The organism is Propylenella binzhouense (genome assembly GCF_009866965.1).
GTDB classification, from domain to species: Bacteria; Pseudomonadota; Alphaproteobacteria; order Rhizobiales; family Afifellaceae; genus Propylenella; species Propylenella binzhouense.
Genome location: NZ_SPKJ01000015.1, coordinates 1 through 54067 on the forward strand (window position 1 = coordinate 1; position 54067 = coordinate 54067).

The following is a 54067-nucleotide window of genomic DNA, read 5'->3' on the forward strand; positions in this document are numbered from 1 at the left end:
GGCCCCGGCTCCGCGCGGTTCGCCGATGGCGGCGGGCGGCGCCGCGCCGCGGACGCCGGCCGGAGCAGGCGCCCAGCAGCAGAAGCCGGGCGTGCCGGGCGTCGACGCCATCATCGCCGTCGCTTCGGGCAAGGGCGGCGTCGGAAAGTCCACCACCGCCGTCAATCTCGCGCTCGCGCTCCAGGCCAACGGGCTGCGGGTCGGCATGCTCGACGCCGACATCTACGGCCCGTCGCTGCCGCGGCTCCTTCATCTCTCGGGAAAGCCGGAGCCGCTTCACGGCCGCGTGCTCAAGCCGCTCGACGGCTACGGCATGAAGGTCATGTCGATGGGCTTCCTCGTGGACGAGGACACGCCGATGATCTGGCGCGGGCCGATGGTGGTGTCCGCGCTCACGCAGATGCTGCGGGAGGTCGCCTGGGGCGAACTCGACGTGATCGTCGTCGACATGCCGCCCGGCACCGGCGACGCCCAGCTCACGATGGCGCAGCAGGTTCCGCTCGCCGGCGCCGTCATCGTCTCCACCCCGCAGGACCTCGCGCTCATCGACGCGCGCAAGGGCCTCAACATGTTCCGGCGGGTGGACGTGCCGGTCCTCGGCATCGTCGAGAACATGAGCTACTTCGTCTGTCCGCATTGCGGAGGGCGCTCGGACATCTTCGGCCATGGCGGCGCCGAGGCCGAAGCCGGCCGGATCGGCACGCCGTTCCTCGGAGCGGTTCCGCTCCACATGGAGATCCGCGAGCGTTCCGATGCCGGCGTGCCGGTGGTGGTCGCCGATCCCGACGGCCCGCACGCGGCGATCTATAGGGAGATCGCCCGCAAGGCCTGGGACGGCGTTCAGGCCCATCGCGCGGGCGGGACCCGGCAGGCGCCGCGGATCGTGATCGAGGAGTAGGCAATGTCGGACGAGCGCAACGAAGACCGGTTCAACATGTCGATGCGGAAGTTCCTGAAGCAGGTCGGCGTGACCTCGCAGCGCGAGATCGAACGCGTCGTCGGCGAGGCCCATCTCGGGGGCAAGCTCAAGGTGCGCGCCGTCGTCACGGCCGAGGGCACCGACCTGCATCACGTGGTGGAAGGCGAGATCGACCTCGGCTGAGCGCCCTGCGGCGGGCTGCGGACCGCCTCAGCGGCGGCCGGTGCCGATTGCGTGGGCGGCCGCCAGGGCGACGGCCGAGGCAGCCAGCATCACCCAGAACATCGGGAGGGCGGTCGCGCTTCCCTGCAGGAGCGTTCCGACCAAGGTCGAGAACACGGCACCCGTGGCGATCTGGATGGCGCCCGTCAGGCCGGCCGCGGCGCCTGCGATCTCGGGCCGCACGCTGATCGCGCCCGACAGCGAATTGGGCAGGACCAGGCCGTTCGCGATTCCCGCGACGGCCATCGGCAGGAAGAGCGCCCAGGGCTCGGGATAGCCCACAGCGAACAGCGCCATGGCCGCGGCGGTCGCCAGCAGCGCGAGATAGGAACCCCAGAGGATGAGGACCGACAGGCCGAGCCGTTCCGTGAGCCGGGCCGTGACGTAGTTGCCGATCGCGTAGCCGATCGCGAGCAGGCCGAACCACAGGCCGTAGACCGAGGGGCCGATCTCCAGGATGTGCTCCGAAACGAAGGGCGCCCCGCCGAGAAACGCGAAGAAGGCGCCCGCCGTCAGGCCCGTGCTCGCCGTATAGAGGCGGAACGGGCGCTCCGAGAGGAGCAGGCGGAAGTCGCGCGCCATCGTGCTGAAGCTGAGGTGGGGCGTGCGCGCGAGGTTCGTCTCGCCGATATAGGCCCACGTGATCGCCAGGCAGGCGAGCCCGAATGCCGCCATGAACAGGAACACCGCCTGCCAGCCGATGAATTCCTGCAGGATCCCGCCGCAGAACGGCGCGACCATCGGGGCCATCGCAAGGCCCATCGTGACATAGCCGAGCATGCTCGCGGCCTGCCGCCTGTCGAAGAGGTCCCGGACGATGGCGCGCCCGAGCGTGATGCCGACGCAGCCGCCGACACCCTGCACGATCCTGAGGGCGATCAGGACGCCGATCGTCGGCGCGGCGGCGGCCGCCGCGCTCGACACCGTGAACAGCACGAAGCCGGCGAGCAGGACCGGCCTGCGCCCGAAGCGGTCCGAAACGGGGCCGACCAGCATCTGGCCGGCGGCGACCGCGACGAGGAAGAGGGAGAGGACGAACTGGACCGTACCGTAGCCGGCGCCGAAATGGCGCTGGATTGCCGGCATCGAGGGCACGATCACGTTGATTGCGAACGGCGAGACCGACGAGATCGCCACGAGCGCGAGAATCGGAGGTCGCCGCCTGCCGCCCGCGGTTCCGCTCCCGGGCGGGGCGAATGCTTCCGGAGCGGGCGCGTTCATTCGGGACTCGGCCCGGCGAGCGCGGCCGACGCCGGCTTCACCTTGCCGCGGCTGCGTTCCCGGTGAAAGGTGTAGAGGCCGGTGCCGACGAGTATGGCACTGCCGATCAGGGTCGCCGTGTCCGGCCATGCGGCGAAGACCACGACCTGGAGCGCGATCGCCCAGATCATGTTGGAGTACCGGAACGGGGCCACGACCGCGACATCGCCGCTGCGCATCGCGCGGAGGATCAGGACGTAGCCGGCCGAGAGGAGGGCGGCCGAGCCGGCGATCCGGACGAGATCGACGGCGGGGACCGCTTGCCAGTCCTCTCCGAGCCGCATCAGCAGGCCGACGCAACCGGTCGCAAGAGACGTGAGCGCCGAGACGGTGAAGACCGGCACCCGGTCCGGGAGAAGCCGGGACGAAAGGTCGCGCGTCGTCACGAAGAGCACGGAGACGAGCGCAAGCACGGACCAGTGGTCGAAGCCGGCCGTTCCGGGCCTGACGATCACGAGCGCGCCCAGAAAGCCGGTGGCGATCGCCGCCCAGCGCCGGGCGCCGACCGGCTCGCCCAGGAAGAGCGATGCGCCTGCGGTGGTCGCGAGGGGCACGAGAAGAAGGATTGCGGTCGCGTTCGCGATCGGAAGATGGGCGAGTGCGCTCAAGTAGAAGCTGGTCGAGCCGATCTCTCCGAGCGTCCGCAGCGCGACGGAGGGATGGAGCAGCGTCCGGGAATGGCGCAGGCGCTCGCCCTGGATGATGCCGACCGCCAGCAGAAGCGGTGTCGCGAAGAGGCTTCGCAGGAAGATGATCTGTCCGACCGGAAGATCGGCCGCCGTGAGCTTCACGAGCGTGTCGTTGCCGAGGAACGCGGCCATGGCGGCGAGCATCAGGACGATGCCGCGGCGATTGTCCGAGCCGGAACTGATTGGGCGCATGGGAACCGATCGAGGATCCGCCCGGACCTGTCGCAGGTCCGGGGGACAAAGAGGCGTGGAAAGATGTCGGCGCGGAGCCGGAAGGCGTCAGCCGCCGGTGACGCTCATGTGACGCTTGACGCCGGGCCGGCTCGTCCGCCGGTCGATCACGAAGTCGTGACCCTTCGGCTTGCGCGAGATCGCCTCCTCGATCGCCTTGTCGAGGAGCTCGTTGCCCTCCGAGGCGCGGAGCGGTGCGCGGAGGTCGGCGGCGTCCTCCTGGCCGAGGCACATGAAGAGCGTGCCGGTGCAGGTGACGCGGACCCGGTTGCAGCTCTCGCAGAAATTGTGCGTCAGCGGCGTGATGAAGCCCAGCCTGCCGCCGGTTTCCGCCACGCGCATGTAGCGGGCCGGGCCGCCCGTGCGATAGGCGCTCTCCTCGAGGGTGAAGAGCTCGGCGAGGCGTGCCCGCACGAGCGAGAGCGGGAGGTACTGGTCGGTGCGGTCGCCGTCGATGTCGCCCATCGGCATCGTCTCGATGAGCGTCATGTCCATGCCCTGGCCGTGAGCCCAGCGGATCATCTCGGGAAGCTCCGCCTCGTTCACGCCCTTGAGGGCAACGGCATTGATCTTGATCTGGAGCCCGGCCTTCTGCGCGGCGTCGATCCCGGCCATCACCTTTCCGAGTTCGCCCCAGCGCGTGATCGCCTTGAATTTCGCGCGGTCGAGCGTGTCGAGCGAGACGTTGATGCGCCGCACGCCGGCATCGTAGAGGGGCTGGGCGAAACGCTCGAGCTGCGATCCGTTGGTGGTCACGGTCAGCTCGTCGAGCCCGGCGCCGACCTGGCGGCCGAGCGCCTGGAACAGCGTCATGATGTTGCGCCGGACGAGGGGCTCGCCGCCGGTGATCCGGATCTTCCGAACGCCCTTGGCGATGAAGGCCATGCAGAGCCGCTCGAGCTCCTCGATCGTCAGCAGGTCCTTCTTCGGCAGGAACGTCATGTCTTCCGCCATGCAGTAGACGCAGCGGAAGTCGCAGCGATCGGTGACGGATACGCGCAGATAGGTTATCGCCCGCCCGAACGGGTCGACCATGCGCGGTCCGGTCTGCTCCACGGTCTGGATGAGCGTGATCGCCACTTGTGCCTCCCTCTCCGGGCGGCCGTGATGCCCGAAGCGCTTCGCCGCCCAATGTAGTGATTTGCCCGCGCCGGCCAAGCCCCGGCGCCTGTCCGATGAGGAGGATAGAATGGCCGAACCCTGGCCGACCGAAATCCGTTTGTCAAAGGACAGGCGGACCCTCACCGTGCGCTTCGACACCGGCGAGAGCTACGAGCTCGGCGCGGAGCTGCTTCGGGTCGTCTCGCCCTCGGCCGAGGTGCAGGGGCACTCGCCGGAACAGCGCGTGACCGTCGCCGGCAAGGCGGACGTCGCCATCGCGGCGGTCGATCCGGTCGGAAACTACGCCGTCAGGCTGCGCTTCGACGACCGGCACGACACCGGCATCTATTCCTGGCCCTATTTGCTGAAGCTCGGCCGCGACCGGGAGCAGATCTGGGCGCGCTATCTCGCCGAGATCGAGGAGAAGGGCCTCTCCCGGAGCCGCCGCAGCTGAGACGCGAACGGCCGGCGCAAGCGCCGGCCGCACCCCGGAGGATGAAATCTGCGATCAGCGCAGGACGACCACCCGCGTGCCGACGCTCACCTTCTCGTAGAGATCCACGACGTCCTCGTTGGTCATCCGGAGGCAGCCCGACGAGACCGCCTGCCCGATCGTCCAGGGCTCGTTGGAGCCGTGGATCCGGTAGAGCGTGTTGCCGATATACATGGCGCGCGCGCCGAGCGGGTTGCCGGGCCCGCCTTCCATGTGGAGCGGCAGCCCGGGCTGGCGCTTGCGCATCTGGGGCGGGGGGGTCCAGCCCGGCCATTCCGCCTTGCGGGTGATGTGATGGGTGCCCGCCCACTGGAAGCCTTCGCGTCCGACGCCGACGCCGTAGCGGATCGCCGTGCCGTCGCCGAGGACGTAATAGAGCCGGCGTTCGCTCGTGTTGACGACGATCGTGTTCGCGCCGTACGGGCCGTCATAGTCGACCACCGTGCGCGGCACGGGATTCTTGTGGGACCGCGCGCCGGGTCCGTAGGTGATCCAGGTCTTGGTCGCAGGATCGAAGAAGCGCTGCGTGCCTGCCGTCATGGCCGCGAGCGCTTCGGATTGGACCGCTGAGAACAACGTGGCCGCGACAGCGACTGCAAGTATGGACTTCATGACCGACTGATACCCGCTAAGCAACTCGAGTGAGAAGAGCTTAGCATTGCCGGCTTGGCAATCCGTTAAGCCGCGCGGGCCACGCAGACGTGAAGTCTCGCGCCGAAGCGTGATTCGAGATCGGGGGGCGGGAAGCTACGGTCTCTCGGCGGCAGTCGCGACGGAGCCGCGCTGGATGGCTCTCGCGCCGCTGGAGGAAGCCGTCATGTTCTCAGCAGTGAATGGCCGGGCGGGGAGCGCGTTGCTCGCTGCCGCGCTTGCGCTTGGAATGGTGGTGTCGGGAACGCTCGCCTCGTCGGCGATGGCGGCCGGCGGCGGAGGAGGCGGAGGAGGTGGCGGCGCGGGCGGCGCCGGCAGTTCCGGAGGAGGCAGCGCGGGAGGCGGCGGCACGGGCGGCAATGAGGGTGCCCGCGGCCAGGGCCGCGCGACCGACCTGAACACCTGCCGGAAGGGCCTCGTCTGGGACCGCCAGAAGCACATGTGCGTGACCGCGTCGCGCGACGCGCTGCCCGACGAGGAGATGGCCGAATACGCCTTCGCGCTCGCCAAGGCGGAACGTTTCGACGAGGCGCTCGGAGTGCTCGACCTGCTCCGGGATCCGAACACCGCGCGGGCGCTCAATTATCGCGGCTACGCCACCCGCAAGCTCGGTCGCCTGGACGAGGGGATCGGCTATTACCTGCGTTCGACGGCGCTCGACCCGACCTATGCGCAGGTCCGCGAATATCTCGGCGAGGCCTATGTCATCAAGGGAAGGCTCGATCTCGCGCAGGAGCAGCTCGACGTGATCCGCGGGCTCTGCGGCACGACCTGCGAGGAATACGAGGATCTCGCCGAGGCGATCGAAGCGGTGAAGGGCTGACCCGGGCCCCGGGACACCCCTGGCATCAGGTCCGGCTCGAGACAGGGCCGATCGGAGCGGCCCGGGCGGCCGCTCCCCCGCTTATCCTGGCCGCGCGCCGACGGGCCAGCAAGGCGTCGAGCGACCAGTCGCCCGGGCCGAACGCCACCAGCGCCAGCATTCCGCCGGCGATCACGATATTCTTGTGGAAGTGGAACGCCTGCATCTGATCAGCGAAATCGAGGTGGAAGAAGAGCGCCGCCAGCACGGAAAAGCCGGTCAGGCCGAACGCCGCGGGCCGCGTGAGGAGCCCCGCGAGCACGAGCAGGCCGCCCCCGAGTTCCGAGAGGATGACGAGCGGCAACAGGAATGCGGGCACGCCGTAGCTCCGCATGTAGTCCGCCACGCCGGCATAGCCGAGGATGGCGAGCCACCCCTCCCAGATGAAGAAGTAGGAAAGGAGAACGCGGGCGAGCAATGCGACCGCCGCTTCCCTGCGCTGCATGGCGCGTCACCTCCGGACGGCGGGATCATCGCACGGGACGCGGCGGAGCGGCATTCGCATTCGCGTGAGCACGCCGCCCGCTGCCGGCGGCCGACCAGGAGGCGATGACGGGCGGCGATCTCCGCCCGTCCGCCTTCGGCCCTCCGGCTAGGCGGGTTGGGCCACCTCCACTGATCCTCGGATGATATTAATAACCTCGTCCGGCCGCTCGGGCGGTACCATCTCGCCAAACTCACGCATTTCGCTCAACTCGGTCGAATAGCCAAACAGTCGAAAATCTTCCGCATATATCGTTCTGACGAGATGAATTGCCTCGTCATTATAATATTGGACAGTGGGAGTTTTGATGCGACTCGCGCCAAGCACTCGGTTCTCAATGGGAACGCCGGCTGAGGTCATATAGGCAAAAGTATCCTGCGCCGATTCAAGTCTCCCAATAAATGCAAATTCCGTAGAATGGTATAAAATATCAAGATATTGCGGCCGAAAGTGCTGATCCCATGTGGTCGTATCTGGGCTAGACGCCAAGGTGCGTAGAAAGTCTAGAAAGGAATAGTCGCGCTTTGTTAGAGTTGGATCGATGTCATGGATGCGACAAAAGTTTTCCCATGCATGATTGCTGCGGACGTTACCAATCTTATCGCTATATGCCGAAACAGCTCGGGAAAACGGGTTGCGTACCATTGTCACAAACGGCTTTCCTGAGAACGACGAAAAATCATAATTGCCGTTGAACACATTAACAAAGGGGCTCGCCCTGCGATCATGTGCATTTCCAACGAACGTCACCTTTCCACGCATTGTATCTATGTATTCCCAGAGAGAAGCCTTGATAGTTGTGCAGGCAACCTTGGGGTTCTGTATGTACACAAAAGGCAGTTCGTCGGCATAAATGATGGCCTGTACAATGCGTTGGCGAAGAGCGTGGTCCGTCATGTTTCCTAATGCTCCGAAAAAATATGAACAAAGGCCATATGCCGCGCGCGACCGACGAGGTGGTGACCGGCCGCAGTCGGCCACCAACAAGCCTCACTCCGTCGGGAGCGCAGCAACCTGCTCCTTCAGCGATTGCTGCTCGGCCCTGAGTTCGTCGAGGCGGAACTTCGCGGCCTTAGCTTCTTCGCGGGCTCTGGCGGCTGTCTCCCGAATGGAGGCGATTTCTTCGTTGACCTCACGCAAGCGCTTACGAATCGGATTCGGTGCCATGTCTCGGCTCCTTTGTTGGTTTGATCGCGGTCAATCCAGCCCCGTCATTGTGATCGTTTCCAAGCGAGAGTCCACCCCGCACGCATACCCCGTCTGGGTCGTATCCAATTGGGCGCGCTGGCTCCTTTCAAGCGTTGCAATCTGGCCACTCAGCGCGAGATCAAGGTGAGAGCGGACGGCCCAGGACCATGGATGATCAGGAAGCTTCTCTGTTCTACAAGAGCATCGGTGACTAGGAAATAGTCAACTAACTAAACCAGCCACGAGAAGTCGTCAATCAGTACTTTCTAAAGCGTGTCGATTCGGCGGCTAGTCCCTCATCTGCTCTGTTTTCTTTTCTTTGATGGCGCGTTTTTCTTGTGTGTCGTTGCCTCCAAGTTGCGTCAATGGTCCACGGGTTGCGCCTAACGTCGCTGTGATGCCGTCGTCTCCGATGGCCATCTTGTCGCGTGTCTCAGCAGTGGGATCGATCTGGTATAGACTGGCCGAGCAGCCGCCGTTATCGTGCGGTCGAACTCAGGAGGGCAGTTGTGACTGGGAATCTTGATAGTAACGATATGATCCAGTTCGTGCTGGAAAACATGGGAACGAAGGACACGCTATGGTTATTCCATCACATCCCGAAAACGGCTGGAAGCTCTCTCCGTGCAGAGCTGGTTAACGCCACGAGGTCACAATATAACATTTATGAAGGCGCTGTAATTCCGGATGATCCGGCGCTTCGTACGCCGATAATATTGCTAAATCTTGCATGTGATGACTTCTTTATTAAGCACGCCGAGCGTCCGCGCCGGTTTGTATCCGGACATCTACTTCGTACTCACGTTGAGAGAATACTTTCTCTTGGAAATGTGAAAATGTTCACGTTATTGCGTGAGCCATTCGACCGTTTGGTATCATCATATCGCTATCAACAGACTCCAACGCATCCACAGCATAACGAATTTATCGCTCGGTTCCCGGATTTTTCTAATTTTATTGAATTCGAGCACTCCGCAAATGCCATGGCCAAATACATAACCGGAGATGAAGAACCAAGTGCTGAGAAGTGCATTGAAATTCTGCGGCGAGATTATGTATTTGTCGGGACAATTGAGCGATACTCAATTTGTCGGCTCATGCTCTTCGAGCTGATAAACGCTGAAGCGCCGGAAGAGGAAACTCGCGAACGTGAGTCCGCGCCAACAGTCCCTAATGAGATAGACGACAAGGAACGATATCGTGAGCTATTCCGAGAACGGAACCGGGTCGACTACGAAGTGTATGACTTCGTCAGAAACCGAATTGAAAGTCAAGTTGAGTCAATGAAGTGTGCAATCCACACATTAGGGATGGCAAGCGTCTGAGTTCTAGAGGCCGCTCCATGTTTTAGATCACGGCCATCTCGGCGACGGCGTTCGCTTCGGCGCGGAGTCCGTAAGCAGTTGATCTTTTCGCAAAGTTCCTGCAAACGCTTTTGTTCAAGGCTCGCTGCTATTCGTCTCGATTCTTTGTTGGTTGGCCGCGCAGTCCCAACGACCGCCTCTTTAGGTCTGTAGCGACAGTCCGCCGCCGATAGATGAAGTCCGCAAGCAACCCTCCAGTTCAAGAACGGCATTGCCGTGAACCCGATAAGGCGGCCGGGGAGAGCCCCGACCGCCAATCTGAGGAAATCAGGCGCTCGCCGGTTCGGCGTCGACCTTCGCCTTCAGCTCGATTCGCTCGGCCTGCAGTTCCTTCACCCGGGCGGCGGCGGTTTTGGCCTCGTCTCGTGCCCTGGTTGCGGTCTCGCGCGTCCGCTTCAGTTCCTCGTTCACCTCGCGGAGGCGCTTGCGATCAGGATTGGCAGCCATGTCTTGCTCCTTTGTATTTTGCACCGGAGGTTCCGGCGCGCGCAGTCTTCCCCCTCCGACTCCCGTTGTCCAGCGCGCCGGGAGGGGAACGCGGCTGCGAAACGGGGTTCTCGCACCTGCAACATCCTTGCCTGGAACGCATTCTCGCAGGTGCCTGCGGCCTATTACCGCCCCGTCCTTTCGTTCACGCCTCCACCACCCGCCAGCCGTCTCCGCCGAGATATCGTCTATCGGTGCCGTAGGACCCGTCCTTCCTCTGCGGGTTCCCGTAGACGGTCGGGCCGGAACGGCCATGCGTCTTCAGCATCGCGACCCGGTAGCGCCTGCCGTCCTTCTCGATAATCGAGCCTTCCTTCACGCCCGCCGCTTCGCAGACGATCCGGTGGCGCTCCTCCCTGAGGCTCGCGAGCTGCGCCTCGAGCTCCTTCTCGCGGCGATCGAGTTCGTCCAGAGGGTCATTCATCGTGCGGTCTCCAGAAGGCGGGAGTGGGAAGAATTGAACACTTTCGGCCGACAGTCTGTCGACGGCAAGGAATAGCCCGAGGTGCTTCGGTGCCTGGAGGACGCCTGTCCGGCGGCTGCAGGGCGGCCTCGGCAGCGCCTCTCGTTCCGGAGCGCCGCGGCATCGGTCGTCGAAAAGCGGTATCGCGAGGATGGTGGGCGCGACAGGGATTGAACCTGTGACCCCTCCCGTGTGAAGGGAGTGCTCTCCCGCTGAGCTACGCGCCCGTTCCGCGGCGGTCCCGCGCGGGTGGGTGACTAATAGGTAGCGCCTCCGGCGGCGTCAAGACGCCTCCGCCCGCGCGCGCCGGGCGAGCAGGCCGTCGAGCACGCCCGCCGTGAGCGCATCATAGCGGTCGATGACGAGATCCGGCACCAGTTCCGCCATCGGGACCGGCGTGTAGCCGAAGCTGACGCCGACGAAGGGAATGCCCGCCGCGCGGGCCGTCTCCACGTCGGTCCTTGAATCGCCGACCATCACGGCGCGGTCCGGGTCGCCGCCGGCGCGCGCGATCGTGCGCAGCAGGTGTCCGGGATGCGGCTTGCGCATCTCGAACGTGTCGGCGCCGCAGATCGCCAGGAACCGTTCGGCAATGCCGAGCGTGGTGAGCAGCTCCCGCGACAGGCCCTCGAGCTTATTGGTGCAGATGGCGAAGCGCCAGCCGGCCGCCTCGAGGGCGTCGAGCGCCTCGAGGGCGCCCGGATAGGGGCGGCTGCCGTCGCAGATATGCGCCGAATAGTGGCGCAGGAAATCGGCGTGCATGCGGTCGAGGAGGGCCGAGGACGCCACCGTTCCCTGGCGGTGGAGCGCCACCTCGATCAAGTGGCGGGCGCCGTGGCCGATCCCGTCCCGTGCGGATGGTCCCGCGGGCGGAAAGCCGTGCTCGCGGAGCACGGCGTCGAGCGCCGCGAGGAGATCCGGCGCCGTGTCGACGAGGGTGCCGTCGAGATCGAAGACGAGGAGGGAATCAGGCATCACGGCACTATACCGGGATTGGCCGCGGCTGCACGCCCGCGCATGCGGCGGACGGCCCCGGCGGCATGCCGCGATGGCGATAAGGGACGCCCTGTGTTATGCGGCCCACACTGGCCGCTGGCCGATCGGTAGGGCGATGGCTGACGAACTGAAGAGAACCGCTGCGGAGGCCGCGCTCTCCCATGTCCGGAACGGCATGCGGATCGGGCTCGGTACCGGCTCCACGGCTGCCCATTTCGTCAGGGCTCTCGGCCGGCGCGTGGCGACCGGGCTCGAGGTCGTCGGCGTTCCGACGTCCGAGGCGACGGCCGCGCTCGCGCGCGAGGCCGGAATCCCGCTCGCCACGCTCGACGACTATCCGGAGCTCGACCTCGTCGTCGACGGCGCGGACGAGATCGGCCCGGGCCTCTCGCTCGTAAAGGGCGGGGGCGCGGCGCTGCTTCGGGAAAAGATCGTCGCCTACGCGGCGGAGCGCATGATCGTGGTCGCCGACGGCTCCAAGCTCGTCGATGCGCTCGGGGCATTTCCGCTGCCCATCGAGATCGTTCCGTTCGGCGCGACCGCCACCACCCTGGCGGTCGAGCGGGCGGCGATCGATTGCGGCCTTCGCTGCGCGCTCGATCTCCGGACCCGGGACGGCGCGCCGGTCGTGACCGACGGCGGCAACTGGATCGTGGACGCATCATTTGGCCGCATTCCGGACCCAGAACCGCTGGCTTGCAGGCTCTCGGCGCTGCCGGGCGTCGTCGAGCACGGTCTGTTCCTCGACTTCGCCGATCTGGCGCTCGTCGCCTTTCCCGACGGTCTGAAGGAGATCGGGGCGTGAGGCGCCCGGCCTGTCAACGAATGCACGGCGTCCGGGCCGACGCCGCAAACGGAGTCCCTTCGATGAAACGTTTCGTACGCGCCGCCGCTCTGGCGCTCGCCGTGGCAATGGCCGCGCCGGCATCTGCGCAGAGCCCCGCTCCCGCTTCCGCACCCGATGCCGAAACCCTCGCGATCGCGCACAAGGTCGTCCGGGCGAGCGGTTCGGGCCGCATGTTCGACGAGATCCTGCCGAACGTCGCCGAGCGGGCCAAGACCACCTTCATCCGGTCCAATCCGCAGATGCAGCTCGGCGTCATCAAGGTGGTCGACGAGGTCGCCCTCGATCTCGTCGATCGTCGGAAGGATCTCGACGACAGGCTCGCCGAGGTCTGGGCCGGCTTCTTCGACAAGGATCAGCTGCGGGCGGTGCTCGACTTCTACAACTCGCCGGCCGGGCAGCGCTTCGCCGAAATCCAGCCCCAGGTGCTGGGCCGCCAGCTCGAGGTCGCGGATGACTGGGCTCAGGAGATCGGGCAGGAGATCGCGAAGCGCGTCACCGACGAGCTCAACGCGATGGTGAAGGACGAAACGAGCAAGCTCGAGCAGCCGGGCACCACTGCGAAGCCCCAGGCTCAGTAGGCCTGCGATGGCGCGGGACTACGACCTCTTCGTGATCGGCGCCGGGTCGGGTGGCGTGCGCGCCGCCCGCAAGGCGGCCGAGGCGGGCGCCCGGGTGGCGATCGCGGAGGCCGATCGGGTCGGTGGAACCTGCGTCATCCGCGGCTGCGTGCCGAAGAAGCTCTTCGTCTACGCATCGCAGTTCTCCGAGGCGTTCGAGGATTCCGCCGGCTACGGCTGGACGCTGGGGGAGGCACGGTTCGACTGGCCGACGCTCGTCGCCAACAAGGACCGCGAGATCGCCCGCCTGGAGGGCATCTACCGCGCGAATCTCGGCCGTGCCGGCGTGGAGCTCTTCGAGAGCCGGGCGGTTCTCGCCGGCGGGCACGAGGTCCGGCTGGAGGCGCTCGGCCGGACCGTGACGGCCGACACGATCCTCGTCGCGACCGGCGGCAGGCCGAACCCGCACGCCGACCTGCCCGGCCACGAGCACTGCATCACCTCGAACGAGGCCTTTCACCTCGATCGCCTTCCGGAGAAGGTCCTGATTGCGGGCGGCGGCTATATCGCGGTGGAGTTCGCCGGGATCTTCAACGGTCTCGGCGTCGACACGACGCTGGTCTATCGCGGCCCGGAGCTTCTTTCCCGCTTCGACATGGACCTCCGGCGCCTCCTCCATGCGGAGACCGAAAACAAAGGTATCCGCGTTCGCTGCAAGACGATCTTCAGCCGGATCGAGAAGCTTTCGGACGGTCGCCTGCGGGCCCTGCTGTCCGATGGATCCGTGGAGGAGGCCGACGCGATCATGCTCGCCGTCGGGCGCCTTCCCAACAGCGCGGGCCTCGGCCTGGCGGAAGCGGGCGTGAAGCTCAATTCCCGCGGCGGCGTCATCGTCGACGAATACTCGCGGACCGCCGCCGGACACATCTGGGCGATCGGCGATGTCACGGACCGCCTGCAGCTTACGCCGGTCGCGATCCACGAGGCGATGTGCTTCGTCGAGACGGTCTACCGCGGCCGGCCGACCAGGCCCGACCACGATCTCGTCGCGACCGCGGTGTTCTCGCATCCGGAGATCGGCACCGTCGGCCTCACGGAGGACGAGGCGCGCAAGCGCCATCGCGATCTCGACATCTACAAGGCAGTGTTCCGGCCGATGCGGCACACGCTGTCGGGCCGCTCGGACCGCATGCTCCTGAAGCTGGTCGTGGAGCCGGCCTCGGGGAAGGTGCTCGGCGCCCATGTGCTCGGGCCGGATGCGGGCGAGATGGCGCAGCTTCTCGGCATCCCGCTGAAGATGGGTGCCACCATCGCCGATTTCGATCGCACGATGGCGGTGCACCCGACCGCGGCGGAGGAACTCGTGACCTTCTCCGGTCCGACCGAGCGGATCAGGTCCGGAGAGACCGTCGCCGCCTGACGGCCAAGGCCGTCGGCCGCACCTGGTGCTCGCGGCCGCCTAAAGGCGGGCCTGGCGCGCGGGCGAGGAATAGCCGCGCAGCTCCGCATAGCGGGCGCGCTGGGCGGGATCGAGCACGGCGGCCGTCGCGATGTGGTGGCGGAGATAGGCGGTCCGGATCTGGGCCTGCGTCCGGTTGATCTCGAGGATGGCGGCGGAGAGCCCCTCGGGCGTGATCGTCTGGTCGGCGAAGGCGCGGTCGAGCGCAGCCTCCTGCTGCGCGAGGCGGGCGCGGAGCTCGCCGGCTTCGGTCTGCATCTCCGCCGCGATCTCCTCCACCTCGCGCTTCTGCTCGTCGTCGAGGCCGAGCGCATCGGACAGGCCGAGAACGAGGTCCGGGCCGGGATAGCCGTTGATCTCGGCGGCGAGCGACATGGCCCTGCCGTGGCCGGCCCGGATGTCGGTCATCTCGTCCGGGGAGAGCTGCCGTTCGATCGGGCGTGCTTGTTCCTCTGCCGGATGCGCGGTTTCGGCCGGAGCGCTGCTGATGAAGGAGAATGCGAGGATCGCGACGAGGATCGAATGCATGGAGGCCGACTCTGGTGGGGCGACAGCCCTAGCATGCTGTCGGCGGTCCGGCGATTCCGGATGATGTCGCGGCGGCTCGGATGGGCTTGGTCCGGCGCGCCCGGGGATAGCCTTTGTCTGGCGGGACCGGCGCGATCTCTATATAAGCTCCCGCCAGGGCTGTGGCCTGGCGGCGGGGGCGTTCCGCCGAACCCGTGTCGTTCGGAGTGAAGAAGTGGCCGCCGGAGTGCGGCAGGTGAGTTTCGGGAGCCTGTGATGAGCGAGAATTGGACACCGGCGAGCTGGCGGTCGAAGCCGATCGTGCAGGTGCCGGACTATCCGGACAGGGAGGCCTTGGCGCAGGTCGAAGGGCGCCTGGCGACCTATCCGCCGCTCGTCTTTGCTGGCGAGGCCCGGGCGCTGAAGCGTCACCTCGCAGAGGTCGCGGCGGGCAAAGCGTTCCTGCTCCAGGGCGGCGATTGCGCCGAGAGCTTCGTCGAACACCGCGCCGACAACATTCGCGATTTCTTCCGCGTCTTCCTGCAGATGGCGGTGGTTCTCACATTCGCCGCGAAATCGCCGGTGGTGAAGGTTGGCCGCATCGCCGGCCAGTTCGCCAAGCCGCGTTCCGAGCCGATGGAACGTCAGGGCGACAAGCTGCTGCCGAGCTATCGCGGCGACATCATCAACGCGACCGACTTCACGGAGGAGGCCCGCACGCCCGATCCGGTCCGGCTCGAAATGGCCTACCGGCAGTCGGCTGCGACGCTGAACCTTCTGCGCGCCTTCGCGCAGGGTGGCTACGCGAACCTCGAGCACGTGCACCAGTGGATGCTCGGCTTCGTGGCGGACAGCCCGCAGCGCGAGCGCTACGAGCAACTCGCCGACCGGATCACCGAGACGCTCGGCTTCATGCGGGCGATCGGCATCGATGCCGACCGGACGCCGGAGCTGCGCCAGACCGACTTCTTCACGAGCCACGAGGCGCTGCTCCTCGGCTATGAGGAGGCCCTGACGCGGATCGATTCCACGACCGGCGACTGGTACGCGACCTCGGGCCACATGATCTGGGTCGGCGAGCGCACGCGGCAGCTCGATCACGCCCATTTCGAATATTGCCGCGGTGTCAACAACCCGATCGGGCTGAAATGCGGGCCGAACATTCAGCCGGACGAGCTCGTCCGCTCGATCGCGCTTCTCAACCCGAAGAACGAGCCCGGCCGGCTCACGCTGATCATGCGGTTCGGGGCTGACAGGCTCGCCGAGCGCCTGCCGCGCCTCATCCGGGCGGTCGAGCGCGAGGGCTCCGCGGTCGTGTGGTCGTGCGACCCGATGCACGGCAACACGATCAAGGCCGCGACCGGCTTCAAGACGCGGCCGTTCGAGCTGATCCTGCGCGAGGTCGAGAACTTCTTCGCCATCCATCGCGCCGAGGGGACCCATGCCGGCGGCATCCATATCGAGATGACCGGCAAGAACGTCACCGAATGCACGGGCGGCGCGCGTGCGATTTCCGAGCAGGACCTGTCCGACCGCTACCACACGCATTGCGACCCGCGGCTCAACGCCGACCAGGCGCTCGAGCTCGCCTTCCTGGTGGCCGAGCTCCTGAACAAGGAGCAGTTCGGGGAGCATGCCAGGGTCGCGAAGGGCGCGTGACCCGTTCCGGCCGGCGACGCCGGCCGGCCGATTCCGCGGGGATTTGCCGGTTGGCGCCGGGATCGCTACCGTGTGACCGGCGTGCTGCGGCACACGGCCGGCCCGCCGCGCGGCGGGCGGGCGGCGAACACGACCAGGCAGGGAAGATGAGCACCGAGGAGATCGGGGAGCCGCCCCGCAGCGCCGTCTTCGGCAATGGCCGCCGGCCCTCCGCGCTGCCGGGACAGGGTGGCCTCGGCCGCATTGTCGATTCCGCGCTCAACTCCGCCCGCGGCATCCGCGCCGGGCTGCGGACCGAGGCGGCCATCCAGCAGGAATTCGCGATCGCCGCGATCCTCCTGCCGCTCTCCTTCGTCGTCGCCTCTTCGGCCTGGACCTGGATGGCGCTTGTCGGGAGCCTCTTCTTCGTTTTCGTCGTTGAGTTCCTCAACACGGCCGTGGAGCGGCTCTGCAATCACGTCACGCCGGAACGGCACGAGGCGATCCGGGTGACGAAGGACCTCGCCTCCGCCGCCGTGTTCTTCGCGCTCCTGACGGCCGGTCTGGTCTGGATCGTCGCGGCGCTGACGCGGTTCGGCCTGCTCTCCTGACGGCCGGCCGTGAACGCTGCGTCGCCGATTCGGCGGCTGGCGGCGGCGGGTGCTGTTCCGTATCTCTCCCCGTGACGGGCCGCCGCGCCGGTGGCCGGGGAGATTTCACGATGAACCACCACCACGATCCGTCGGATCCGCCTGCGAGCCCGCGCGGTCCGATCGGTCCGGGCGTGCGTATCGGCCACGTCCACCTGAAGGTCGCCGACCTGGACCGGGCGCTCGCCTTCTATTGCGGCGTCCTCGGCTTCGAGCTGACGCAGCGCTACGGGACGCGCGCCGCCTTCGTGTCGGCGGGCGGCTATCACCATCACATCGGGCTCAACACGTGGGAGAGCCTTGGTGGCCATCCGCCTGCGCCCGGCACGACCGGTCTTTACCACGTCGCGATTCTCTACCCGACGCGGGCGGAACTCGCCGACGCCCTCCGGCGTCTCGTCGAAGCCGGCATTCCGCTCGACGGCGCTTCGGACCACGGCGTCAGCGAGGCGCTCTACCTGCGCGACCCGGACGAGAACGGGATCGAGCTCTACTGGGACAGGCCGGAAGCGGATTGGCCGCGCGGGCCGGACGGCGAGCTTGCCATGGTGACGCGCCGGCTCGATCTCGCGAACCTGCTCGCGCAAGCGCCGGAGAAGCTTCCCGCCCGCTGATTGCCGCGGTGGGGCTGGCGGTCTACATGGCGCGCCATGAGCGATCCGCACCGCGACGACCCGCCGGGCATCTGTGCCGCAACGCCGACCGGGCGCGATCCCGCATGCCCTTGGTCCTCCGAGGCCGAGAGGGGCCGGCGATGAGCCCGGTCGTCCGCTTTGCCCCGTCGCCGACCGGGCGCATTCACATCGGCAATGCCCGGACGGCGCTCTTCAACTGGCTCTATGCCAGGTCGCGGGGCGGCGCTTTCCTGCTGCGCTTCGACGACACCGACGCCGAGCGGTCGCGGCCCGAATTTGCCGAGGCGATCGCGGCCGATTTGCGCTGGCTCGGCATCGCGCCGGATCGCGTGGAGCGGCAGTCGGACCGGCTGGCGGTCTACGAGGCGGCGGCCGGCCGCCTCAGGGCCAAAGGCGTGCTCTATCCCTGCTACGAGACGGCGGAGGAGCTCGACAGGCAGCGCAGGCGACAGCGGCTCCGCGGGCTCCCCCCCGTCTATGACAGGCGGGCGCTTGCACTCTCCGAGGCCGAGCGCGATGCCCTCGAGGCGGAGGGTCGCAGGCCGCACTGGCGCTTTCTGCTACCGAACTTCGCCGAGGATCCGACGGCGCCGCGCCGGACCGAGATAGGCTGGACGGATCTCTTCCGGGGCGAGCAGGGGATCGACATCGCCTCGATGTCGGACCCCGTCCTCGTGCGTGCGGACGGCAGCTTCACCTACACGCTGCCGTCCGTTGTCGACGACATCGATCTCGGCATCACGCACGTGATCCGCGGCGACGACCACGTCACGAATACCGGGGCGCAGATCGCGCTTTTCCGGGCGCTCGGAGCCGAGCCGCCCGTCTTCGGACACCACAATCTCCTGCAGGCATCGAGCGGCGAGGCGCTGTCGAAGCGGAATGCCGCGCTCTCGCTTGCGTCGCTGCGGGCCGCGGGCATCGAGCCGCTCGCGGTTGCGGCCTTCGCCACCCTGATCGGAACGGCGGAGGCGATCCGGCCCGTCGGGTCGCTCGACGAGCTTGCGGCGCTCTTCGCGCCCGAAAAGGTGAACAAGGCGCCCGCGCGCTTCGCTCTGGAGGAACTGGAGGCCCTCAACGCACGTCTGGTCGCCACGCTTCCCTATGAGGCCGTGGCCGAACGCCTCGCCGATCTCGGAATCGGCGGAGGGGCGGCGTTCTGGCTCGCCGTTCGGGGAAATCTCCAGCGCGTGGCCGATGCGCGACGCTGGTGGGAGATCGCGACCGGAGCGGTCGAGCCGGCGGTCGCCGAGGCCGATCGCGCGTTCCTGGCCGAGGCGGCGGCGCTGCTTCCGCCCGAGCCGTGGGACGCCTCGACCTGGTCGGTCTGGACCGGACGGCTGAAGGCGGCGACCGGTCGGAAGGGCAGGGCGCTCTTCATGCCGCTCCGCCTGGCGCTCACCGGGCTCAGTTCGGGACCGGAGTTAGCAGCACTTCTTCCTTTTGTCGGGCGCCCCAATACGCTGGCCCGACTATGCGGATCTTCTTCTCCTCCGGCGGGCTGACCTCCTTGGAGGCGACCGCGCCGGCGGTCGCGGAAGCCTTCGGCGCGTAGTTCCCGGCCCTGTTGTCGAGCGTCTCCGGGTCCTCTCCGAATCCCGGCCGGGGCTCGGGCGGGGCGACCGTATCGACGGAAGCGGTCTGGTCCGGACCATCGGCAGGCTTGGGAGCGCTGAACGCCGTCGAGACCACCGAGAAGTTGCGCGGCCGGTCCGCGCCGCACGTGCAGCTCTTGTCGAACGTCCGCCGGTACTTGAAGGCGTTCGGCATCTCCGAATAGGGCGTGCCGGCGAGGGAGATCATCGCCTCGGAATCCGTCCCCGGGTTCGGATGGAAATAGAGGTCGACCCTGGTGCCGGGACAGAGCGCCTGGCAGGTCTCGAGATCGCTCGCGAACTTCTCGCGCGTGGTCGCGAAGCTCACCGGGAAGTAGTAGCCGTCGCAGCTTCGCACGCAGAGCGTCCGGTAGGTGCCCCGCCCGGCGAAGGTTTGCGGAGCGCCCGGGCCTGGTGCGCCTGCCGGCGCCTCGGGCAGGTTGCGCAGGCTTTCGCCGCTCTCGGAGCCGCTCGAGAGCGCCTCGCGCCCGCAGCCCTGCCGCGCCATCAGGGTCCTGATCTGGCGGACGTCGCCGGATATGCCCGCGCCGCCGGCGCGCGCCCGCAGCCGGTCGAGCTTGGCGAGATTTGCCTCCATCGCATCGATCTTCGGAAGGAGCGTGCGGCAGGCCGGCTGCGGCTGCGCGCGGAAGATGAAGAAGCCGCCGCCGAAGCAGCCGGCCTGGCGCGCGCGGTTGCGGGCCTGCTGCAGGACATAGGCCTGCTCCTGGTATGCCCGCTGGTACTGCAGGACGAGCGCGGACTGGCTTCCTCCGTTCTGGAGCCGGGCGAGCTCGGTCTGCAGCGCGCGGCAGCTCGCTGCCTCGGCTTGGCCGCCTCCCGCCATCGCTGCCAGGGCGAAGCAGAGGATCGCGCGTCGGAACAACTCGGTTCTCCCTGTTCTCGATCAGCATAAGGGCCGGAGCGGCGCATCATGCAAGCCTCGGCTGAATGTCGGCTGAACCCGCCGGCATCGCGGCGGCCTCGCATCCGCGCCGGCGCCGACCTATGTGACCGCCGTCCCCAAGGAGGATCCCATGCGCCGCTGGCTTGCCCTCGTCCTCGCCCTCGTTCTTGCCGGACCGGCGCTCGCCGAGGGGCCGGACCTCATCTTCAAGAAGTCGACCGTGTTCAAGCTGCTTACGCCGGACCACAAGCTCGCGGTCTACGGCATAGACGATCCGGTCGTGGAGGGCGTCGCCTGCCACTACACGCAGCCGGAGAAGGGCGGCGTGGCCGGCATGTTCGGCGTGGCGGAGGAAGTGTCCGACATCTCGCTTGCCTGCCGCCAGGTCGGCCCGATCCGCTTCACGGAGAAGTTCGACCAGGGCGATACGGTCTTCAGCGAGCGGCGCTCGCTCATCTTCAAGCGGATGCAGATCGTGCGGGGCTGCGATGCCAAGCGGAACGTGCTCGTCTACCTCGTCTATTCCGACAAGCTGATCGAGGGCTCGCCGAAGAACTCCACCTCGACCGTGCCGATCATGCCGTGGGGAGACGAAGAGCCGCCACGCTGCGCGGACTGGGTGAGGGGCTAGCGTCGGTTTCTCGGGGCAGCCTCGCCCTTCGAGGCTCCGCTTCGCCTCGCTCCTCAGCACGAGGCCGAGGGCCGCGCCGCGATGCACCTCCTCATCCCAAGCTTCCGGCGGCGTCCGGTCTGCTTCGCCGCACCCTGGAGCGCCGGATCAGGTCCGGCGATGACGACGGAGAAGGTCGCGGGTTCGGCGCGCATGGTCCGCCATCTCGTCCGTTCCTGGATCGAGCGCGGGGAGCCCCGCCATCACCTCGACCCGGAAATCCTGCGCGCGATGCTGGTGACGCCGGTCGTGCAGCGGCCTGTCCGCATGCAGCCGGACGAACGCCTTCCGGAGGGTTTCATCCGCAGCCTGGTCGAAACGGCCCTGGAGGGGGCCGCGTCCGCACGCGGAAGAATGATGCCGGCTCCGGCCGTTCCCTGCCGATGCCGGCATAGCGTCCGATTGGCGCAGGGGGCGCAGGCGGTTGGGTTCGGTGATAAGCTTCCGGCGGGAGTTCGCCCGCGACGGGGACGTCCATGCGCCACCCGCCTCGGACAGGGGGCTTGGCTGCGAAAGGAATCTTGTATGAACGTCGCCGAAATTCTGTCCGCCAAGGGCTCTGCGGTCGTCACCGTGCGGCCCGAGCAGACGATCGAGATGGTTGTCCATCGCCTCCGCATGGAGAAGATCGGTGCGGTGATCGTGAGCTCCGACGGAAACAGCATCGACGGCATTCTGTCCGAGCGTGACATAGCCTGGGGGCTCACCGATCACGGGGCGGAGCTCATGCACAAGCCGGTCGGCGAGCTCATGACGAAGAGCGTGATCACATGCTCGCCCGACGACCACGTCGCGCAGATCGCCCGCGTCATGACGCAGCGCCGGATCAGGCACCTGCCGGTTGTCGAGCACGGCAGGCTGATCGGCATCGTCAGCGTCGGCGACGTGGTGAAGCACCGCCTCGCGGAGCTCGAGCTCGAGGCGAACGTCCTGCGCGACTACGCCGTGTCGCGGCGCTGACCGCCCGCCCGTAGGAGCCGGATCCGCGCGGTCCGGCTCGCCCGCCGTTTCTCCGGCCGCGACGGCCGATCGCTACCCGACCTCCTGCGCCTCCACCGCGGCGAGCGCGGTCATGTTGAGCACCCCGCGCGAGGTCACCGTCGGCGTCAGGATGTGAGCCGGCATGGCGGAGCCGAGCAGGATCGGTCCGACATGGAGGCCCTCCGTCATCACCTTGAGCAGGTTGAGGGCGATGTTCGCCGCATCGAGGTTCGGAAACACGAGCAGGTTCGCCTCGCCCTCGAGCCGGCAGCCGGGCATGCTCTTGCGCCGGAGTTCCTGCGAGAGCGCCGCGTCGCCCTGCATCTCGCCGTCGACCTCGAGATCCGGCGCGGTGGTCCAGAGGATCTCGAGCGCCTGCCGCATCTTGCGGGCGCTCGGGTTGTCCTGCGAACCGAAGTTGGAGTGCGAAAGGAGCGCCACCTTGGGCGCAATGCCGAAGCGCTCGATGTGGCGTGCGGCCAGCAGCGTCGTCGCCGCGATCTCCTCCGCCGAGGGATCCTGGCGGATCAGCGTGTCGGTGAGGAAGGTCGCGCCATGGCTCGACAGGAGCAGGCTCAGCGCCGAGAGCCCCTTCACGCCCGGCGCCATGCCGATGATGTCGCGGATGTCGCGGAGATGCCGTTCGAACCGCCCCTCGATCCCGCAGATCAGGGCGTCCGCCTCGCGCCGCTTCATGGCGAGCGCACCGATCACCGTCGTGTTGGTCCTCACCGCGGTGCGGGCGGCCTCCGGCGTCACGCCGCGGCGGCCGACCAGCGAGAAGTAGAGGTCCACATATTCGCGGTAGCGAGGGTCATCCTCGGGATTCACCACCGCGAAATCGCGGTCGGGCCGGATGCGCAGGCCGTAGCGCTCGAGCCGGGTCTGGATGACGCTCGGCCGGCCGATCAGGATCGGTTCGGCAATGCCGTCCTCGAGCGCGATCTGGGCGGCGCGGAGAACCCGCTCGTCCTCGCCCTCCGCGAAGATCACGCGCTTTCGCGCGGCCTTCGCGGCCGAGACGATCGGCTTCATGATCAGCCCCGAGCGGAACACGAACCGGTTCAGCCGGTCGTGATAGGCCTCGAAGTCGTCGATCGGCCGCGTTGCCACGCCCGAATCCATCGCCGCCCGCGCGACCGCCGGAGCGATCCGCAGGATCAGCCGCTGGTCGAAGGGGGAGGGGATCAGATAGTCCGGCCCGAACACGCCGGAAATGCCGCCATAGGCGCGCGCCGCGATGTCGGAGGGTTCCTCGCGGGCGAGCGCGGCGATCGCGTCCACGGCCGCCATCTTCATGGCTTCGTTGATCTCCGTGGCGCCGACGTCGAGCGCGCCGCGGAAGATGTAGGGAAAGCAGAGGACGTTGTTGACCTGGTTCGGGAAGTCGGAGCGGCCGGTGCAGATCATGGCGCGCGGGCTCGCCTGCCGTGCGAGGTCCGGCATGATCTCCGGCTCCGGATTGGCGAGCGCCATGATGAGCGGGCGCTCGGCCATGCGCGCCACCATCTCGGGCTTCAGGACGCCCGGCGCCGAGAGGCCGAGAAACACGTCCGCCCCGCCGATCACGTCGGCGAGCGTGCGCGCTTCCGTCTCCTGCGCGAAGGCTCCCTTCCAGCGGTCCATCAGCGCGGCGCGGCCCTTGTAGACGACTCCTTCGATGTCGGTGACCCAGATGTTCTCGCGCCTCGCGCCGAGGAGAACGAGGAGGTCGAGGCAGGCGATCGCCGCGGCGCCTGCGCCGGAGGTGACGATCTTGGCGTCCTCGATCGGCTTGCCGGCGAGTTCCAGCCCGTTGCGGATCGCGGCGCCGACGATGATGGCGGTGCCGTGCTGGTCGTCGTGGAAGACCGGGATGTTCATGCGGTCGCGGAGCCGGGCCTCGATCTCGAAGCATTCCGGCGCCTTGATGTCCTCGAGATTGATGCCGCCGAAGGTCGGCTCGAGCGCCGCCACCACGTCGACGAAGCGCTCGATTTCCCGGGCGTCGACCTCGATGTCGAAGACGTCGATGCCGGCGAACTTCTTGAAGAGGACGGCCTTGCCCTCCATCACCGGTTTCGAGGCGAGCGGGCCGATGGCGCCGAGGCCGAGCACGGCCGTGCCGTTGGAGACCACGGCGACGAGATTGCCGCGGGCGGTGTACTCGGTGGCGACGCTCGGATCCTTGGCGATCTCCCGGCAGGGCGCCGCCACCCCCGGCGAATAGGCGAGCGCGAGGTCGCGCTGGTTTCCGAGCGGCTTGGTCGGCTGAATTTCGATCTTGCCCGGCCGCGGATAGCGGTGGAAGAAGAGCGCATTCGCGTCGAGGTCTTTGCTCGCCGGGGGCTTTTCGGTCATCTGGCTTCGCTGGAACTGTCGGTCCGTTCGGCGCAGTCTATTCGGACCGTTCGCCGACGCTGGCAAGCCCCCGTCCGGCATTCTAGCGCTGCAGGGCGTAAATCAGAACCAGTCCCGCTTCCGTCGGAAACCGGCTGTCCCGGCTCTCGAGCCCTCCGGCAGCGCCGGCGCCCGCCCCGATCAGTCCGGCCACGATTGCGAGATAGAGCACGCGAACCATCCGTTCCTCCCCGATTGCCCGGGGGATTCGGTAGCCGGCTTCGCTTGAACCCTCGCTGAGGGGCGGATTCAGGAGGCGTTCAGGATGGTTGACGGATCGCGGCTGCGTCCGGGGGCGGGTAGCGGATCGCGGCGACGAGCAGGAGACCGAGCGTCGTCGCGTTGAGGATGTGCCACAGAAAGTGCGTGCCGATGGGCAAGGCGGGGCAGAGCGGCAGGTCGGCGATCCGGAATCCGAGCGAGACCAGGAAGATCGCTCCGGCGGCCAGGATGGTGCCGCCAACCGGGCGGCCCCTTGCAAAAAGGAGCAGCCCGATCCCCAGCATGGCAAAAAGCGCCGGCACGTAGCCGGCCGAGCCGCCGAGGAATGGGCGGAGGCCGATCTCCAGGGCGAAGGACAGCGCGGCGAACACGACGAGGCCGAGAAGCGCCGCGGGCCAGCTTATGCCGACGAAGCGGCGCAGCGCGAGCGCCAGGTAGCCGTAGATGAAGACGGCGATCGGGATCGTGTCGGCGAGCACGGACCAGCCGTTCGCGAAAGTGTGGAAGAGGAACGAGCCGATCCCGATCACGAAGACGAGTGCGATGAGGGCCGCGACGGCAGGGTCGCTGCTGCGCTCGCGCCGATAGAGGAATCCGGCGAGCGAGGCCGCGCCGATGAAGGCGAGGTTCGACGTCGCGCCGAACGGCTCGGCCCAGAAGCCGGGACCGAGCCGTTCGCAATAGAGGTCGATCGGAGCGAACCAGTCCATCAGCGGCTTCCTCGCATTGCTGCGGCCGCTCTCTCTTGACGAAACTGCGGTGGTCAGTCCATAAGCCCGCGCATGAACGGCGATCCGATCACGACCGCTTCGGCGGCGATCATCTGCGGGATCATCATTATCGGCTAGCAATCCGCTGGCTGGACCCGTTCGCGCATCTCGCTCCAAACGATCCGAACGCCCCGGCCAGCGGCCGAGGTGGGCATGGGCGAGATTGAAGCGTTCCGGGGCGTAAGGCTCCACAACACGCTGACGCGTCGGAAGGAGGACTTCGTTCCCTTCGATCCGGCGGACGTGCGCATGTATGTCTGCGGACCGACGGTCTACGACTACGCCCATATCGGCAATGCGCGGCCGGTGATCGTCTTCGACGTGCTCTACCGCCTGCTCCGCCATCTCTACGGCGCGGAGCACGTCACCTATGTGCGCAACGTCACCGACGTCGACGACAAGATCAATGCGCGCGCGGCGGAGGAATTTCCGGATCTGCCCCTCAACGAGGCGATCCGGAAGGTCACCGAGAAGACGGAGGCCCAGTTCCACGCCGACATGGACGCGCTCGGCGCGCTCAGGCCCTCGCACGAGCCGCGCGCGACCGAGCACATCGAGGGCATGAAGCGGATGATCGAGAAGCTGGTCGCCCGCGGCAACGCTTATGTGGCGGCGGACCACGTGCTCTTCGACGTGCCGTCCATGCCGGATTACGGCAGGCTGTCCGGCCGTTCGCTCGACGAGATGCTCGCCGGCGCGCGCGTCGACGTGGCGCCCTACAAGCGCGACCCGATGGATTTCGTGCTCTGGAAGCCGTCGAAGCCGGGCGAGCCCGCCTGGCCGTCGCCCTGCGGCATTGCGGCGCCCGGTCGTCCCGGCTGGCACATCGAGTGCTCGGCGATGGCGGAAGCGCATCTCGGCACCGAGTTCGACATTCACGGCGGCGGCATCGACCTCGTCTTCCCGCACCACGAGAACGAGATCGCGCAGTCGCGCTGCGCCCATGCGGCGCCGCTGATGGCGCGCTACTGGCTCCACAACGGCTTCCTGCAGGTGGAGGGCGAGAAGATGTCGAAGTCGCTCGGCAATTTCGTCACCGTCCACGAGCTGCTGAAGGACTGGCCGGGCGAGGTGATCCGCCTCAACATGCTGAAGACGCACTACCGGCAGCCGATCGACTGGACCGTGAAGGGGCTCGAGGAGAGCCGCAAGGTGCTCGACCGCTGGCATGCGGCCTGTGGCGACGCGGAGCCGTGGACGGGCGAAAACCCGGTTCTCCCCAAGCTGCTGGCGCCGCTGCTGGATGACCTCAACACGCCGCTCGCGATCGCGACGCTCCATCATGTCGCCGAAGAGGCGGCGGACGATCACGACGGTGACGACCGCGCGATGTTCCGGGCAGCGCTCGGGTTGCTCGGGCTCGGCGGTCTGACGGCGAGCGAATGGGAGAGCCGGCGGCGCGCCGGCGCGGGCGTCGACGAGGCGCTGGTCGAGAGCCTGATCGCGAGGCGCGTCGAGGCGCGGAGCGCCAAGAACTGGGTGGAAGCCGACCGGCTGAGGGCCGAAATCGAGGCTCTCGGCGTCGCCGTGATGGACAAGAAGGATCCCGGGACCGGAAGGCTGGTGACGACATGGGAGCCGAAGCGGTGAGGGACGGCGGGACGCTGCGGGGCCTCTATCCGCCCGTCGAGCCGCGCGAGAGCGGTCTGCTCGATGTCGGCGACGGCCATCAGGTCTATTGGGAGATCTGCGGCCCGCCCGACGGCAAGCCGGCCGTCTTCCTGCACGGTGGCCCGGGCGGCGGCTGCGGCCCCGTCCATCGCCGCCTCTTCGATCCCGCGCGCTACCGCGTGCTCCTCTTCGACCAGCGCGGCTGCGGCCGTTCGCGCCCGCATGCCGAGCTCGAGGCGAACACGACCTGGCACCTCGTCGCCGACATCGAGCGACTGCGGGACCTGATGGGCGTCGAACGCTGGCAGGTGTTCGGCGGCTCGTGGGGCAGCGCGCTCGCGCTCGCCTACGCCGAGACGCATCCGGACCGCGTGAGCGAGCTCGTCCTGCGCGGCATCTTCACGCTCCGGCAGGCCGAGCTCGACTGGTACTACCGGCACGGCGCCTCGCTCGTCTATCCGGACAAGTGGGAGCGGTTCCTCGCGCCGATTCCGCCTGCCGAGCGCGATGATCTCGTCGCGGCCTACCGGAAGCGGCTGACCCATCCCGACCGCGAGGTCCGGGTCGAGGCCGCACGGGCGTGGAGCGTGTGGGAGGGCGAGACCATCACGCTCCTCCCGGATCCGGGGATCAGCGCGCATCATGCGGGCTCCGAGTTCGCGCTCGCCTTCGCCCGCATCGAGAACCACTATTTCGTCCACCACGGCTGGATGGAAGACGGGCAGCTCATCCGGAACGCCCACCGCCTCGCGGGCATTCCCGGCGTGATCGTGCAGGGCCGCTACGACATGGCCTGTCCGCCCGCGACCGCCTGGGATCTCCATCGCGCCTGGCCGCAGGCCGAAATCCACATCGTGGAAGGGGCCGGCCACGCCTTTTCCGAGCCTGGCATCCTCGACCGGCTGATCGAAGCCACGGACCGCTTCGCCCGCGAGGGCGGTGTTGACCTCCTCGAAACCGGAGTCTCGCGATGAGTGACGTCCATACCGGCGGATGCCAGTGCGGCGCCGTCCGCTACCGCCTCGAAGGGCCGCTCGAGCGCGCCACGATCTGCCATTGCCGCATGTGCCAGAAGGCGTTCGGCTCGTTCTTCGCGCCGCTCGTCGGCATCCGGCTCGACGATTTCACGCTGACGCGCGGCGAACTTGCGCGTTTCCGCAGCTCCGATTTCGTGGAGCGCGGCTTCTGCGCGGCCTGCGGCACCCCGCTCAGCTTCTACGAGATCGGAAGCGGAAAGATCGACGTCTCGATCGGCTCGCTCGACGATCCGACAGTCGCGAAGCCGGTGCTCCAGTACGGCGTGGAATCGCGGATGCCGTGGTTCGACGAGCTCGCCGGCCTGCCGACACAAACGACTGCGGAGGGTGAGGGCGAGGCGCATCTCGGCGAGATCGCCGCCTCGAACCACCAGCATCCGGACCACGACACCGCCGTATGGCCGCCGCAGGATCAGGGCCGATGAAGGAACGCCTTTACCTCTTCGATACGACGCTGCGGGACGGCCAGCAGACGCCGGGCGTCGATTTCGGGCTGGAGGACAAGCTCCTGATCGCCCGCATGCTCGACGATCTCGGCGTCGATTACGTCGAGGGCGGCTATCCAGGCGCGAATCCGACCGACACTGCCTTCTTCGGGCAGCGGCGGACGCGACGGGCGAAGTTCACCGCCTTCGGCATGACCAAGCGCGCCGGCCGGTCGGTGGAGAACGATCCCGGGGTGGCCGCGCTTCTCGACGCGCGGGCAGATGCGATCTGCTTCGTGGCGAAGAGCTGGGATTATCACGTCCGCGTCGCGCTCGGCTGCACGAACGAGGAGAATCTCGAAGGCGTCGCCCAGTCGGTCGAGGCGGCGGCGCGGGCCGGGCGCGAAGCGATGCTCGACTGCGAGCACTTCTTCGACGGCTACAAGGCGAACCGCAACTATGCGCTCGCCTGCGCCCGGACGGCCTGGGAAGCCGGCGCACGCTGGGTCGTGCTCTGCGACACGAATGGCGGCACCATGCCGGAGGAGGTCGCGCGCATCGTCGCCGACGTCGCGAGCGTCGTGCCTGGCAGCCATCTCGGCATACACGCGCACAACGACACCGGACAGGCGGTCGCGAACAGCCTTGCGGCGGTGCGCGCGGGGGCCCGCCAGATCCAGGGGACGCTCAACGGAATCGGCGAGCGCTGCGGCAATGCCGATCTCGTCACGCTTATCCCGACGCTGATGCTGAAGGCCGATTATCGCGAGCGCTTCGAGCTCGGCGTCACGCAGGAGGCGCTGGCGGGCATCACCCATCTCTCGCGCGCCTTCGACGAGATCCTGAACCGGGCGCCGAATCGGCAGGCGCCCTATGTGGGCTCGTCGGCCTTTGCCACCAAGGCGGGCATCCACGCCTCGGCGATCGTGAAGGAGCCGGAGACCTACGAACACGTTCCGCCGGAGACCGTCGGCAATCGGCGCCGCGTGCTCGTCTCCGACCAGTCGGGCAAGTCCAACCTTCTCTCCGAGCTCGCACGGCTGGGCATCCCCGTCGACCGCCACGACGAACGGCTCGACGGCCTCCTCTCCGAGATCAAGGAGCGCGAGGCGCAGGGCTATGCCTACGAGGGCGCCGACGCTTCGCTCGAGCTTCTCGTCCGCCGTCGGCTCGGCAGCGTTCCCGCCTTCTTCCGGGTGGAGAGCTTCCGGGTCAACGTCGAACGCCGTTTCGATGCGATGGGACGGCTGAAGACGGTCTCGGAAGCGGTGGTAAAGGTGGACGTCGGCGGCGATGTCCGCATGTCGGTCTCGGAGGGCAACGGCCCGGTCAATGCGCTCGACCGCGCGCTCCGGAAGGATCTCGGCGAACTCAATGCCTGGATCGACGACCTCGAGCTCGCCGACTACAAGGTGCGCATCCTGAACGGGGGCACGGAGGCGGTCACGCGCGTGCTGATCGAGAGCCGGGACGGCGAGGGCAATCGCTGGATGACGGTTGGCGTCTCGTCGAACATCATCGACGCCTCCTTCGAGGCGCTGATCGACGCGATCACGTTCAAGCTGCTCAAGGCCTCGACCGGCGAGGCGATGCCGGCCGCCGCCGAATAGCTACATGCGGCGGATCGGCTCGGCCTCGGCGGTCGCGTCCAGCGCGGTCTGCGGCCGCTTCGCGGCGGCCGCCTCGAGCATCGGGACGATCTCGTCGCAGGTCTCTGCAACGAGGCAGGAAACGTGCAGGCCCGGCCTGATGAAGGTTTCGGTCCGCATCCGCTCGAGAAGCGCGATCAGCGGATCCCAGTAGCGGTTGATGTTCGCGATGAGCACGGGCTTGGCATGCCGGCCGAGCTGCGCCCAGGTCATCTGCTCGACGAGCTCCTCGAGCGTGCCGACGCCGCCCGGCAGCGCGACGAAAGCGTCCGCGCGCTCGAACATCAGCATCTTCCGCTGGTGCATGTCGTCGGTGACGACGAGCTCGGTCACGTCCTCGAAGAGCTGCTCGCGGCGCTGCAGGAAATGCGGGATGATGCCGGTGACCTCGCCGCCGCTGTCGAGAGCGGAACGCGCGAGGATTCCCATCAGCCCGACCGCTCCGCCGCCATAGACGAGGCGGAGGCCTGCTTGCGCGAGATCCCGTCCGAGCTGCTCGGCGGCTTCCGCGAAGGCGGGGTCGAGGCCGCGACCGGAGCCGCAATAGACGCATACGCTTCGGAGCTTTGCCATGCCGACCGCATCGCATCGGCCAGAGTCGGCGTCAAGCTGGCCCCGCGACGGATTCCATTCGCTTGAGATAGACTTGGCGGAAGCATAAGAGATCAAGAATGGAGTTATGCCGGATTGGTTCCGGCGGAGACGCTGACAAGGCCATGCCCGCCCCGCTCAAATTCTTGCTGTTCGCATTCGGCCTCGTCATCGCCGGGGGCGGCGCGGTCCTCGTCTGGCACGAGGCCGGGCGCCGCGACACGGTCGCGGAACGCGGGGTTCCCGCGCCGGAAGGGACGGCGGGAGAGGCGTCCGGCGCAAGAATGGCGGCCGGACAGGCGGCGGCCGGGCGGGAGGAGCAGGTCCCACCGCCCGGAGCGGGCGCGGAAGGCAAGCTCCCGCCGGAAGCCGACGCTTCCGACGCACCGATCTTCGACATCGTGCGCGTCGAGCCGACCGGGGCGATCCTGGTCGCGGGCCGGGCGATGCCGAATGCCGAGATCGAGGTTCTTTCCAACGGCAAGGTGGTGGCGCGGACACGCTCGGACGGGACGGGCTCGTTCGTGGCGCTTCCCGAGGAGAATCTTCCGCCGGGCAGCCACAATGTGACGCTCCGCGCGAAGCCGGACGGCGAGGCTCCGCGCGAATCGGAGCAGCAGGTCGCGGTCGCGGTCCCCGACACGCCGAACCGGGAACCGCTCGTGGTGCTGAACGAGCCCGGCGCGCCGAGCGAGATCATCTCGAGGCCGGACGCGGCTCCCGAAGAGAAGATGGCGGCAGGCGCCGGCGGGGGCCGCAAGGGCGAGGAGAGGCCGGCCGGCGGCACGGGGAATCTCACGGCATCCGTTTCACCTCCGACGCCCTCCGACAGGGCTTCCGGCGGCCCGGAGGCGGGCCGGCCCGCCTCCGGCCCGGGTTCGCCAGGGGAAGAGGGTTCCCCAGGAGAAGAGAAGAAGGGCTCGATCGCGTCCGCGGAGCAGGCGGGCGCCATGGAATCCGGCCCGGGACCGTCTTCCGACGCGGGCGGGGCGGGAGGCGAACGCGCGTCCGAAGCCCGGCCGCCGTCGGCGCCCGCCGACGCGCCGAGCGCGCATCCGGACCCGGCGCCGGTCCCGGAGAAGCCGGTCGCAATGGCTTCCGCAGATCGGGCGGACCCCCGCGAGCCGGCCCGGGAGCAGTCCTCCCGATCCGGCGGGCCGGCTGGGCAGGGCTCCTCCGGAACCGGGCCTTCGGGGGCGGTCCGGAGCCCGTCCCGCGAACCGGCCGGAGCGCCTGCGCCGGACAAGCCTGCCGCAGGCGAGGAGCCCGGCGCGCGCGCGTCGGATGAGGGCGCATCTCCTGCCGCCGGCGCCACGAGGGTTGCCGGCGTGCTGACCGAGCCGCCCGGGCGGGAGGAACGGCTGGCGCCTCCGGCGGAGGAGGCTGGCGGAACGGCGGACCCGGCCGGGACGGGAGCATCGCCGGCAGGGAATGGCCCGGACACGGGCGGGACCGGGCCGGCCGGCAATGCGGAGGCGGGTTCCTCCGGCGGGCCGGCGATGGCCGGCAATGGCGAACCAGCGGCTCCGCATGTCTCGGTCGACGCGGTCGAGACCGAGGACGACAAGCTCTATGTTGCGGGGGCGGGGAAACCCGGTCTCAAGGTCCGCGTCTATGTCGACAACGAGTTCGTCGGCGAGACGGAGCCCTCGCCGGAGGGCCGCTGGCTGCTGCAGGCGGACAGGAAGGTCAAGGAAGGCGACGTGACGGTGCGCGCCGACCAGCTCGGCCGGGGCGGAGGGGAGGTCGACGCGCGCGCCGAGGTTCCGTTCGTGCGCCGCTTCGACCGCACCGACCTCGTCCCCGCCTCGCAGGCCGGCACCGGGGCGAATGCCGGCGCCGCGGGCGAGCTGCCGCCGCCGAACACCGTCATCATCCGACGCGGCGACAATCTGTGGACCATCTCCCGCCGCACCTATGGGGCCGGCATCCGCTATACGACCATCTACGGCGCCAATCAGGACCAGATCCGCGACCCCGACCGGATCTATCCGGGGCAGATCTTCGTTCTCCCGACACGCGACAGGGCGTGGGAGGAGGAGACCGAGGCCAAGCGCTGAGGCGGCCTGCGCGCCCGCCGCGGGCGCTCTGTCCGCTCGGCACCTGCCGACCGTGTTCCGTACTGGGAGGCGCCCGGCCGGGATCCGGTTGGAACTCGGTCCGGTGGTGGATGTTGCGTTCATCGTTGATCGTCGATATACGATGAAGTTCTCGCGCGGCTGAGCCGCTTCCACACCATCTCGGGGCAATGGCATGACCGGCGAGCACGACGCCGAAGCCCGCTTCTGCGAGCAGCTGCGCGCGCTCGGCCATCCCGCGCGGCTGGCGATCCTGCGCGCGCTCGAGGAGCGCTCGCGCTGCTGCTGCGGAGATTTCTGCCGCGACCTTCCGCTCGCTCAGTCGACGGTCTCGCAGCACCTGAAGGTGCTCACGGAATCCGGGCTGGTCAGGCTCGAGCGCGCGGGACTGCGCTCCAACTACACGCTCGACCTTCAGGCCTTGTTCCAGCTGCGGGCCGCTCTCGACCGGGTGCTCGCGGCGCGGGCCGCGCCCGCGGAGGAGGAGGTTCGGGCCGAGATCGGACAGTGCCGATGCTAGCGCCCCTTTCCGCCGAGCGCCGGCGCAGGATCTCCGCCGAGGGTTCGGTGCTCGCCACGCTCCGGGATCTCTGGCCCTATATGTGGCCGGCGGACCGCCCGGACCTGCAGCGGCGCGTCGTGGTCGCCCTCGGCGCGCTCATCGTCGCGAAGGTGGCCACCGTCCTCATTCCCTATCTTCTGGCCTGGGCGACCGATGCCCTTTCCGGAGAGGGCGGGGTACCCGGGTTTCTCCCGCTCGCGCTTGCCGGCCCGGTCATGCTGGTCGTCGCCTATGGCGCCGTCCGGATCGTCTCCGTGGCGTTCAACCAGCTCCGCGACGCGCTCTTCGCGCGCGTCGGCCAGCACGCGGTTCGCCAGCTCGCCTACAAGACCTTCGTTCACCTGCACGGCCTCTCCCTCCGCTTCCACCTGGCGCGTCGCACCGGCGGCCTCTCCCGCGTTATCGAGCGCGGCACGAAGGGGATCGAGACCGTCGTCCGCTACACCATTCTCAATTCGGTGCCGACGGTCATCGAATTCGCCTTCACGGCGGGCATCATCTGGTACCACTTCGATGTCGTGTACGTGATCGTGATCGGCGCGACCGTGTGCGCCTATGTCTGGTTCACGGTGCAGGCGAGCAACTGGCGGATCGCCATCCGGCGCGAGATGAACGACTCCGACACGGATGCGAGCTCGAAGGCGATCGACTCGCTGCTGAACTTCGAGACCGTCAAGTATTTCGGCAATGAGCGGATGGAGGCCGTACGCTTCGACGGCTCGATGGCGCGCTACGAAGTCGCCGCGATCAAGACCTGGACGTCGCTCGCCTGGCTGAATTTCGGGCAGACCTTCATCTTCTCGATCGGCATGGCGGCCTGCATGGTGCTGTCGGCGCGCGCCGTGATGGCGGGGACCCAGACCATCGGCGATTTCGTCCTCGTCAACGCGCTGCTGATGCAGCTCTCGATCCCGCTGAACTTCATCGGCTCCGTCTACCGCGAGATCAAGCAGGGCGTCACCGACATCGAGGCGATGTTCGAGCTTCTCGAGGTCGAGCCCGAGGTGCGGGACCGCGCGGATGCGGTGCCGCTCCGGGTCAGCCACGGTGCCATCCGCTTCGAGGACGTGCACTTCCACTACGATCCGGACCGGCCGATCCTGAAGGGGATCAGCTTCGACGTGCCGCCGAATGCGACCGTCGCGATCGTGGGCCCCTCGGGCGCGGGCAAGTCGACGCTGTCGCGGCTGCTCTTCCGCTTCTACGACGTGACCGGCGGGCGGATCCTGATCGACGGCCAGGACATTCGGGACATCACGCAGGAGAGCCTGCGCGCCGCGATCGGGATGGTGCCGCAGGACACCGTCCTCTTCAACGACACGATCGGCTACAACATCCGCTACGGGCGCTGGGGCGCATCCGAGGCGGAGATCGGCGCGGCCGCCGAGATGGCCCAGATCGCGCGCTTCGTGGAGGGCCTGCCGCAGGGCTACCGCACGCCGGTCGGCGAGCGCGGGCTCAAGCTTTCCGGCGGCGAGAAGCAGCGCGTGGCGATTGCCCGCACCATCCTGAAGGCGCCGCCGATCCTCATTCTCGACGAGGCGACATCCGCGCTCGACACGGCGACCGAGCAGGAGATCCAGGCGGCGCTCGACCAGGTGTCTCGCGGCCGGACGACGCTCGTCATCGCCCACCGGCTCTCGACCGTCGTGAACGCCGACCGCATCTTGGTCCTCAAGGACGGGCGGATCGAGGAGCAGGGCACGCATGGCGAGCTGATCGCCCGGGACGGGCTCTATGCGGCGATGTGGGCGCGCCAGCGCGCCGCGGACGAAGCGGCCGAGCAACTGCGCCGTGCCCGCGAGGAGGACGAGGAAGGATTCGTCGTGCGGGGCCCGGTCGCCGCCGAGTGATCGGCGGACGCGCCGAGGAGTGGCCGTCGGCGGCGCGATGCCCTAAGACCAGCGCATGTCGCTCGTTCCGCGCTCCGTCCGCGAGGCCATTCACCCCGTTCACAGCGCGGGCTGGCCGTTCATCGCCGCCACCATCGTCCTCGCCATCGCGCTGGGCATTCTCTGGCAGCCCCTCTTCTGGATCCTCCTCGTCGTCGCCGGCTGGATGCTGGTCTTCTTCCGGGACCCGACGCGGGTCTCGCCCATCGCGCCGGGCCTGGTGATCAGCCCGGCCGACGGACGGGTCGAGCCGCCGGTCGCCGTCGTGCCCCCCCTGGAGCTCGGGCTCGGGCCGGAGCCGCGTCAGCGCATTTCCGTCTTCATGGACATCTTCGACTGCCACATCAACCGCGCCCCGGTCGCTGCTCGGATCACCCGCGTCGCCTACAAGCCGGGCAAGTTCGTGAGCGCCGACCTCGACAAGGCGAGCGAGGACAACGAGCGGAACGGCTTCGTCATGGAGACGCCGGAGGGGCACACGCTCGGGGTCGTGCAGGTGGCCGGGCTGGTGGCCCGCCGGATCCTGGTCTGGAAGCGGGAGGGCGCAGCCGTGGCGCAGGGCGAGCGGATCGGCATGATCCGCTTCGGCTCGCGGCTCGACGTCTACCTGCCCTCGGGCTCGACCGTGCTGGTGGCGGCCGGCCAGCGCGCCATCGCCGGCGAAACCGTGCTCGCGCACCTTCCCGGCGCCGCGCCGCTGCCGCCATACCCGACCCGGGTCGACTAGGCGTGGACGCGCTCTTTCCCGCGCCGGACCCATCGCCGAAGCGCCGCATCCGGCGCCTGCGGCGGGCCGTGCCGTTCCGCCAGGTGGCACCCAACCTGGTGACGCTCCTGGCGCTCTGCGCCGGGCTGACGGCGATCCGGATGGGGATCGAGGGCCGTTACGACATGGCGGTCGCCGGCGTCGTCTTCGCCGCCGTGCTCGACGCGATCGACGGCCGCCTCGCGCGCATGCTGAAGACGACCTCGCGGTTCGGCGCCGAGCTCGATTCGCTCGCGGACTTCGTCAGCTTCGGCGTTGCTCCGGCCTTCCTGATCTATGTCTGGCGGATCGACACGCTGGAATCGCTCGGCTGGATCGCGGGTCTCGTTTTCGCGATCTGCGCCGCCTTGAGGCTGGCGCGCTTCAACGCCGCCCTGGCCGATCCCGACCAGCCGCACTGGCACAAGGACTTCTTCGTCGGCGTCCCCGCGCCGGCCGGCGCGATCTGCGGTCTCCTGCCGATCTTCCTCGAACGCATGGGCGTACCGGTCCCGGAGGAGGCGGCGGGCTTCGTCGCGCTCTATCTCGTGGCGATCGGCGTGCTGATGGTGAGCCGGCTGCCGACGCTCTCCGGCAAGCGGCTCGGCGCGCGCATTCCCCGCGATGTCGTGCTGCCGGTCCTGGTCGCCAGCGTTCTCGTCGCCGCGCTCGGCATGAGCTATCCCTTCACGATGCTTGCGGCGGCGGCGATCGCCTATCTCGGCCATCTGCCGCTCGCCTGGCGCATCTGGCAGCGCAGGTCGCTCGAGCACCGGCGCGCGGAGGGGACCGGCCGCAGGACGGGGGATTCCGGATCGGAGCCGGCGGACGACGTGCCGGAGGACTGAAGCGGGCCGATTTCTTGCCTCGGTCTCGGCGAGGCTGTTCCCCCGCGGCGATCCATGCCCTAGCCTAATCGCGGGGCGGCGCATCGTAAGGAGGCGGACTGGCGCGCGCGCCGTCCGGGACCGACATGAAGCAAGCGATCGTAACCTTCGTCCTGGCGGTGGTGGCGAGCCTGACTTCCGTCGCGGCCCTGGGGCAGGAATCCCGAAAACCCGAGATCGTGGTGGTGACGCACGGCAGGGCCGCGGAACCGTTCTGGGCCGAGGTGAAGCGCGGAGCAGAGGCCGCCGGCGTCGACTTCGGAGCGAATGTCGACTACCGGGCGCCCGGGACGTTCGACGTGGAGGCGATGGCGCGGCTCATCGACGAGGCGGTGACGGAAAGGCCGGCCGGGCTCGTTCTCTCCGTGCCGGATGCCGATGCCCTGGCGCCCCATATCCGCGCCGCCGTCGCGACCGGCATCCCGGTGCTCGGCATCAATTCCGGGCTCGACGTGTCGCACGCGCTCGGCGTGAAGCTCCATGTCGGACAGAACGAATACGAAGCCGGCCGCGCCGCCGGCGAGGCGATGCGGGATGCGGGCGGCCGCCGCGCGGTGTGCATCAACCACGAGCTGGGCAATATCGGCCTCGACCTGAGGTGCAAGGGCTTCATCGACGGGTTCGGAGGTTCGGTCGAGGTGCTCGCGGTCCCTCCGGAGCCGCAGAAGATCGAGGAGACGCTCGCGGACCGCCTGAAGGCGACGGAATCGATCGACGTCGTGCTCGCGCTCAGCGCATCGACGGCGGGAGACCCGGCGCTCCGCGCGATCGCCGGCAGCGGAAGGCCGGAGAAGATCCGCTTCGCCACCTTCGACATATCCGATCCGGTGCTGCGGGCGCTTGCGGACGGCAAGGCCGATTTCGCCATCGACCAGCAGCCGTTCCTGCAGGGCTATCTGCCGGTCGAGTTCCTGATGCTCGCCCGCCGCGAGGGCGTCATGCCGGTGGCGAGCATCCGTACGGGCCCCCGCTTCGTGCGTGCCGAGGAGGCGAAGGCGGCTCTGGTCCGGGGCGCCACCCGGAAGGACTGACTTTCGGCCGGCTGGACGGCCGGTCGCGCACGCACTATCCGGGATTGCGATCCGGAAGCGGGAGGAAGCGATGGCGGCAAGCGAGCTGCGCGAGATCGGACATTTCATCGGCGGAAAGCACGTTCCCGGCACGAGCGGGCGCGCCGGCGACGTCATGAAGCCGATGACGGGGGAGGTGCAGGCGCGCGTTGCGCTCGCCTCGCGAAGCGAAGTGCGGCAGGCCGTCGAGAATGCGCGCGCGGCGCAGCCGGGCTGGGCGGCGACCAACCCGCAGCGCCGCGCCCGCGTGATGATGCGCTTCCTGGATCTCGTCCATGCCGAGTATGACGCGCTCGCGGAGCTCCTGGCGCTCGAGCACGGCAAGACCATCCCCGATGCCCGCGGCGACATCCAGCGCGGGCTCGAGGTCGTCGAGTTCGCGATCGGGATTCCCCATCTCATGAAGGGAGAATTCACCGATGGCGCCGGCCCGGGCATCGACGTCTATTCGATGCGCCAGCCGCTCGGCGTCGTGGCCGGCATCACGCCGTTCAATTTCCCCGCCATGATCCCGATGTGGAAGTTCGCGCCGGCGATCGCCTGCGGCAATGCGTTCATCCTGAAGCCGTCCGAGCGCGATCCGGGCGTGCCGATGCGGCTCGCCGAGCTGCTGGTCGAGGCGGGCCTGCCGGCCGGCATCCTCAACGTCGTGAACGGCGACAAGGAGGCCGTCGACGCCCTTCTGGACGACCCCGACATAAGGGCGATCGGTTTCGTCGGCTCGACCCCGATCGCGGAATACATCTATGCGCGCGGCGCGGCCGCCGGAAAGCGCGTGCAGTGCTTCGGCGGCGCCAAGAACCACATGATCGTCATGCCGGACGCCGACATGGAGCAGGCGGTCGATGCCCTGATCGGCGCGGGCTACGGCTCGGCCGGGGAACGCTGCATGGCGGTGTCCGTGGCGGTACCCGTCGGCGAGGCGACGGCGGATCGCCTGCTCGAGAAGCTCGTCCCGCGGGTGGAAGGGCTGAAGATCGGCCCTTCGACCGATCCCGAAGCGGATTTCGGCCCGCTCGTCACGCGCGAGGCGGTGGAGCGCGTCCGCGGCTATGTCGATCTCGGCGTCGAGGAAGGCGCCGACCTCCTCGTCGACGGCCGCGGCTTCTCCATGCAGGGCTACGAGAACGGCTTCTATATGGGGGGCTGCCTGTTCGACCGGGTCAGGCCGGACATGCGGATCTACAAGGAGGAGATCTTCGGGCCGGTCCTCTCGGTCGTGCGCGCCAGGGATTACGAGGAGGCGCTCCGGCTGCCGTCGGAGCACGAATACGGGAACGGCGTGGCAATCTTCACGCGGGACGGCGACGCGGCCCGGGATTTCGCGGCCAAAGTGAATGTCGGAATGGTCGGCATCAACGTGCCGATCCCGGTGCCGATCTCCTATTACACGTTCGGCGGGTGGAAGCGTTCCGGGTTCGGCGACCTCAACCAGCACGGCCCGGATTCGATCCGCTTCTACACCAAGACCAAGACCGTCACCTCGCGCTGGCCTTCCGGCGTGAAGGAGGGGGCGGAATTCGTGATCCCCACCATGCGCTGAACGTGCGCGGCGCGATCGGCCGCAGCAACGTTCCTGCCGCATCGGCGTTGATGGTCTCTCCGGCGGTCGCCGCTTCCCGCGGCGGCCGTCTTTTTCCGGGGGACGCAGAAGGAGAGCCGCAATTGGCAGGCAGAAAGCAATCGGCAGACCATATCCGGGCCATCGGCGTGCTGGCGCCGGTCGTCATCTCCGCCCGGCTCCAGATGCTCGGGCTCGAGCTCATGAAGCCGACCGCGGCCGGCCGGCGCGAGACGATCGACATGATCGCGGAGAAGCCGCTCGCCCTCATGCTCGCCGGCATGGCGATCCAGGCCGAGATGGTCCGGCAGGCGATCGGCTTCTGGCAGAACCTCCTCGTACCGCAGGCATGGAGCGCCCGGGATTGCGAAGCGCTCGCCGCGGCGGCGCTCGCGCCGGTCGCCCGGCAGGTGAGGGCGAATGCGCGCAGGCTGACGCGCTGAACCGCTGGATGCGGTGCCGGACCGGGCCTGCCGGTCCGGTGCGCGTCAGTCCATGCGCTCCCGCTCACGCTCGGTCAGGCCGCGCGGCTTCATCCAGGAGGGTTCCTCCTCGGTCTGATATTCCTCGAGCCGCGAGAAGGCGTCCCGGAGCGCGTCCGCCCAGGCCTTCGACAGCATCCGGAAATAGGGATCCTCGGCCTCGAGACGCCGTTGTTCGCCGACCTGGAGCGTGTCCTTGCGGTAGATCAGCAGGTCGATCGGCATGCCGACGGAGAGATTGGACCGGAGCGTCGAATCGAAGGAGACGAGGAGCAGCTTTGCCGCCGTCCCCATGCGCATGTCCGGCTTGGCGACCCGGTCGATGATCGGCTTGCCGTATTTGTGCTCGCCGATCTGGAAATAGGGCGTGTCCTTGGTCGCCTCGATGAAGTTCCCTTCCTGGTAGATCTGGAAGAGCCGCGGCGTGTCCTCGGCGATCTGGCCGCCGAGGATGAAGCTGGCCGAGAACAGCGACGGGTTCTGCTCGATCGCCTCGCGATCGATGCGCCTGACCTCGCGGATCGTCTCGCCGATGAGCCGCGCGGCCTGGAACATCGTGTCCACGGTGAGGAGCGAGGGCCGCTCGTCGTCTCCGCCATGGTCGACCCCCTCGTTGAGAAGGCTGACGACCGACTGGGTCATGGCGAGATTGCCGGCCGAGAGGAGCACGATGACGCGGTCCCCCTTGCGCTCCCAGATATGCATCTTGGAAAAAACGGCGATGTTGTCGACGCTCGCGCTCGTGCGCGTGTCCGAGGCGAACACGATGCCGCGGTCTAGCCTGAGCGCCACGCAATAGGTCAAGGCCGAATCCTCTACCGGCAGTCTACTGCTGCTGTTGATGGACGGTGACGTCGACATCAAGCCTCTCGCCCGATCCCCCCCGCCGGACGCCAACGATCGGCGCCGCCGAGGGGGCATCGAAGCCGCAGGCGAGCCGGACATAATGCTGCGTCGGACAGATCCGGTTCGAAACGTCGAACCCGACCCAGCCGAGATCCTCGACCCAGGCCTCGGCCCAGGCGTGGTGCGCGACCGCCGCCTCTTCCGTCGCGATATGAAGATAGCCGGTCACGTAGCGGGCGGGAACGCCGAGACGGCGGGCGGCGGCCGCAAAGATGTGGGTATGGTCCTGGCAGACCCCCCGGCGGCGCGCGAAGGCCTCCGCGGCGCTGGTTCCGGCATGCGTCGCGTCGGTGTCGTAGGTGACCCGGTCCGCGGTTGCCTCGATGAGGGCGTGAAGCTTGGCGAGCGTCGTGGCCCCGCGGATCTCCTGGACGAAGGAATCCATTTCCGGCGAGAGGCTCGTGAGCGGCGTGGAGCGCAGGAAGACGGCCGGGTTCGCGGCTTCCGGAAGGGTGCCCATCAGGCCGTCCTGGTCCGACGTCTCCACGGTGCCGACGGCCGTCACCGTCCATTCCTGGTGCGTCGCCACGGACGTGATGAAATGGGTCCGGTTGCCGAAGCCGTCCGTATAGACGGCCGCTTCCGCGATTCCCGGCGCCTCGATCCGCCAGTCGAGCACGCGCTGCGCCCGGTTGTCGGCGGGCGTGAGCCGCAGCCGGTGCACGGCGAAGGTGCCGGGGGCATCGTAGAGGTAGCGGGTGGCGTGGCGGATCGAAAGCAGCATCGCCTCAGCCGAAATGATAGTCGCGGGAAAGCGCGGCCGTGACCTGGTTGTTGCGGGCCACGAACTCGCACAGGAACTCGTGCAGGCCCTGGCGGAAGATCGCCTGCATGTCCGAATCGCGCAGCATGGCACGCGTTTCGGCGATGACGTCCGCCGAAGGCGAGCGCTCGCCGTAATGGGTCGCGAGCCCCTCGACCGAGGTGGAAAGCCAATCGTAGCAGAAGCGGAGCGAACGCGGCATTTCGGGCCGAAGGATGAGGAACTCCGCGACTGAAGCGGCGCGGTACTGCTCGTCGAAGACGTGGCGGTAGGCGCGGTGCGCGGACACGGCCCGAAGGATCATCTCCCACTGGAGCGTGTCGATATCGCCGCCGACCGGCTGGTTGATCGGCAGGAGGATGAAGTATTTCACGTCCATGATGCGGGCGGTGTTGTCCGCCCGTTCGATGAACGCCCCGAGCTGGCTGAAATAGTAGGTGTCGTCGCGCAGGATGGTGCCGAGCAGCGCGCCGCGGAAGAGGGCCGTGCGCTCGCGCACCCAGTCGAGGAACTCCGGCAGGCGCGGATGGCTCACCTCGGTCGGCTTCACCTCCTCGAAGGAGAGCCAGGTGGAGTTCATCGCCTCCCACATGTCCCGCGTGATCTTCGTCCGGACGAAGCGCGCATTATTGCGTGCGGTGGAGAGGCAGCTCCTGACGGAGGAGGGATTGTCTGCGTCGAAGAGCAGGAAGTCGACCACAGTGGCCGTGGCGAAGCGGTCGCCGTGCTTCTTGACGTAGCCATCCATCACGCCGGCGCTCTGGAGCGTCGAGCGCCATTCCTCGCCGTGGCCCTCGCCGTTGGTGAGCGTCATGCGGAAGCCGGCCTCGGTGAGCCGGGCCATGTTCTCGGCGCGCTCCATGTAGCGCGACATCCAGAACAGGCTGCTGGCGGTCCGTCCCAGCATGCTCAGTCTCGCAGCACCCAGGTGTCCTTCGTGCCGCCGCCCTGGGACGAGTTTACGACAAGCGACCCCTTCTTGAGCGCGACGCGCGTCAGTCCGCCGGGCACGAGCCGGACCCGGTCGCTCACGAGCACGAAGGGACGCAGGTCGACGTGGCGCGGCGCAAGGCCGGCGCTTGTGAAGGCCGGGCAGGTGGAGAGCGCGAGCGTCGGCTGCGCGATGTAATTGTCCGGGCGTTCCTCGATCTTGCGCCTGAAGGTCTCGATCTCCCGGCGGGTCGCGGCCGGGCCGATCAGCATGCCGTAGCCGCCCGAGCCATGCACCTCCTTCACCACCAGGTCGCAGAGATGGGCGAGCACGTGCTCGCGCTCCTCGGCTATGCCGCAGCGATAGGTCGGGACGTTCTCGAGGATCGGACGCTGGCCGGTGTAGAAGCGGATGATCTCCGGCATGTAGGCGTAGATCGCCTTGTCGTCGGCAATCCCCGTTCCCGGCGCGTTGACGATCGTCACCCGTCCGGCGCGGTAGAGGTCCACGAGGCCGGGCACGCCGAGCGTGGAATCCGGGCGGAAGGTGAGGGGGTCGAGAAAGTCGTCGTCGATCCTGCGGTAGATGATGTCGACGCGCTGCCGTCCGCGCGTCGTGCGCATGTAGAGGTAGCCGCCGTCGATGTAGAGGTCCTGCCCTTCGACCAGTTCGACGCCCATCTGGTCGGCCAGGAAGGAATGTTCGAAGAAGGCCGAATTGTAGATCCCCGGCGTCATCACCACGATGGTCGGATCGCCGGTGCAGGCGGCCGGTGCGACGGCTGCGAGCGTGCGGCGGAGCAGCGAGGGATAGTCGCTTACCGGCGCGATCCGGTGGTGCGCGAAGAGTTCGGGAAAGAGATGCATCATCGCCTCCCGGTTCTCCAGCATGTAGGAGACGCCGGAGGGCGTGCGCAGGTTGTCCTCCAGGACGTAGAACTGGTTTTCGCCGATGCGGACGATGTCGATGCCGATGATGTGGCTGTAGATGCTGAGCGGCGGTTCGAAGCCGATCATCGCGGGCTGGTAGGCGGCGTTCCGGTAGATCAGCTCGGCCGGAATCCGGCCCGCGCGGATGATCTCCTGGCGGTGGTAGATGTCGTAGAGAAAGGCATTGAGCGCCCGCACGCGCTGCTCGATGCCGCGCTCGAGGTGCCGCCATTCGGCAGCCGATATGATGCGCGGGACAAGGTCGAACGGAATGAGCCGTTCGAGCGCGTTCGCCTCGCCATAGACGGAGAACGTGATGCCGAGCCGGCGGAAGATCGTGTCGGCTTCCTGCTGCTTGCGCTTCAGGAGCCCCTTCGGCTGCCTGTCCAACCAGGCGGCGAGTTCGGCGTAGGGCCTTCGCACGTTGCCGTCGAGGCCCGACATCTCGTCGAACGACCGGACGGCGCTCCCCGATGAGGCCTGGCTCTGATGCAACTCCGCCGTGCTCCTCCCCATGCACAAACGTTAGCCAACCGCAAACCCCCGGTCACGCATAAAGATGCAGCCGATCCTGCCTCTATTCTCGCCAGCCTCCGGGGACAGCCTGGCCGCAAAAGAAATCTCCGGCGAGATGATCGCCGGAGACAGCAATGGTGCGGCCGCTTCCGCGCGGCGTCAGATCGAGGCGGGCCGCTTCGGCAATCCGAGCGCTTCCTGGGCCGCCCAGACGTACTTCATGTCGACCACCTTCCGCCAGTCGACGTCCTTCGGGACGCCGCCCGTCTCCGCGAGCTGGGCGAGGAAGGTGTCCATGACTTCCGCGCTCTCGAAGCCGCCGTCCGGGCTCAGCTGGTCGAGCTCGACCTTGTACTGCTCCTCGAACGCGGGCGGGATGTCGTAGCCGTAGTCCCGCATGATCTTGTACGCCTGATCCTTGTTCTTCGGATCGAACAGCCACTGGCGCGCCTTGAGGTCGGCGAGCGTCCAAGCATAGACCGTATCCTCGTTCTTCTCGACCCAGGGGCCCATCGCGCCGAAGGCTTCCTGGGGCGCCGAGGTGAGCTCCTCGAACAGGAACTTGCCGCCGGATTCCTCGATCCCCTTCTTGTGGCGCGGGAACACGCTCGCCGCGTCGAGGGTGCCGTTGATGAGGGCGGCCATCCGGTTGTCCGAGGCGCCGGAGGTCGGGACGAAGGTGACGTCCTTCTCCGGGTCGAGCCCCATCTTCTTCAGGATCTGCTTCTGGACCCAGGTGTTGCGCCCGTCGAGCGCGCCGCCCGAGATCTTCGCCCCCTTGAGGTCCTCGGGCTTCTCGATGCCCTTCCGGACGCCCATGATCCAGTATTCCTTGTCGCGGAACATGCTGATGATCTTGATCGGCAGTCCGCTCGCCTGCGCCGAGCCGAGGAACACGCTGGTATCGCCATGCGTGATGTCGAGGCTGCCGCCCACCATGCCCGGGATGTACTGGTCAGAGAGGATGATCTCGACGTCGTCGATGCCGCTCTCCTTCATGTAGCCGAGCGTCATGGCGATCACGACCGGCCACTTATTGACGTAGTTCGGGTTGAAGTCGCCGTAGACGACCTTCTTGAGGTTCGCCTTGATGTTCTTGATCGAGGGCGTCTTGTCCTGCGCGGAGGCGCCGTTGGTGGTGGCGACGGCGAGCATCATGCCCATGACGCCGAGGCCGCCCATCTTCAGGAACTCGCGGCGCTCGAGCCACCTCTTGTGGTCGTCGAACAGATCAATCGGCTTCATCGCTTTCTCCCTTCCCTAGACGAAGTTGTTGCCGGGGTGATCCCTCTTGCCGGCCCCGGGCCGGCCGCCCCGCCCGGCCGGCAGCCGCGCGAGGCCCCGCAGCCGGACACCTCAGAGACGGTCGATCCGGCGCCACGGCGCCACGTAGGCCTCCAGCCAGCGGGTCAGCTGGATCAGCGTCAGCGAAACCACGACGAGCAGGAACAGGACGGCGTACATCAGCGCCGAATTGAACGTATCGGCGGCGCGCTGGATCAGGTAGCCGAGGCCCTTCGAGCCGCCGAAGATCTCGGCGATGATCACGCCGATCAGGCCGCGGCCGATGCCCTGCTGGACCCCGGAGATGATGAAGGGCAGCGTGTAGGGGAGCACGACCTTCGTATAGAGTTCGCGCCGGCTCGCCCCGAAGACCTTGGCGGCCGCCAGGAGCGACTTCTCGGTCGTCTTCACGCCCGCCCAGGCGTTGATGATGATCGGGAACACCGCGGAGAGCACGATGATCGTGACCTGCATCTTCACGGTGAAGCCGAGGAACAGGATGAAGAGCGGCACCAAAGCGATGCGCGGCAGCGAGGCGAGCGCCCAGACATAGGGGCTCAGCACCGTCTCGATATACCGGTTCCCGCCCATCAGCAGACCGGCCGGGATGCCGATGAGGCAGGCCAGGAAGAGCCCCAGGGAGAGATTGCCCAGGCTGTAGAAGAGGTGGTCCCGGATGCTGCCGGAGATCACCGATCCGGGCGGCGAGGTGGTGGTCAGCCCGGTCCATAGCGCTTCGAACATGCTGCTCGCCGGCGGCAGGAAGAGCGGGCTGATGGCTCCGCTGCGCGCGAACAGCTCCCAGACGACGAAGAAGATCGTGAGGTTCGCGACCGTGACGAACCACGAGCCGTAGCGCTTCCAGAACTCGCGCATCGACCATTCGGTCTTGACGATACGGGCCGGTTCCGAGGGTGCCATCGTCGCCATGGCCTGGTCTCCTCCTGTGGCGCTCATCATTTCGCTCCGCGGGCGGTCTGAAGCGCCTCGTCCTTCACGAGTCGCCAGATGTGGTCGCGAAGCTCGCCGTATTCCGGAAGCATCTTCACGTCGTAGTCGAAGCGCGGACGGGGCAGGTTGACGTTGACGATCTCCTTGATGCGGCCGGGGCGATAGGAAATCACGACGACGCGGTCCCCCAGCGTGACCGCCTCGTCAATCGAGTGGGTGATGAAGACCACCGTCTGCCGCGTGTTCGTGACGAAGCGCTCGAGCTCGCTCTGCATCGCCTCGCGGGTCATCGCGTCGATGGCGGCGAAGGGTTCGTCGGCGAGCAGGATGTCGGGTTCGGAGACGAGCGCGCGCGCGATTCCGACGCGCTGCTTCATGCCGCCGGAGAGCTCGTAGGGGAACGAGTTCTCGAAACCGGTGAGATCGACGAGGTCGATATAGCGCCGGACCCGCTCGTCCATCTCCTTCTGCGACAGCCCGAGCTTCTGCATCTCGAACGGCATCCGGATGTTCGATTCGACGGTCCGCCAGGGCATGAGCGCGTAATCCTGGAACACCATCGCGCGGTCGGGACCGGGACCGGTGACCGGGCGTCCGTTCACCTCGATGCTGCCTTCCCACGGCTTCACGAGCCCGGAGATGGCATTGATGAAGGTGGTCTTGCCGCAGCCGGAGGGACCGACGAGCACGACGAACTCGCCCCGGTTGACCGTGAGGCTGATGTCGCGGAGCGCCGTCAGCCGCTGCCGCTCGCGATGGAGCTCGTAGCCGACGGTCAGGTTCTTGGAGACAATGACCGGTGCGGAATCCTGCGGCCCGGCGGCGATGGTCGGTGCTGCGGCCGTCCGCCCGACATCTGCTTCTGCAACCCTCATTACGCCTCTGTTCCTCCCTGAAATCGCGCTGTGGCGGGGCCGTTCTTGCGCGGCGCCTCGGTTCGTCCGTCTGGTCCTCAAACGTTCGGCGAGGCCTCCGATTGGCCGCGCCGCTTGGCTTTGCGTGCCGGCTGGCCGCCTGCCTGTTCCGGACGTCTCTCCTTCGCTCCGAGGTCTCGACCCGAACGTGTCGCAAACGATTGCATACCAAGATTCTTCGGAATGCAAGTCGCTAGTCTCGAACAGCCCGTGAACCGGCATCCGCCAGAACGGACCGGCCGGGACAATCCACTCGTGGACCGTATGATGATACTACAATCCGGTCAATGGCCTTGCGGCCGGCGCCGCTGCGACGTGGCAGCCGCGGTCTTCTTGACCGGCGGCGGCCGCGACGATACCGTCGTCATACGATCATACGATCCGGGGCGGAAATGCTCGAGCTCTACAACTTTGCCCAGTCCACCTGCAGCCTCAAGGTGCGGATCGTCCTTCACGAGAAGGGGCTTGATTGGGAAGACCGGCGCCTCGTCTCGAAGAACCACGATCATCTTTCGGACTGGTACCTGAAGCTCAACCCGAACGGCGTCGTCCCGACGCTCGTGCATGACGGGGTGCCGGTCATCGAGTCCTCGGTGATCGTGCAATATCTCGACGAGGTGTTTCCGGCGGTTCCGCTGGTGTCGGACGACGCGGTGGGGCGGGCCCGCATGCGCGCCTGGCTCGCCTTCGTCGACGCGGTTCCGACGCCGGCCGTGCGCTATCCTTCGTTCCAGTTCGGCGGGCTGCGGCGGAAGTTCGAAACGATGACGCCGGAGCAATTCGCGGAGAACGCGAAACGGCGTCCGCTGAAGTCGAGCTTCTACGAGAAGATGGGGCAGGGCGGATTTCCGCAGGCCGACGTCGACAAGGCGCTGGAGGACATCCGCAAGACGGCCGCGCGGATGGACCGGATGTTCGACGAGAGCGGGGGACCGTGGCTCCTCGGCGAGCGCTACACGCTGGCCGACATCTGCGTCGCGCCCCTCATCGACCGGATGGAGGATCTCGGCCTCGCCGCCCTCTGGGCCGACCGTCCTCGCGTCGCGGAATGGCTCGCCGGGATTCAGGCCCGGCCCGCCTACCAGAAGGCCTTCTACGAGGGCTCGCGCCTGTCCGAGATCTATCCCGATATCGTGCCCGGCCGTGCCGGCGCCCGGCCTTTGCCGCAGGAGGCGGCGCCGGCCGCCTGATCGATTTCGGGCCACGCCCGGCCCGATCTGCATCGCGGGAGCGGATCGGCGCTACGCAGGTGCACAGCGGCGGCTCATCCCCTATATAGACCGGGCTGACCCTCCGTTTCCCACGAGATCGCATGACGCGGCGCCCGGTCCCGACCTCCATCGAAGAGACGCTTGGCCTCCTCCAGGCGGCCGGCTACATCGCTGACCGCTCGCTCGCGACCGTCGTGTTCCTGAGCCTCAGGATGAAGCGGCCGCTCTTCCTGGAGGGCGAGGCCGGCGTCGGCAAGACCGAGATCGCCAAGGTGCTGGCCGAGGGCCTCGGACGGAATCTGATCCGGCTCCAGTGCTACGAGGGGCTCGACCTCGCGAGCGCGGTCTACGAGTGGAACTACGCGGCCCAGATGATCGAGATCCGGCTCGCCGAGGCGAGCGGAGATGTCGATCGCGAGACGCTCGCCAAGGATATCTTCACGGAGCGCTTCCTGATCGCGCGGCCGGTTCTGCAGGCGCTCGAGCCGGACCTCCGCGGCCCGCCCGTTCTCCTCATCGACGAGCTCGACCGTGCCGACGAGGCATTCGAGGCCTTCCTGCTCGAGGTGCTCGCCGATAATCAGGTCACGATCCCGGAGTTCGGGACGGTGCATGCGGCCGAGCCGCCGGTCGTGATCGTCACCACGAATCGGACGCGCGAGATCCACGACGCGCTGAAGCGCCGCTGCCTCTATCATTGGGTGGACTATCCGACCGCCGAGCGCGAACTCGCGATCGTCCTCAGCAAGGTTCCCGGCATCCATGAGCGCCTCGCCGGCGACGTCGTGGCCTTCGTCCAGAGGCTTCGCCGCGAGGAGCTCTTCAAGAAGCCGGGCATTGCCGAGACGCTCGACTGGGCGGGCGCGCTCACCGAGCTCGACCAGGTGGCGCTCGATCCCGCGATGGTGTCGGACACGCTCGGCGTTCTTCTGAAGTACCAGGACGACATCGCCCGGCTTGAGGGAAGCAGGACCAGGCAGCTTCTCGACGAAGCGCGGGCGGAGTTCGCATCCGCGGCGGAGTAGGCGATGGTCCCGGACGGCGACGAAGGCGGGCCGGGCGGCGGCCGGATCGCAGACAACATCGTCCATTTCGCGCGCGCGCTCCGGAAGGCCGGCCTGCCGGTCGGTCCGGGCGCCACCGTCGACGCCATCCGCGCCGTCGAGGCGGCCGGGATCGGCTCGCGCGAGGACTTCTACTGGGCGCTCCACGCCGTCTTCGTGAAGAAGCGCGAGCACCGCGCCGTCTTCGAGCAGGCCTTCGCGATCTTCTGGCGGCGGCGCGGCCTGCTCGACAAGCTGATCGCGATGATGTCGCCGACCGCGCCCCCGAAGCCCGCCGCGCCGGAGAAGCCGAAGCCGGGCGCCGCGCGCGTGCAGGAGGCTCTCGCGCCGGACCGCGCGCCGCTGCGCGAGGAGCCGGAGACGATCGTCGATGCCCGGTTCACCCTCTCGAACCGCGAGCTCCTCCAGGCCAAGGACTTCGCCCAGATGAGCGCGGCCGAACTCGCGGAGGCCCGGCGGCTCATATCGCGGCTGGCGATGCCCGACGACAGGCTCCGGGTCCGCCGGCTCAAGGCGGCGGCGCGCGGCGCCTTCGATCCGCGCGCCACGATGCGCGCATCGCTCCGCCTGGGCGGATCGATGATCCTTCCCCGCTTCAAGGCGCCCGACGAGATCGCGCCGCCGATCGTCGCGCTCTGCGACATATCCGGCTCGATGAGCGACTATTCGCGCGTGCTCCTGCATTTCCTACATGCGCTTTCGGAGCGCCGGCGCGTCGGCTCCTTCGTGTTCGGCACGCGGCTCACCAATGTCACGCGCCAGCTCCGGCTCAAGGATGTCGACGAGGCGCTTGCCGGCTGCTCCGAGGCGGTCGCGGACTGGTCCGGCGGGACGCGCATCGCCGCCGCCATTCACAGCTTCAACCTCAACTGGTCGCGCCGCGTGCTGGGGCAGGGCGCCGTGGTGCTCCTCATCACGGACGGGCTCGAGCGCGATGCCGACGCCGATCTCGGCCGCGAGATGGACCGGCTGCACAGGTCCTGCCGGCGCCTGATCTGGCTCAACCCCCTCCTGCGCTTTTCCGGCTTCGAGGCCAAGGCGGGCGGCATCCGGGCGATGCTGCCGCATGTCGACGAGTTCCGGCCCGCCCATTCGCTGAACGCGATCGCCGACATCGTCGCCGCGCTCAACGGCGAGACGGGCAAAGCGGGGACCGACCCGCGCACCTATCTGAAGGCAGCATGATGGAGGTTGCCATGTCCGCAAACCAGACGGCCGCCGAGAGCGGCCTCGACATACTCGGCACGGCCGAGACCTGGCTCGGCGAGGGACGCCGGATCGCGCTGGCGACCGTCGTCGAGACATGGGGCTCCGCGCCGCGGCCGGTCGGAAGCCATCTCGTCATCGACGAGGAGGGCAATTTCCAGGGATCCGTCTCGGGCGGCTGCGTCGAAGGGGCGGTGGTCGGCGAAGCCATCGACGTGATCGGCAGCGGCGCACCGCGCATGCTCGAGTTCGGCGTGGCCGACGAGACCGCCTGGCGGGTCGGCCTGTCCTGCGGCGGTCGCATCCGCGTCTATGTCGAGCCGGTGGGCCCGTAATGCGCAGGGACCTTCTCGTCGCGCTCAATGCGGCCCGCCAGGCGCGTCGCGCCGTCATCCTGGTCACCGATACGCCGTCCGGCGAGGCGCGCCTCGTCGGCGAGGAGGATGCGGCGCGGGATCCGCTCGCCCCGGAGCTCGACAAGCGGTTCCGGAGCGGGCGCTCCGGAATGCTCGAGGACGGCCGCACCTTCCTGACCGTCCAGGTGCCGCCGCCGCGGCTCGTGGTGATCGGCGCGGTCCATATCAGCCAGGCGCTCGCCCCGGTCGCCCGCATCGCCGGCTTCGACATGGTCGTGATAGACCCGCGGACGGCATTCGCCTCCGAGGAGCGCTTCCCCGACGTTCCGCTGATTGCGGAATGGCCGGACGAGGCGCTGAAGGGCGTGCCGCTCGACGCCTATACGGGCCTCGTCGCGCTCACCCACGATCCGAAGATCGACGACGGGCCGATTCTCGCGGCGCTTGCGGCGAACTGCTTCTATGTCGGGGCGCTCGGCAGCCGGAAGACCCACGGAAAGCGGGTGGAGCGGCTGCTGCAGGCCGGTGCCTCGGCCGCCGAGCTCGAGCGCATCCACGCCCCGATCGGAATGAATATCGGCGCCCAGTCGCCCGCGGAGATCGCGATCGCGATCATGGCGGAGGTGATCGCGACCCTGCGCACGAGCGCCGACAGCCGCCGGGCGGTCGCTTGAGGTTCGGGCCGGTTCCGGTCGCCGAAGCCGAGGGGTCGATCGCGGCCCATTCGGTGCGGCTTGCGGGGCGGACGATCAAGAAGGGAACCCGTCTCGGGCCGGAGCAGATCGCCGCCCTGACGGAGGCCGGGATTGCCGAGGTCGTGGTCGCCGTGCTCGATCCGGCCGATATCGGCGAGGACGATGCGGCGGAGCGGGTCGGCAGCCGCCTGCTCTGCCCGAGCCTGCGGGCCGATCCGCCCTTCACCGGGCGGTGCAACATCTTTGCGAAAGAGGCCGGCCTCTTCATTGCCGACCGCGAATCGGTCGACGCATTGAACAGGCTCGATCCCGGGCTGACGCTCGCGACGCTGCCCTCCCACACGCCGGTCGAGGCGGGGCGCATGGTGGCGACGGTGAAGGTGATTCCCTTCGCCGTCCGCGAGGAGGCGGTGGCGAAGGCCGAAGCGCTTCTCGCCGGAGGCGGGGCGCTCGAAGTCGCGGCGTGGCGGCCGGCAAGGGTGGGCATGGCGGCGACCGTGCTGCCCGGCCTCAAGCCCACCGTCATGGACAAGACGCGCCGCGTGTTCGAGGAGCGGCTGAAGCCGACCGGATCCACCATTCTCTCCGAGCGGCGGGTGCCGCACGAGGTGGAGCCGCTTGCCGAGGCGATCGCGGGGCAGCTTCGCGACGGCAGCGAGCTGATCGTGGTCTTCGGGGCCTCGGCCATCACCGACGCGGGCGACGTCATTCCGGAGGCGGTGCGCCGGGCGGGCGGCAGGATCATCCATTTCGGGATGCCCGTCGATCCGGGCAACCTTCTTCTCGTCGGCGAACTCGGCGGCGTTCCGGTCCTGGGCGCGCCGGGCTGTGCGCGCAGCCCCGCCGAGAACGGCTTCGACTGGATCCTCCAGCGGCTTCTCGCCGGGATTCCGGTCGAACCCGAGGACATCACGGGCCTCGGGGTCGGAGGACTGCTGATGGAGATCGTCTCGCGTCCGCAGCCCCGGAACCCGGCCAGGGAGCAGACCGGCAAGAGCGTGGCGGCGGTCGTGCTTGCGGCCGGGCAGTCGCGCAGGATGGGGGGGCCGAACAAGCTGCTCGCCACCTTCGATGGCGAGCCGCTCGTCCGCCGCACCGTCAGGGCCGCGCTCGCGTCCGCCGCGGACCCGGTGATCGTCGTCACCGGGCACATGCGGGACGAGGTCGCGAAGGCGCTTTCTGATCTTCCCGCGACGGTGGTCGAGAACCCGGATTTCGCGGACGGGCTCGCCACCTCGCTCAAGGCGGGCGTCGCCGCCGTCCCGCAGGAGGCATCGGGCGCGATCGTGCTCCTCGCCGACATGCCCATGATCACCACGGCGAATATCGACGCACTGATCGCCGCCTTCGATCCGGAGCGCCCGGGCATCGTGCTTCCCACGGTTTCCGGAAAGCGCGGCAACCCGGTGCTCTGGTCGCGCCATTTCTTCCCGGAGCTGCTCGGTGCGTCGGGCGACGTGGGCGCCCGCCACCTCATCGCCCGCTATCCCGACGCCGTGACCACCGTCGAGCTCGGCGCCGCCGCCGGGCTCGATGTCGACACGCCCGATGCCCTGGTTGCGGCGGGCGGCATCTTGCCCGAATGAGCCGCCTGTCCTTCTTTCGCCGGGCCCGCCCGTCATCCTGGTGCCGTCGGGACGGGGAATCAGGCTGCGCCATGAGGGTTGCGATCGCCTGGGCGGTCCTTCTCTGCGCGACGTCCGTCTCCGTCGCCTCGCCGATCGAGGATGGCCGGCGCTTCGCGGAGAAGAATTGCGGTCGCTGCCACGCAATCGGCCGGGAAGGTGACAGCCCGCTTCCCGGCGCGCCGGCGTTCCGCACCCTTTCCGAGCGCTATCCGATCGAATCGCTTGCCGAGGCGCTCGCCGAGGGCATCGTGACGGCACATCCCGACATGCCGGAATTCGTGCTCGAGCCGGAAGAGATCGACGCGCTCCTCTCCTATCTGGAGAGCATCCAGGCGCGCTGAGCGAGCAATGCGTGACGGCAGGCTGGTTGTGGCGCGGCCGAAAACCGCCGCTCTTCGCGGGCGGAAAGGGCAGGCGGGCTCTGCGGCTTTCTCAGGGCGCTAGCAGCAGTCGCTCGGTGGAGCTGCTAACTTACTGAACTAATTGGCAATCTTCTTGCATCACCCTATTCTGCCGAGAGGGCCGACTGGTGGCCCGGAAGAATGGGGATACGGAATGCGAGACACCGATTTCCATTGGATCGCCGAGGATCCGCGCGCCGGCTACGGCCTGACGACCGCGAACATCCTCTATCACATGCCCGACCATCCTGACCTCCTGCAGGCGTTCGTATGGCAGTTCTACGACGTCTGCCCGGACTATCCGCGGCTGGAGAAGTTCCTGGCCTACTGGCGGCGCGAGATCGAGGCGGCGATCCATTCGGTCGAGATCTCGCACAAGCGCCTCGTCACGCCTTCCGAGGTGCGGCTCGCTTCGTTTCACGGCCAGCTGCACTGAGATCGGCTTCGCGCCGCGCTCGGAGCGCCGTCCCGAGCGCGGCACCGGGGCCTTGACCTT

General features: G+C 68.0%; 57 protein-coding genes and 1 tRNA gene. 34 read left to right on the plus strand and 24 right to left on the minus strand.

Features of this window, described 5'->3' with window-relative positions; genetic code table 11:
• On the plus strand, positions 1 to 898 hold an 898-nt coding region (locus E4O86_RS06885), incomplete at its 5' end, for an Mrp/NBP35 family ATP-binding protein (protein ID WP_161139789.1).
• Positions 899 to 901: 3 nt separating this feature from the next.
• Entirely contained in the window at positions 902 to 1102 is a 201-nt protein-coding gene (locus tag E4O86_RS06890) for a DUF6494 family protein (RefSeq protein WP_161139790.1), read from the plus strand.
• 27 nt (positions 1103 to 1129) lie between these two features.
• Here E4O86_RS06890 and E4O86_RS06895 read toward each other — a convergent pair whose 3' ends face one another.
• The 3 genes from E4O86_RS06895 to moaA form a co-directional block, all read right to left on the minus strand.
• The gene (locus tag E4O86_RS06895) at positions 1130 to 2362 is read right to left on the minus strand and encodes a multidrug effflux MFS transporter (protein WP_161139791.1); all 1233 of its coding nucleotides are present in this window, start codon (positions 2360 to 2362) and stop codon (positions 1130 to 1132) included.
• Positions 2359 to 3282 carry a DMT family transporter gene (locus E4O86_RS06900; protein WP_205520750.1) on the minus strand — a complete coding sequence of 308 codons (924 nt, stop codon included), beginning with the start codon at positions 3280 to 3282 and terminating at the stop codon, positions 2359 to 2361. The genes E4O86_RS06895 and E4O86_RS06900 overlap by 4 nt, the downstream gene beginning before the upstream one ends.
• A gap of 87 nt (positions 3283 to 3369) precedes the next feature.
• Positions 3370 to 4356 carry a GTP 3',8-cyclase MoaA gene (moaA, locus tag E4O86_RS06905; RefSeq protein ID WP_161139849.1) on the minus strand — a complete coding sequence of 329 codons (987 nt, stop codon included), beginning with the start codon at positions 4354 to 4356 and terminating at the stop codon, positions 3370 to 3372.
• A gap of 154 nt (positions 4357 to 4510) precedes the next feature.
• Between moaA and E4O86_RS06910 the strand changes: the two genes are divergently transcribed.
• Positions 4511 to 4876: a gamma-butyrobetaine hydroxylase family protein gene (locus E4O86_RS06910; protein WP_161139792.1), complete on the plus strand. Its 366-nt coding sequence runs from the start codon at positions 4511 to 4513 to the stop codon at positions 4874 to 4876.
• A 54-nt stretch (positions 4877 to 4930) separates the two neighbouring features.
• Here the strand turns inward: E4O86_RS06910 and E4O86_RS06915 are convergent, their stop codons facing one another.
• Positions 4931 to 5527 (minus strand): L,D-transpeptidase, encoded by a 597-nt coding sequence (locus E4O86_RS06915; protein WP_161139793.1) that lies wholly within the window; start codon positions 5525 to 5527, stop codon positions 4931 to 4933.
• 205 nt (positions 5528 to 5732) lie between these two features.
• Here E4O86_RS06915 and E4O86_RS23160 point away from each other — a divergent pair, with 205 nt between their 5' ends.
• Positions 5733 to 6389: a tetratricopeptide repeat protein gene (locus E4O86_RS23160; RefSeq protein WP_425500114.1), complete on the plus strand. Its 657-nt coding sequence runs from the start codon at positions 5733 to 5735 to the stop codon at positions 6387 to 6389.
• A gap of 25 nt (positions 6390 to 6414) precedes the next feature.
• On the opposite strand, the gene E4O86_RS06925 is transcribed toward E4O86_RS23160, so the two are convergent.
• From E4O86_RS06925 to E4O86_RS06935, 3 genes are all read right to left on the minus strand, one after another.
• Positions 6415 to 6873, minus strand: a complete 459-nt coding sequence (locus E4O86_RS06925) for a DoxX family protein (protein WP_161139794.1) — start codon at positions 6871 to 6873, stop codon at positions 6415 to 6417.
• 147 nt (positions 6874 to 7020) lie between these two features.
• A complete protein-coding gene (locus E4O86_RS06930) occupies positions 7021 to 7809 on the minus strand; it encodes a sulfotransferase family 2 domain-containing protein (RefSeq protein WP_161139795.1) in 789 nt (262 codons plus the stop codon).
• A 93-nt stretch (positions 7810 to 7902) separates the two neighbouring features.
• On the minus strand, positions 7903 to 8079 hold the full coding sequence (locus E4O86_RS06935) for a hypothetical protein (protein ID WP_161139796.1): 177 nt from the start codon (positions 8077 to 8079) through the stop codon (positions 7903 to 7905).
• 530 nt (positions 8080 to 8609) lie between these two features.
• On the opposite strand from E4O86_RS06935, the gene E4O86_RS06940 reads away from it, so the two are divergent.
• Positions 8610 to 9425, plus strand: a complete 816-nt coding sequence (locus tag E4O86_RS06940; RefSeq protein ID WP_161139797.1) for a sulfotransferase family 2 domain-containing protein — start codon at positions 8610 to 8612, stop codon at positions 9423 to 9425.
• Positions 9426 to 9731: 306 nt separating this feature from the next.
• Here the strand turns inward: E4O86_RS06940 and E4O86_RS06945 are convergent, their stop codons facing one another.
• From E4O86_RS06945 to gph, 4 genes are all read right to left on the minus strand, one after another.
• Positions 9732 to 9911: a hypothetical protein gene (locus E4O86_RS06945; protein WP_161139798.1), complete on the minus strand. Its 180-nt coding sequence runs from the start codon at positions 9909 to 9911 to the stop codon at positions 9732 to 9734.
• Between the two features lie 184 nt (positions 9912 to 10095).
• Positions 10096 to 10374: a hypothetical protein gene (locus E4O86_RS06950; RefSeq protein WP_161139799.1), complete on the minus strand. Its 279-nt coding sequence runs from the start codon at positions 10372 to 10374 to the stop codon at positions 10096 to 10098.
• Positions 10375 to 10565: 191 nt separating this feature from the next.
• Positions 10566 to 10640, minus strand: a tRNA-Val gene (locus E4O86_RS06955).
• A gap of 55 nt (positions 10641 to 10695) precedes the next feature.
• Positions 10696 to 11388 (minus strand): phosphoglycolate phosphatase, encoded by a 693-nt coding sequence (gph, locus tag E4O86_RS06960; RefSeq protein WP_161139800.1) that lies wholly within the window; start codon positions 11386 to 11388, stop codon positions 10696 to 10698.
• A 136-nt stretch (positions 11389 to 11524) separates the two neighbouring features.
• Here gph and rpiA point away from each other — a divergent pair, with 136 nt between their 5' ends.
• The 3 genes from rpiA to gor all read left to right on the plus strand — a co-directional run bounded on the left by rpiA (position 11525) and on the right by gor (position 14233).
• Positions 11525 to 12214: a ribose-5-phosphate isomerase RpiA gene (gene rpiA, locus E4O86_RS06965; RefSeq protein WP_161139801.1), complete on the plus strand. Its 690-nt coding sequence runs from the start codon at positions 11525 to 11527 to the stop codon at positions 12212 to 12214.
• A gap of 62 nt (positions 12215 to 12276) precedes the next feature.
• Positions 12277 to 12834, plus strand: coding sequence for a DUF2059 domain-containing protein (locus E4O86_RS06970; RefSeq protein ID WP_161139802.1), 558 nt, complete (start codon positions 12277 to 12279; stop codon positions 12832 to 12834).
• Positions 12835 to 12841: 7 nt separating this feature from the next.
• On the plus strand, positions 12842 to 14233 hold the full coding sequence (gene gor / locus E4O86_RS06975) for a glutathione-disulfide reductase (protein ID WP_161139803.1): 1392 nt from the start codon (positions 12842 to 12844) through the stop codon (positions 14231 to 14233).
• 39 nt (positions 14234 to 14272) lie between these two features.
• Here the strand turns inward: gor and E4O86_RS06980 are convergent, their stop codons facing one another.
• On the minus strand, positions 14273 to 14800 hold the full coding sequence (locus tag E4O86_RS06980; protein ID WP_161139804.1) for a Spy/CpxP family protein refolding chaperone: 528 nt from the start codon (positions 14798 to 14800) through the stop codon (positions 14273 to 14275).
• 255 nt (positions 14801 to 15055) lie between these two features.
• On the opposite strand from E4O86_RS06980, the gene E4O86_RS06985 reads away from it, so the two are divergent.
• The 4 genes from E4O86_RS06985 to gltX all read left to right on the plus strand — a co-directional run bounded on the left by E4O86_RS06985 (position 15056) and on the right by gltX (position 19207).
• Complete coding sequence (locus E4O86_RS06985; protein WP_161139805.1) at positions 15056 to 16438, plus strand: class II 3-deoxy-7-phosphoheptulonate synthase; 1383 nt, start codon at positions 15056 to 15058, stop codon at positions 16436 to 16438.
• Positions 16439 to 16584: 146 nt separating this feature from the next.
• On the plus strand, positions 16585 to 17028 hold the full coding sequence (locus tag E4O86_RS06990) for a diacylglycerol kinase (RefSeq protein ID WP_161139806.1): 444 nt from the start codon (positions 16585 to 16587) through the stop codon (positions 17026 to 17028).
• Positions 17029 to 17138: 110 nt separating this feature from the next.
• Positions 17139 to 17681, plus strand: coding sequence for a VOC family protein (locus tag E4O86_RS06995; protein WP_161139807.1), 543 nt, complete (start codon positions 17139 to 17141; stop codon positions 17679 to 17681).
• 140 nt (positions 17682 to 17821) lie between these two features.
• Entirely contained in the window at positions 17822 to 19207 is a 1386-nt protein-coding gene (gene gltX / locus E4O86_RS07000) for a glutamate--tRNA ligase (protein WP_161139808.1), read from the plus strand.
• Here gltX and E4O86_RS07005 read toward each other — a convergent pair.
• Complete coding sequence (locus E4O86_RS07005; RefSeq protein ID WP_161139809.1) at positions 19110 to 20183, minus strand: DUF2865 domain-containing protein; 1074 nt, start codon at positions 20181 to 20183, stop codon at positions 19110 to 19112. The genes gltX and E4O86_RS07005 overlap by 98 nt on opposite strands.
• 151 nt (positions 20184 to 20334) lie before the next feature.
• Here E4O86_RS07005 and E4O86_RS07010 point away from each other — a divergent pair, with 151 nt between their 5' ends.
• Both E4O86_RS07010 and E4O86_RS07015 read left to right on the plus strand, forming a co-directional pair.
• The gene (locus E4O86_RS07010; protein ID WP_161139810.1) at positions 20335 to 20835 is read left to right on the plus strand and encodes a CreA family protein; all 501 of its coding nucleotides are present in this window, start codon (positions 20335 to 20337) and stop codon (positions 20833 to 20835) included.
• Positions 20836 to 21399: 564 nt separating this feature from the next.
• Positions 21400 to 21834 carry a CBS domain-containing protein gene (locus tag E4O86_RS07015; protein ID WP_161139811.1) on the plus strand — a complete coding sequence of 145 codons (435 nt, stop codon included), beginning with the start codon at positions 21400 to 21402 and terminating at the stop codon, positions 21832 to 21834.
• A gap of 72 nt (positions 21835 to 21906) precedes the next feature.
• On the opposite strand, the gene E4O86_RS07020 is transcribed toward E4O86_RS07015, so the two are convergent.
• The 3 genes from E4O86_RS07020 to E4O86_RS07030 all read right to left on the minus strand — a co-directional run bounded on the left by E4O86_RS07020 (position 21907) and on the right by E4O86_RS07030 (position 25166).
• Positions 21907 to 24195 carry an NADP-dependent malic enzyme gene (locus E4O86_RS07020; protein WP_161139812.1) on the minus strand — a complete coding sequence of 763 codons (2289 nt, stop codon included), beginning with the start codon at positions 24193 to 24195 and terminating at the stop codon, positions 21907 to 21909.
• Positions 24196 to 24277: 82 nt separating this feature from the next.
• Positions 24278 to 24415 (minus strand): hypothetical protein, encoded by a 138-nt coding sequence (locus tag E4O86_RS07025; protein ID WP_161139813.1) that lies wholly within the window; start codon positions 24413 to 24415, stop codon positions 24278 to 24280.
• A 79-nt stretch (positions 24416 to 24494) separates the two neighbouring features.
• Positions 24495 to 25166 carry a ceramidase gene (locus E4O86_RS07030; RefSeq protein WP_161139814.1) on the minus strand — a complete coding sequence of 224 codons (672 nt, stop codon included), beginning with the start codon at positions 25164 to 25166 and terminating at the stop codon, positions 24495 to 24497.
• Between the two features lie 213 nt (positions 25167 to 25379).
• On the opposite strand from E4O86_RS07030, the gene cysS reads away from it, so the two are divergent.
• Genes cysS through cimA form a run of 4 tightly spaced genes read left to right on the plus strand, consistent with a single transcriptional unit; the run spans position 25380 to position 29909 of the window.
• Positions 25380 to 26816 (plus strand): cysteine--tRNA ligase, encoded by a 1437-nt coding sequence (cysS, locus tag E4O86_RS23505; protein ID WP_161139815.1) that lies wholly within the window; start codon positions 25380 to 25382, stop codon positions 26814 to 26816.
• Positions 26798 to 27811: a prolyl aminopeptidase gene (gene pip / locus E4O86_RS07040; protein WP_205520751.1), complete on the plus strand. Its 1014-nt coding sequence runs from the start codon at positions 26798 to 26800 to the stop codon at positions 27809 to 27811. The genes cysS and pip overlap by 19 nt, the downstream gene beginning before the upstream one ends.
• Positions 27808 to 28299, plus strand: a complete 492-nt coding sequence (locus E4O86_RS07045) for a GFA family protein (protein WP_161139816.1) — start codon at positions 27808 to 27810, stop codon at positions 28297 to 28299. Before pip ends, E4O86_RS07045 begins: the two co-directional genes overlap by 4 nt.
• The gene (gene cimA / locus E4O86_RS07050; protein ID WP_161139817.1) at positions 28296 to 29909 is read left to right on the plus strand and encodes a citramalate synthase; all 1614 of its coding nucleotides are present in this window, start codon (positions 28296 to 28298) and stop codon (positions 29907 to 29909) included. Before E4O86_RS07045 ends, cimA begins: the two co-directional genes overlap by 4 nt.
• Here cimA and E4O86_RS07055 read toward each other — a convergent pair whose 3' ends face one another.
• The gene (locus E4O86_RS07055) at positions 29910 to 30521 is read right to left on the minus strand and encodes an LOG family protein (RefSeq protein WP_161139818.1); all 612 of its coding nucleotides are present in this window, start codon (positions 30519 to 30521) and stop codon (positions 29910 to 29912) included.
• 143 nt (positions 30522 to 30664) lie between these two features.
• On the opposite strand from E4O86_RS07055, the gene E4O86_RS07060 reads away from it, so the two are divergent.
• The 8 genes from E4O86_RS07060 to E4O86_RS07095 all read left to right on the plus strand — a co-directional run bounded on the left by E4O86_RS07060 (position 30665) and on the right by E4O86_RS07095 (position 39777).
• Positions 30665 to 32599: a LysM peptidoglycan-binding domain-containing protein gene (locus E4O86_RS07060; RefSeq protein ID WP_161139819.1), complete on the plus strand. Its 1935-nt coding sequence runs from the start codon at positions 30665 to 30667 to the stop codon at positions 32597 to 32599.
• Between the two features lie 193 nt (positions 32600 to 32792).
• On the plus strand, positions 32793 to 33137 hold the full coding sequence (locus E4O86_RS07065; protein WP_161139820.1) for an ArsR/SmtB family transcription factor: 345 nt from the start codon (positions 32793 to 32795) through the stop codon (positions 33135 to 33137).
• Positions 33131 to 35032 carry an ABCB family ABC transporter ATP-binding protein/permease gene (locus E4O86_RS07070; RefSeq protein ID WP_161139821.1) on the plus strand — a complete coding sequence of 634 codons (1902 nt, stop codon included), beginning with the start codon at positions 33131 to 33133 and terminating at the stop codon, positions 35030 to 35032. Before E4O86_RS07065 ends, E4O86_RS07070 begins: the two co-directional genes overlap by 7 nt.
• Before the next feature lie 55 nt (positions 35033 to 35087).
• Entirely contained in the window at positions 35088 to 35798 is a 711-nt protein-coding gene (locus E4O86_RS07075; protein ID WP_161139822.1) for a phosphatidylserine decarboxylase, read from the plus strand.
• A 2-nt stretch (positions 35799 to 35800) separates the two neighbouring features.
• A complete protein-coding gene (gene pssA, locus E4O86_RS07080) occupies positions 35801 to 36664 on the plus strand; it encodes a CDP-diacylglycerol--serine O-phosphatidyltransferase (protein ID WP_161139823.1) in 864 nt (287 codons plus the stop codon).
• A 125-nt stretch (positions 36665 to 36789) separates the two neighbouring features.
• The gene (locus tag E4O86_RS07085; RefSeq protein WP_161139824.1) at positions 36790 to 37734 is read left to right on the plus strand and encodes a sugar ABC transporter substrate-binding protein; all 945 of its coding nucleotides are present in this window, start codon (positions 36790 to 36792) and stop codon (positions 37732 to 37734) included.
• A gap of 85 nt (positions 37735 to 37819) precedes the next feature.
• Positions 37820 to 39316: a CoA-acylating methylmalonate-semialdehyde dehydrogenase gene (locus E4O86_RS07090; protein WP_161139851.1), complete on the plus strand. Its 1497-nt coding sequence runs from the start codon at positions 37820 to 37822 to the stop codon at positions 39314 to 39316.
• A 122-nt stretch (positions 39317 to 39438) separates the two neighbouring features.
• Positions 39439 to 39777: a hypothetical protein gene (locus E4O86_RS07095; protein ID WP_161139825.1), complete on the plus strand. Its 339-nt coding sequence runs from the start codon at positions 39439 to 39441 to the stop codon at positions 39775 to 39777.
• Between the two features lie 45 nt (positions 39778 to 39822).
• Here E4O86_RS07095 and E4O86_RS07100 read toward each other — a convergent pair whose 3' ends face one another.
• From E4O86_RS07100 to E4O86_RS07130, 7 genes are all read right to left on the minus strand, one after another.
• A complete protein-coding gene (locus E4O86_RS07100; RefSeq protein ID WP_161139826.1) occupies positions 39823 to 40620 on the minus strand; it encodes a proteasome-type protease in 798 nt (265 codons plus the stop codon).
• A gap of 22 nt (positions 40621 to 40642) precedes the next feature.
• Positions 40643 to 41446, minus strand: coding sequence for a transglutaminase family protein (locus E4O86_RS07105; RefSeq protein ID WP_161139827.1), 804 nt, complete (start codon positions 41444 to 41446; stop codon positions 40643 to 40645).
• 4 nt (positions 41447 to 41450) lie between these two features.
• Positions 41451 to 42392: an alpha-E domain-containing protein gene (locus E4O86_RS07110; RefSeq protein WP_161139828.1), complete on the minus strand. Its 942-nt coding sequence runs from the start codon at positions 42390 to 42392 to the stop codon at positions 41451 to 41453.
• Positions 42393 to 42394: 2 nt separating this feature from the next.
• Positions 42395 to 43789 (minus strand): circularly permuted type 2 ATP-grasp protein, encoded by a 1395-nt coding sequence (locus E4O86_RS07115; protein WP_161139852.1) that lies wholly within the window; start codon positions 43787 to 43789, stop codon positions 42395 to 42397.
• A 231-nt stretch (positions 43790 to 44020) separates the two neighbouring features.
• A complete protein-coding gene (locus E4O86_RS07120) occupies positions 44021 to 45106 on the minus strand; it encodes an ABC transporter substrate-binding protein (RefSeq protein ID WP_161139829.1) in 1086 nt (361 codons plus the stop codon).
• A 111-nt stretch (positions 45107 to 45217) separates the two neighbouring features.
• Positions 45218 to 46075, minus strand: coding sequence for an ABC transporter permease (locus E4O86_RS07125; protein ID WP_161139830.1), 858 nt, complete (start codon positions 46073 to 46075; stop codon positions 45218 to 45220).
• Between the two features lie 26 nt (positions 46076 to 46101).
• Complete coding sequence (locus E4O86_RS07130; RefSeq protein ID WP_161139831.1) at positions 46102 to 46971, minus strand: ABC transporter ATP-binding protein; 870 nt, start codon at positions 46969 to 46971, stop codon at positions 46102 to 46104.
• A gap of 431 nt (positions 46972 to 47402) precedes the next feature.
• On the opposite strand from E4O86_RS07130, the gene E4O86_RS07135 reads away from it, so the two are divergent.
• The 8 genes from E4O86_RS07135 (at position 47403) to E4O86_RS07170 (ending at position 54007) form a co-directional block, all read left to right on the plus strand.
• Positions 47403 to 48200, plus strand: coding sequence for a glutathione S-transferase family protein (locus E4O86_RS07135; RefSeq protein WP_161139832.1), 798 nt, complete (start codon positions 47403 to 47405; stop codon positions 48198 to 48200).
• 122 nt (positions 48201 to 48322) lie between these two features.
• Positions 48323 to 49246, plus strand: coding sequence for an AAA family ATPase (locus tag E4O86_RS07140; protein WP_161139833.1), 924 nt, complete (start codon positions 48323 to 48325; stop codon positions 49244 to 49246).
• A gap of 3 nt (positions 49247 to 49249) precedes the next feature.
• Positions 49250 to 50470, plus strand: coding sequence for a vWA domain-containing protein (locus E4O86_RS07145; RefSeq protein WP_161139834.1), 1221 nt, complete (start codon positions 49250 to 49252; stop codon positions 50468 to 50470).
• A gap of 11 nt (positions 50471 to 50481) precedes the next feature.
• A complete protein-coding gene (locus tag E4O86_RS07150; protein ID WP_161139835.1) occupies positions 50482 to 50826 on the plus strand; it encodes an XdhC family protein in 345 nt (114 codons plus the stop codon).
• Positions 50826 to 51521: an XdhC family protein gene (locus tag E4O86_RS07155; protein WP_161139836.1), complete on the plus strand. Its 696-nt coding sequence runs from the start codon at positions 50826 to 50828 to the stop codon at positions 51519 to 51521. The genes E4O86_RS07150 and E4O86_RS07155 overlap by 1 nt, the downstream gene beginning before the upstream one ends.
• A complete protein-coding gene (locus E4O86_RS07160; protein ID WP_161139837.1) occupies positions 51518 to 53128 on the plus strand; it encodes an NTP transferase domain-containing protein in 1611 nt (536 codons plus the stop codon). Before E4O86_RS07155 ends, E4O86_RS07160 begins: the two co-directional genes overlap by 4 nt.
• Before the next feature lie 71 nt (positions 53129 to 53199).
• Positions 53200 to 53511, plus strand: coding sequence for a c-type cytochrome (locus tag E4O86_RS07165; protein WP_161139838.1), 312 nt, complete (start codon positions 53200 to 53202; stop codon positions 53509 to 53511).
• 214 nt (positions 53512 to 53725) lie between these two features.
• Complete coding sequence (locus E4O86_RS07170) at positions 53726 to 54007, plus strand: hypothetical protein (protein WP_161139839.1); 282 nt, start codon at positions 53726 to 53728, stop codon at positions 54005 to 54007.
• The last annotated feature ends 60 nt before the right edge of the window (positions 54008 to 54067 follow it).

Excerpts from the sequence above, each read along its gene's own strand:
- E4O86_RS06890 (WP_161139790.1), top strand. The coding sequence starts at position 902 with ATGTCGGACGAGCGCAACGAAGACCGGTTCAACATGTCGATGCGGAAG.
- E4O86_RS06895 (WP_161139791.1), bottom strand. The coding sequence starts at position 2,362 with ATGAACGCGCCCGCTCCGGAAGCATTCGCCCCGCCCGGGAGCGGAACC.
- E4O86_RS06900 (WP_205520750.1), bottom strand. The coding sequence starts at position 3,282 with ATGCGCCCAATCAGTTCCGGCTCGGACAATCGCCGCGGCATCGTCCTG.
- moaA (WP_161139849.1), bottom strand. The coding sequence starts at position 4,356 with ATGGTCGACCCGTTCGGGCGGGCGATAACCTATCTGCGCGTATCCGTC.
- E4O86_RS06910 (WP_161139792.1), top strand. The coding sequence starts at position 4,511 with ATGGCCGAACCCTGGCCGACCGAAATCCGTTTGTCAAAGGACAGGCGG.
- E4O86_RS06915 (WP_161139793.1), bottom strand. The coding sequence starts at position 5,527 with ATGAAGTCCATACTTGCAGTCGCTGTCGCGGCCACGTTGTTCTCAGCG.
- E4O86_RS23160 (WP_425500114.1), top strand. The coding sequence starts at position 5,733 with ATGTTCTCAGCAGTGAATGGCCGGGCGGGGAGCGCGTTGCTCGCTGCC.
- E4O86_RS06925 (WP_161139794.1), bottom strand. The coding sequence starts at position 6,873 with ATGCAGCGCAGGGAAGCGGCGGTCGCATTGCTCGCCCGCGTTCTCCTT.
- E4O86_RS06930 (WP_161139795.1), bottom strand. The coding sequence starts at position 7,809 with ATGACGGACCACGCTCTTCGCCAACGCATTGTACAGGCCATCATTTAT.
- E4O86_RS06935 (WP_161139796.1), bottom strand. The coding sequence starts at position 8,079 with ATGGCACCGAATCCGATTCGTAAGCGCTTGCGTGAGGTCAACGAAGAA.
- E4O86_RS06945 (WP_161139798.1), bottom strand. The coding sequence starts at position 9,911 with ATGGCTGCCAATCCTGATCGCAAGCGCCTCCGCGAGGTGAACGAGGAA.
- E4O86_RS06950 (WP_161139799.1), bottom strand. The coding sequence starts at position 10,374 with ATGAATGACCCTCTGGACGAACTCGATCGCCGCGAGAAGGAGCTCGAG.
- gph (WP_161139800.1), bottom strand. The coding sequence starts at position 11,388 with ATGCCTGATTCCCTCCTCGTCTTCGATCTCGACGGCACCCTCGTCGAC.
- rpiA (WP_161139801.1), top strand. The coding sequence starts at position 11,525 with ATGGCTGACGAACTGAAGAGAACCGCTGCGGAGGCCGCGCTCTCCCAT.
- E4O86_RS06970 (WP_161139802.1), top strand. The coding sequence starts at position 12,277 with ATGAAACGTTTCGTACGCGCCGCCGCTCTGGCGCTCGCCGTGGCAATG.
- gor (WP_161139803.1), top strand. The coding sequence starts at position 12,842 with ATGGCGCGGGACTACGACCTCTTCGTGATCGGCGCCGGGTCGGGTGGC.
- E4O86_RS06980 (WP_161139804.1), bottom strand. The coding sequence starts at position 14,800 with ATGCATTCGATCCTCGTCGCGATCCTCGCATTCTCCTTCATCAGCAGC.
- E4O86_RS06985 (WP_161139805.1), top strand. The coding sequence starts at position 15,056 with ATGAGCGAGAATTGGACACCGGCGAGCTGGCGGTCGAAGCCGATCGTG.
- E4O86_RS06990 (WP_161139806.1), top strand. The coding sequence starts at position 16,585 with ATGAGCACCGAGGAGATCGGGGAGCCGCCCCGCAGCGCCGTCTTCGGC.
- E4O86_RS06995 (WP_161139807.1), top strand. The coding sequence starts at position 17,139 with ATGAACCACCACCACGATCCGTCGGATCCGCCTGCGAGCCCGCGCGGT.
- gltX (WP_161139808.1), top strand. The coding sequence starts at position 17,822 with ATGAGCCCGGTCGTCCGCTTTGCCCCGTCGCCGACCGGGCGCATTCAC.
- E4O86_RS07010 (WP_161139810.1), top strand. The coding sequence starts at position 20,335 with ATGCGCCGCTGGCTTGCCCTCGTCCTCGCCCTCGTTCTTGCCGGACCG.
- E4O86_RS07015 (WP_161139811.1), top strand. The coding sequence starts at position 21,400 with ATGAACGTCGCCGAAATTCTGTCCGCCAAGGGCTCTGCGGTCGTCACC.
- E4O86_RS07020 (WP_161139812.1), bottom strand. The coding sequence starts at position 24,195 with ATGACCGAAAAGCCCCCGGCGAGCAAAGACCTCGACGCGAATGCGCTC.
- E4O86_RS07025 (WP_161139813.1), bottom strand. The coding sequence starts at position 24,415 with ATGGTTCGCGTGCTCTATCTCGCAATCGTGGCCGGACTGATCGGGGCG.
- E4O86_RS07030 (WP_161139814.1), bottom strand. The coding sequence starts at position 25,166 with ATGGACTGGTTCGCTCCGATCGACCTCTATTGCGAACGGCTCGGTCCC.
- cysS (WP_161139815.1), top strand. The coding sequence starts at position 25,380 with ATGGGCGAGATTGAAGCGTTCCGGGGCGTAAGGCTCCACAACACGCTG.
- pip (WP_205520751.1), top strand. The coding sequence starts at position 26,798 with ATGGGAGCCGAAGCGGTGAGGGACGGCGGGACGCTGCGGGGCCTCTAT.
- E4O86_RS07045 (WP_161139816.1), top strand. The coding sequence starts at position 27,808 with ATGAGTGACGTCCATACCGGCGGATGCCAGTGCGGCGCCGTCCGCTAC.
- cimA (WP_161139817.1), top strand. The coding sequence starts at position 28,296 with ATGAAGGAACGCCTTTACCTCTTCGATACGACGCTGCGGGACGGCCAG.
- E4O86_RS07055 (WP_161139818.1), bottom strand. The coding sequence starts at position 30,521 with ATGGCAAAGCTCCGAAGCGTATGCGTCTATTGCGGCTCCGGTCGCGGC.
- E4O86_RS07060 (WP_161139819.1), top strand. The coding sequence starts at position 30,665 with ATGCCCGCCCCGCTCAAATTCTTGCTGTTCGCATTCGGCCTCGTCATC.
- E4O86_RS07065 (WP_161139820.1), top strand. The coding sequence starts at position 32,793 with ATGACCGGCGAGCACGACGCCGAAGCCCGCTTCTGCGAGCAGCTGCGC.
- E4O86_RS07070 (WP_161139821.1), top strand. The coding sequence starts at position 33,131 with ATGCTAGCGCCCCTTTCCGCCGAGCGCCGGCGCAGGATCTCCGCCGAG.
- E4O86_RS07075 (WP_161139822.1), top strand. The coding sequence starts at position 35,088 with ATGTCGCTCGTTCCGCGCTCCGTCCGCGAGGCCATTCACCCCGTTCAC.
- E4O86_RS07085 (WP_161139824.1), top strand. The coding sequence starts at position 36,790 with ATGAAGCAAGCGATCGTAACCTTCGTCCTGGCGGTGGTGGCGAGCCTG.
- E4O86_RS07105 (WP_161139827.1), bottom strand. The coding sequence starts at position 41,446 with ATGCTGCTTTCGATCCGCCACGCCACCCGCTACCTCTACGATGCCCCC.
- E4O86_RS07110 (WP_161139828.1), bottom strand. The coding sequence starts at position 42,392 with ATGCTGGGACGGACCGCCAGCAGCCTGTTCTGGATGTCGCGCTACATG.
- E4O86_RS07115 (WP_161139852.1), bottom strand. The coding sequence starts at position 43,789 with ATGTCGGGCCTCGACGGCAACGTGCGAAGGCCCTACGCCGAACTCGCC.
- E4O86_RS07120 (WP_161139829.1), bottom strand. The coding sequence starts at position 45,106 with ATGAAGCCGATTGATCTGTTCGACGACCACAAGAGGTGGCTCGAGCGC.
- E4O86_RS07125 (WP_161139830.1), bottom strand. The coding sequence starts at position 46,075 with ATGGCGACGATGGCACCCTCGGAACCGGCCCGTATCGTCAAGACCGAA.
- E4O86_RS07130 (WP_161139831.1), bottom strand. The coding sequence starts at position 46,971 with ATGAGGGTTGCAGAAGCAGATGTCGGGCGGACGGCCGCAGCACCGACC.
- E4O86_RS07135 (WP_161139832.1), top strand. The coding sequence starts at position 47,403 with ATGCTCGAGCTCTACAACTTTGCCCAGTCCACCTGCAGCCTCAAGGTG.
- E4O86_RS07140 (WP_161139833.1), top strand. The coding sequence starts at position 48,323 with ATGACGCGGCGCCCGGTCCCGACCTCCATCGAAGAGACGCTTGGCCTC.
- E4O86_RS07145 (WP_161139834.1), top strand. The coding sequence starts at position 49,250 with ATGGTCCCGGACGGCGACGAAGGCGGGCCGGGCGGCGGCCGGATCGCA.
- E4O86_RS07150 (WP_161139835.1), top strand. The coding sequence starts at position 50,482 with ATGTCCGCAAACCAGACGGCCGCCGAGAGCGGCCTCGACATACTCGGC.
- E4O86_RS07155 (WP_161139836.1), top strand. The coding sequence starts at position 50,826 with ATGCGCAGGGACCTTCTCGTCGCGCTCAATGCGGCCCGCCAGGCGCGT.
- E4O86_RS07165 (WP_161139838.1), top strand. The coding sequence starts at position 53,200 with ATGAGGGTTGCGATCGCCTGGGCGGTCCTTCTCTGCGCGACGTCCGTC.
- E4O86_RS07170 (WP_161139839.1), top strand. The coding sequence starts at position 53,726 with ATGCGAGACACCGATTTCCATTGGATCGCCGAGGATCCGCGCGCCGGC.